The sequence below is a fragment of the Xenorhabdus entomophaga genome, from assembly GCF_037996725.1.
Taxonomy (GTDB): domain Bacteria; phylum Pseudomonadota; class Gammaproteobacteria; order Enterobacterales; family Enterobacteriaceae; genus Xenorhabdus; species Xenorhabdus khoisanae.
Genome location: NZ_JBBMXH010000004.1, coordinates 1 through 57671 on the forward strand (window position 1 = coordinate 1; position 57671 = coordinate 57671).

Annotated in this window: 50 protein-coding genes and 2 pseudogenes (1 of these 52 running past the window's edge); 21 read left to right on the plus strand and 31 right to left on the minus strand. The window is 43.9% G+C overall.

Features of this window, described 5'->3' with window-relative positions; translation table 11 throughout:
- From AAC854_RS01305 to AAC854_RS01325, 5 genes are all read right to left on the minus strand, one after another.
- The coding region (locus AAC854_RS01305; RefSeq protein WP_340615552.1) for a hypothetical protein at positions 1-1015 on the minus strand (1015 nt) is incomplete at its 3' end.
- A gap of 74 nt (positions 1016-1089) precedes the next feature.
- A complete protein-coding gene (locus AAC854_RS01310) occupies positions 1090-2340 on the minus strand; it encodes a toxin VasX (protein WP_340615553.1) in 1251 nt (416 codons plus the stop codon).
- An 18-nt stretch (positions 2341-2358) separates the two neighbouring features.
- Entirely contained in the window at positions 2359-3570 is a 1212-nt protein-coding gene (locus tag AAC854_RS01315; protein WP_340615554.1) for a DUF4123 domain-containing protein, read from the minus strand.
- A complete protein-coding gene (gene tssI / locus AAC854_RS01320) occupies positions 3570-5579 on the minus strand; it encodes a type VI secretion system tip protein TssI/VgrG (RefSeq protein WP_340615555.1) in 2010 nt (669 codons plus the stop codon). The genes AAC854_RS01315 and tssI overlap by 1 nt, the downstream gene beginning before the upstream one ends.
- Positions 5580-5591: 12 nt before the next feature.
- A complete protein-coding gene (locus tag AAC854_RS01325) occupies positions 5592-7334 on the minus strand; it encodes a type VI secretion system baseplate subunit TssF (RefSeq protein ID WP_340615556.1) in 1743 nt (580 codons plus the stop codon).
- Positions 7335-7963: 629 nt separating this feature from the next.
- Here AAC854_RS01325 and AAC854_RS01330 point away from each other — a divergent pair.
- Positions 7964-8215, plus strand: coding sequence for a GlsB/YeaQ/YmgE family stress response membrane protein (locus AAC854_RS01330; RefSeq protein ID WP_340615557.1), 252 nt, complete (start codon positions 7964-7966; stop codon positions 8213-8215).
- Positions 8216-8297: 82 nt separating this feature from the next.
- Here AAC854_RS01330 and sseA read toward each other — a convergent pair whose 3' ends face one another.
- Positions 8298-9137, minus strand: a complete 840-nt coding sequence (sseA, locus tag AAC854_RS01335; protein ID WP_340615558.1) for a 3-mercaptopyruvate sulfurtransferase — start codon at positions 9135-9137, stop codon at positions 8298-8300.
- A 100-nt stretch (positions 9138-9237) separates the two neighbouring features.
- Positions 9238-9393, minus strand: a complete 156-nt coding sequence (locus AAC854_RS01340) for a hypothetical protein (protein ID WP_340615559.1) — start codon at positions 9391-9393, stop codon at positions 9238-9240.
- Positions 9394-9627: 234 nt separating this feature from the next.
- On the opposite strand from AAC854_RS01340, the gene AAC854_RS01345 reads away from it, so the two are divergent.
- The 3 genes from AAC854_RS01345 (at position 9628) to AAC854_RS24185 (ending at position 10805) form a co-directional block, all read left to right on the plus strand.
- The gene (locus AAC854_RS01345) at positions 9628-9765 is read left to right on the plus strand and encodes a DNA replication terminus site-binding protein (RefSeq protein WP_340615560.1); all 138 of its coding nucleotides are present in this window, start codon (positions 9628-9630) and stop codon (positions 9763-9765) included.
- Between the two features lie 108 nt (positions 9766-9873).
- Positions 9874-10491, plus strand: a complete 618-nt coding sequence (locus AAC854_RS01350; protein ID WP_340615561.1) for a hypothetical protein — start codon at positions 9874-9876, stop codon at positions 10489-10491.
- Between the two features lie 194 nt (positions 10492-10685).
- Positions 10686-10805 (plus strand): IS1 family transposase, encoded by a 120-nt coding sequence (locus tag AAC854_RS24185; RefSeq protein WP_422824017.1) that lies wholly within the window; start codon positions 10686-10688, stop codon positions 10803-10805.
- On the opposite strand, the pseudogene AAC854_RS01355 reads toward AAC854_RS24185, so the two are convergent.
- Positions 10761-11087: pseudogene (locus AAC854_RS01355) on the minus strand (integrase core domain-containing protein); the annotation flags it as partial. The gene AAC854_RS24185 and the pseudogene AAC854_RS01355 sit on opposite strands and share 45 nt — an antisense overlap.
- Positions 11003-11182: a hypothetical protein gene (locus tag AAC854_RS01360; protein WP_340615562.1), complete on the minus strand. Its 180-nt coding sequence runs from the start codon at positions 11180-11182 to the stop codon at positions 11003-11005. The pseudogene AAC854_RS01355 and the gene AAC854_RS01360, both read right to left, overlap by 85 nt.
- Positions 11183-11373: 191 nt before the next feature.
- Here AAC854_RS01360 and AAC854_RS01365 point away from each other — a divergent pair.
- Positions 11374-12472, plus strand: a pseudogene (locus tag AAC854_RS01365) (ISAs1 family transposase).
- Between the two features lie 95 nt (positions 12473-12567).
- Positions 12568-14703 (plus strand): ATP-dependent DNA helicase DinG, encoded by a 2136-nt coding sequence (gene dinG, locus AAC854_RS01370; RefSeq protein WP_340615563.1) that lies wholly within the window; start codon positions 12568-12570, stop codon positions 14701-14703.
- 54 nt (positions 14704-14757) lie between these two features.
- Here the strand turns inward: dinG and AAC854_RS01375 are convergent, their stop codons facing one another.
- The 3 genes from AAC854_RS01375 to rhtA form a co-directional block, all read right to left on the minus strand.
- On the minus strand, positions 14758-14979 hold the full coding sequence (locus AAC854_RS01375; protein WP_047964691.1) for an alkylphosphonate utilization protein: 222 nt from the start codon (positions 14977-14979) through the stop codon (positions 14758-14760).
- Between the two features lie 190 nt (positions 14980-15169).
- Positions 15170-15676, minus strand: coding sequence for a DNA starvation/stationary phase protection protein Dps (dps, locus tag AAC854_RS01380; RefSeq protein ID WP_340615564.1), 507 nt, complete (start codon positions 15674-15676; stop codon positions 15170-15172).
- A gap of 233 nt (positions 15677-15909) precedes the next feature.
- Positions 15910-16800: a threonine/homoserine exporter RhtA gene (rhtA, locus tag AAC854_RS01385; RefSeq protein ID WP_340615565.1), complete on the minus strand. Its 891-nt coding sequence runs from the start codon at positions 16798-16800 to the stop codon at positions 15910-15912.
- A 195-nt stretch (positions 16801-16995) separates the two neighbouring features.
- On the opposite strand from rhtA, the gene AAC854_RS01390 reads away from it, so the two are divergent.
- Together AAC854_RS01390 and AAC854_RS01395 are read left to right on the plus strand one after the other, a co-directional pair.
- A complete protein-coding gene (locus AAC854_RS01390) occupies positions 16996-17556 on the plus strand; it encodes an LOG family protein (RefSeq protein ID WP_340615616.1) in 561 nt (186 codons plus the stop codon).
- A gap of 22 nt (positions 17557-17578) precedes the next feature.
- Positions 17579-18043, plus strand: coding sequence for a GNAT family N-acetyltransferase (locus tag AAC854_RS01395; RefSeq protein ID WP_422824018.1), 465 nt, complete (start codon positions 17579-17581; stop codon positions 18041-18043).
- Positions 18044-18277: 234 nt separating this feature from the next.
- Here AAC854_RS01395 and AAC854_RS01400 read toward each other — a convergent pair whose 3' ends face one another.
- Complete coding sequence (locus AAC854_RS01400) at positions 18278-19285, minus strand: Gfo/Idh/MocA family protein (protein WP_340615566.1); 1008 nt, start codon at positions 19283-19285, stop codon at positions 18278-18280.
- A 264-nt stretch (positions 19286-19549) separates the two neighbouring features.
- Between AAC854_RS01400 and AAC854_RS01405 the strand changes: the two genes are divergently transcribed.
- Positions 19550-21145, plus strand: a complete 1596-nt coding sequence (locus AAC854_RS01405; protein ID WP_340615567.1) for an ABC-F family ATPase — start codon at positions 19550-19552, stop codon at positions 21143-21145.
- A gap of 50 nt (positions 21146-21195) precedes the next feature.
- On the opposite strand, the gene moeB is transcribed toward AAC854_RS01405, so the two are convergent.
- Together moeB and moeA are read right to left on the minus strand one after the other, a co-directional pair.
- On the minus strand, positions 21196-21945 hold the full coding sequence (gene moeB, locus AAC854_RS01410) for a molybdopterin-synthase adenylyltransferase MoeB (protein WP_340615568.1): 750 nt from the start codon (positions 21943-21945) through the stop codon (positions 21196-21198).
- A 12-nt stretch (positions 21946-21957) separates the two neighbouring features.
- Complete coding sequence (gene moeA / locus AAC854_RS01415) at positions 21958-23199, minus strand: molybdopterin molybdotransferase MoeA (RefSeq protein WP_340615569.1); 1242 nt, start codon at positions 23197-23199, stop codon at positions 21958-21960.
- Positions 23200-23419: 220 nt separating this feature from the next.
- Between moeA and AAC854_RS01420 the strand changes: the two genes are divergently transcribed.
- The 3 genes from AAC854_RS01420 (at position 23420) to yeiB (ending at position 26594) form a co-directional block, all read left to right on the plus strand.
- Positions 23420-24604: a YbfB/YjiJ family MFS transporter gene (locus AAC854_RS01420; RefSeq protein ID WP_340615570.1), complete on the plus strand. Its 1185-nt coding sequence runs from the start codon at positions 23420-23422 to the stop codon at positions 24602-24604.
- 148 nt (positions 24605-24752) lie between these two features.
- Positions 24753-25421, plus strand: coding sequence for a GTP cyclohydrolase I FolE (folE, locus tag AAC854_RS01425; protein ID WP_047961917.1), 669 nt, complete (start codon positions 24753-24755; stop codon positions 25419-25421).
- 15 nt (positions 25422-25436) lie between these two features.
- On the plus strand, positions 25437-26594 hold the full coding sequence (yeiB, locus tag AAC854_RS01430; protein WP_340615571.1) for a DUF418 domain-containing protein YeiB: 1158 nt from the start codon (positions 25437-25439) through the stop codon (positions 26592-26594).
- A 64-nt stretch (positions 26595-26658) separates the two neighbouring features.
- On the opposite strand, the gene sanA is transcribed toward yeiB, so the two are convergent.
- The 6 genes from sanA to metG form a co-directional block, all read right to left on the minus strand.
- On the minus strand, positions 26659-27393 hold the full coding sequence (sanA, locus tag AAC854_RS01435; RefSeq protein WP_340615572.1) for an outer membrane permeability protein SanA: 735 nt from the start codon (positions 27391-27393) through the stop codon (positions 26659-26661).
- Between the two features lie 172 nt (positions 27394-27565).
- On the minus strand, positions 27566-29263 hold the full coding sequence (locus tag AAC854_RS01440; RefSeq protein WP_340615573.1) for an NAD-dependent malic enzyme: 1698 nt from the start codon (positions 29261-29263) through the stop codon (positions 27566-27568).
- A gap of 240 nt (positions 29264-29503) precedes the next feature.
- Positions 29504-30388 (minus strand): cytidine deaminase, encoded by an 885-nt coding sequence (cdd, locus tag AAC854_RS01445; protein WP_340615574.1) that lies wholly within the window; start codon positions 30386-30388, stop codon positions 29504-29506.
- A gap of 203 nt (positions 30389-30591) precedes the next feature.
- Positions 30592-31287, minus strand: coding sequence for a CidB/LrgB family autolysis modulator (locus tag AAC854_RS01450; protein ID WP_340615575.1), 696 nt, complete (start codon positions 31285-31287; stop codon positions 30592-30594).
- Complete coding sequence (locus AAC854_RS01455; protein ID WP_340615576.1) at positions 31281-31712, minus strand: CidA/LrgA family protein; 432 nt, start codon at positions 31710-31712, stop codon at positions 31281-31283. The genes AAC854_RS01450 and AAC854_RS01455 overlap by 7 nt, the downstream gene beginning before the upstream one ends.
- A 148-nt stretch (positions 31713-31860) precedes the next feature.
- A complete protein-coding gene (gene metG / locus AAC854_RS01460; RefSeq protein ID WP_340615577.1) occupies positions 31861-33888 on the minus strand; it encodes a methionine--tRNA ligase in 2028 nt (675 codons plus the stop codon).
- 182 nt (positions 33889-34070) lie between these two features.
- Between metG and apbC the strand changes: the two genes are divergently transcribed.
- The 5 genes from apbC (at position 34071) to asmA (ending at position 40211) form a co-directional block, all read left to right on the plus strand.
- Positions 34071-35183 carry an iron-sulfur cluster carrier protein ApbC gene (apbC, locus tag AAC854_RS01465; protein ID WP_340615578.1) on the plus strand — a complete coding sequence of 371 codons (1113 nt, stop codon included), beginning with the start codon at positions 34071-34073 and terminating at the stop codon, positions 35181-35183.
- A 355-nt stretch (positions 35184-35538) separates the two neighbouring features.
- Positions 35539-36618: a YiiG family protein gene (locus AAC854_RS01470; RefSeq protein WP_340615579.1), complete on the plus strand. Its 1080-nt coding sequence runs from the start codon at positions 35539-35541 to the stop codon at positions 36616-36618.
- A gap of 379 nt (positions 36619-36997) precedes the next feature.
- On the plus strand, positions 36998-37639 hold the full coding sequence (gene udk / locus AAC854_RS01475; RefSeq protein WP_340615580.1) for a uridine kinase: 642 nt from the start codon (positions 36998-37000) through the stop codon (positions 37637-37639).
- 47 nt (positions 37640-37686) lie between these two features.
- Positions 37687-38268 (plus strand): dCTP deaminase, encoded by a 582-nt coding sequence (gene dcd, locus AAC854_RS01480; RefSeq protein WP_340615581.1) that lies wholly within the window; start codon positions 37687-37689, stop codon positions 38266-38268.
- Positions 38269-38330: 62 nt separating this feature from the next.
- On the plus strand, positions 38331-40211 hold the full coding sequence (gene asmA, locus AAC854_RS01485; protein WP_340615582.1) for an outer membrane assembly protein AsmA: 1881 nt from the start codon (positions 38331-38333) through the stop codon (positions 40209-40211).
- A 91-nt stretch (positions 40212-40302) separates the two neighbouring features.
- On the opposite strand, the gene AAC854_RS01490 is transcribed toward asmA, so the two are convergent.
- Together AAC854_RS01490 and AAC854_RS01495 are read right to left on the minus strand one after the other, a co-directional pair.
- Entirely contained in the window at positions 40303-44097 is a 3795-nt protein-coding gene (locus tag AAC854_RS01490) for a phage tail protein (protein ID WP_340615583.1), read from the minus strand.
- Between the two features lie 254 nt (positions 44098-44351).
- Complete coding sequence (locus AAC854_RS01495) at positions 44352-45932, minus strand: TerC family protein (RefSeq protein ID WP_340615584.1); 1581 nt, start codon at positions 45930-45932, stop codon at positions 44352-44354.
- Positions 45933-46229: 297 nt separating this feature from the next.
- Here AAC854_RS01495 and gndA point away from each other — a divergent pair, with 297 nt between their 5' ends.
- Positions 46230-47636 (plus strand): NADP-dependent phosphogluconate dehydrogenase, encoded by a 1407-nt coding sequence (gndA, locus tag AAC854_RS01500; protein WP_340615585.1) that lies wholly within the window; start codon positions 46230-46232, stop codon positions 47634-47636.
- Between the two features lie 320 nt (positions 47637-47956).
- On the opposite strand, the gene AAC854_RS01505 is transcribed toward gndA, so the two are convergent.
- On the minus strand, positions 47957-48451 hold the full coding sequence (locus tag AAC854_RS01505) for a YbaK/prolyl-tRNA synthetase associated domain-containing protein (protein ID WP_340615586.1): 495 nt from the start codon (positions 48449-48451) through the stop codon (positions 47957-47959).
- Positions 48452-48620: 169 nt separating this feature from the next.
- Here AAC854_RS01505 and yiaY point away from each other — a divergent pair, with 169 nt between their 5' ends.
- Positions 48621-49772 (plus strand): L-threonine dehydrogenase, encoded by a 1152-nt coding sequence (gene yiaY, locus AAC854_RS01510; protein ID WP_340615587.1) that lies wholly within the window; start codon positions 48621-48623, stop codon positions 49770-49772.
- A gap of 180 nt (positions 49773-49952) precedes the next feature.
- On the opposite strand, the gene AAC854_RS01515 is transcribed toward yiaY, so the two are convergent.
- Positions 49953-50285, minus strand: a complete 333-nt coding sequence (locus tag AAC854_RS01515) for an ArsR/SmtB family transcription factor (protein ID WP_273547189.1) — start codon at positions 50283-50285, stop codon at positions 49953-49955.
- A gap of 120 nt (positions 50286-50405) precedes the next feature.
- Between AAC854_RS01515 and AAC854_RS01520 the strand changes: the two genes are divergently transcribed.
- Positions 50406-51410 carry a permease gene (locus AAC854_RS01520; protein WP_340615588.1) on the plus strand — a complete coding sequence of 335 codons (1005 nt, stop codon included), beginning with the start codon at positions 50406-50408 and terminating at the stop codon, positions 51408-51410.
- Positions 51411-51507: 97 nt separating this feature from the next.
- Positions 51508-52587, plus strand: a complete 1080-nt coding sequence (locus tag AAC854_RS01525; RefSeq protein WP_340615589.1) for a methyltransferase domain-containing protein — start codon at positions 51508-51510, stop codon at positions 52585-52587.
- Positions 52588-52810: 223 nt separating this feature from the next.
- Here AAC854_RS01525 and hisIE read toward each other — a convergent pair whose 3' ends face one another.
- The 6 genes in view from hisIE to hisC are tightly spaced (at most 38 nt apart) and all read right to left on the minus strand, a layout consistent with a single transcriptional unit that may run on beyond the window.
- Positions 52811-53446: a bifunctional phosphoribosyl-AMP cyclohydrolase/phosphoribosyl-ATP diphosphatase HisIE gene (hisIE, locus tag AAC854_RS01530; RefSeq protein ID WP_340615590.1), complete on the minus strand. Its 636-nt coding sequence runs from the start codon at positions 53444-53446 to the stop codon at positions 52811-52813.
- The gene (gene hisF, locus AAC854_RS01535) at positions 53440-54216 is read right to left on the minus strand and encodes an imidazole glycerol phosphate synthase subunit HisF (RefSeq protein ID WP_340615591.1); all 777 of its coding nucleotides are present in this window, start codon (positions 54214-54216) and stop codon (positions 53440-53442) included. The genes hisIE and hisF overlap by 7 nt, the downstream gene beginning before the upstream one ends.
- The gene (hisA, locus tag AAC854_RS01540) at positions 54198-54935 is read right to left on the minus strand and encodes a 1-(5-phosphoribosyl)-5-[(5-phosphoribosylamino)methylideneamino]imidazole-4-carboxamide isomerase (RefSeq protein ID WP_047961689.1); all 738 of its coding nucleotides are present in this window, start codon (positions 54933-54935) and stop codon (positions 54198-54200) included. The genes hisF and hisA overlap by 19 nt, the downstream gene beginning before the upstream one ends.
- 4 nt (positions 54936-54939) lie before the next feature.
- Positions 54940-55530, minus strand: coding sequence for an imidazole glycerol phosphate synthase subunit HisH (hisH, locus tag AAC854_RS01545; RefSeq protein ID WP_340615592.1), 591 nt, complete (start codon positions 55528-55530; stop codon positions 54940-54942).
- A 38-nt stretch (positions 55531-55568) separates the two neighbouring features.
- Positions 55569-56654, minus strand: a complete 1086-nt coding sequence (gene hisB / locus AAC854_RS01550; RefSeq protein WP_340615593.1) for a bifunctional histidinol-phosphatase/imidazoleglycerol-phosphate dehydratase HisB — start codon at positions 56652-56654, stop codon at positions 55569-55571.
- A protein-coding gene (gene hisC / locus AAC854_RS01555; RefSeq protein ID WP_340615594.1) for a histidinol-phosphate transaminase crosses the window boundary here: on the minus strand, positions 56651-57671 show its 3' portion. The gene runs 86 nt beyond the window's last position; the window shows 1021 of its 1107 coding nt (coding positions 87-1107); its start codon lies beyond the right edge, outside the window; the stop codon is at positions 56651-56653. The genes hisB and hisC overlap by 4 nt, the downstream gene beginning before the upstream one ends.

Consider the following 57671-nt stretch of genomic DNA (forward strand, 5'->3'; position numbering starts at 1 on the left):
TGGCGGGCAGGAATGACAGGCGCGTTTGCTTGATGGGAGCGGTATGAGTCGAGAGGCTCACGTACCGTTCTGCGAGAGGCTGCGGGGGCAGTTCCCGCGGTCTACTCAACCTATTTAACATAAGCCTGCGTGATGCAGCACCTAATAGTGCTTCTGCCGCAGGATGATTTATTTTTCTCGCCAGTGCTTCTGCTTTTGCAAGACCTTTCCCGAGAAATTCAGAAAAATTTCGTGCCGCAACTGCCATACCAAGTATCGTATTCAGGTAGGTAAAAGCTAAATACACAATTTTTCGATTCGCTTTCAATGGATCATTTCTATCAAAACCAGATTGTGCCAATAAGGTATAGAATGTATAACTTTTCATAATCAGATCAAATCCAGTTAGACTGCTATCCAGTACAATACTAAGAGACCTGTCATAATGTGACATAAATTTAATATTAAATTTAGGGTTGTTAACTTTAATGGTAGGTATTTTTAGTTTCAAATCTCCCGTATAATTTTTAACTCGATTTGACCAATTAAATACTGCCTTTCCTCCCTTCTTTTGAAAGTTGACTTTGGCTTTTTTACCCCATCTCATCGTCTTATCGATAAGCCCTTGTTGTTTATATCTCTCCAGATCATTGATCAATTTTGTTACTTCTTTTTCTGTCAATAAAACAGACCCTCTATATTCTTCTACCCCCAAAGCACCAAAAACTTTATTGGTAAAAGTCTGGGTTACCTTTTCAATACTTTTTGCATATAAGCTGACAGAACCTTGGGCTATTTTTTCCGCGCCCCACGCAAGAAACATCCCTATGACTTCACCTGTTGCACACAATATTTTATCTATTCCTTTTGTAATATAGTTTGTCATCAAGAGCTTGTTAGCACCATCATGTCCTAGTGTATTGACGATCCCATTGTGAATAACAGTCCATGAACTACTTTCATCTAATGCAGGCTTACCGCCAATAATATGTTCTAATGTCGACGTTCCCTCTGCTGTTCTCTGTAATGGCTGCATTAATTCTGCAATAAGATCACAATATATTTCAAACTCTTGACCATCTTCTTCTGTCAGGTCACTTTTTTTATCACTTAACGAAAAAAGTACTTGAGATAATGTGATAATCCACCTAATTTACCCGCAATATTCGGACTTTCAAAAAATTCTTTGTATATTTCAAGAACTTTTTCCTGCCTTTTTTTTACATCTACAATGGGATCGGTAAGTTTAGGCCACCAGGTTTTCCAATTTTCCTGATGTATATGTTCTTTAAAATATTCTTTAATATTTTCATCTTTTGATGCAGCAATTATCTCGACAAACTGCCCTATCGTAAGAGGATAAATATTTGTTGCAGAATAACTTAGCTGCCAAAGGTTAAGTAACTCATAAGCCATTAAAATATCACGCTGATATCCCACAGGGTCATGCAATACCACAATATTCGCTTTATCTTTGTAATAAGGACAGATAAGACTGTCTATATAACGCATTTCCATATCTGCATTCATGAAAAAACTGCCTTCAGTTGTGACATCTCCCAAATCAGCAGATTGTAAAAGCGGATCGGATAATTGATTTTTGTATGCCTGAAATTGTTTTTCAGGATCTTTGAAATCTTCCACTAATCCGTCGAAATGTTCTTGCTTGGCATCAATGGCATAATCTGATGCCTTACTATCTAAATCTACAAATTGCATCGCACTCTTGCGGAAGTTTTTATCGTTATCCATCTTATTCAGGATAGATTTAGCCAGCTTGACTTCACTGTAAGCGATGCTGATTCGGGTCACATCTTTATCAATTGCCAGAAAAGGATAGCCTAATCCCGCTGTACCGCTGGCAGGGTGGATTTCTTCCCACGATGAGCTTCCGGCTTTTTGCTCATATTTGGTGTATTTTGTGACCATTCCCCTTTTGCCCTCTAATGTGACAATTTCAGGGCTGAATTTGAAAATCAATAACTTGCCATCCTGTTGGGAGCCTCTGGTTTTAATCGGCCCTTCTTCTTTGACATAGATCCAACCCGGTCTTGGCATTCGAATGCTATAGCCCCCCAAAACGCTTGCATTTAATGAATTATCATAAGGATCAATAAAAGTCCTTATTGGTGGCGGTAATTGAGCATTTACCCATTTGTCACCAAAAAAATTCATATAAGCATATCTGACAGGATAAACAGGCCGGATATTGGCGTCACATGGCCTGACAACGGTATCCATATCCAACTCATGAGGTATGCGGGCATTCGCCTCATCGACAATTTTTTCAAATATTTTTTCCGCTTTTTTCGCGGCTGTCTCAAGGGCGTCATTCGCGCTCGTCAATATCGATTTTTCCATTTCTCTTATTTCCTTATGTTAACTTAATGCCCGGTTTTTAAAACAATACTCATAACAAGCCAGCGCCCGCACCTCTTGCGCCTGTGCTTGTGTACAGGCATGTTGCCATGCCCGTTGCCAGAGCTCTTCGTTATCCCGCGCCAGACTTCTGCCCGCTACCAGATACAGAATGGAACGCTGATGAGCGAAACCCGCCAGGCAAGCAAAATTGGCCTGTTGCACAACAAAGGCTGGCAATTGCTTCTTCTGTTCTGGCGACAGTTCAGGTTGGGTCTCTGCAATAAATTTCACTATCTGAGCCACTGCCCGCTCTTGGGTTTGCCCCGCCAATAGATTCATCAGATAGGAGTTGATTGTCACGGACGCCGTTTTCTCCTGATCCAATGTGTTTTCAGCCAAAGAAAGGGCGTAGTACTGCGTCGTCTGGCTATCGAAATAACCGATGCGCGTTATCGGGCGCATAAAGTGCATCAGTTGTTCATCCGGCAGGCTTTTCAGTAGCGGGATCAAGCCTTGCGGTACATAGAAACGGTAAAACACCCATGATCGTTGTTGTTCATTTCTCAGGTAGGTGAATTTACGCAGGTGATTACGGATCACGGGAAATGGCTGGTCACTGTCGATAAAAATTCCCGGTTCCGGGGTGATCGGTTGAGTGATCTTTTGCTGAAAAGCAGAGTGCACCGTGGTGTCATCGGTTAATTCCACCAGATAAGGGGCGCTGTCTTCGAGCGTGATTTGGGTTTCTCCCTGAAACAGGCTTTCCCATCGCAGGTTGGAAACCATCAGGTCAGGCACGATAAAACTGCCCATGACCCGACGGTAAACCGTGGCATCAATCACCATATAGCGGTATTGCCCGCTCTCTCTGGCAGGCATGGTTTCCGTCACGGCGAACTGCAATACGCCACGCTCGGCAGGCAAGAGGGTGTTGATATTGTGTTCGTTCAGCGGGATCACCCGTGCATTCCGCTCCACCCCCTGCCGGAACTGCCGCAATAGCGGCAATTCGACACAAGAGCTGGCGGCAAGGTATTCAGGCAACGGCTGAATACTTTGGTATTGCCCCGGTAAATGTCCCGCCTGTAGGACATATTCCACCAGCGCCGACAAAGCCTGCGGCCTGCTCGTTGCATGGACAATCGTCCGGGCAGAGTAGTGTTCGCCTTGTTGCGTGGCATAGGAATAATCCACCACCCAATGTTCGGTATAATCGGGTATCCAGGACATTATTCTGATGACTCCTGCTGCTTACGGGCTTTTTCCCGGCAATCCTCAGCCATTGCCAACCCTTCATTGGCTGATCCGCTGAGTGATGGCACCGTGCCCGGGCTGCCCCCTGTGACCGAAACATCCCCTTGCAGGGTGATTTTGCCGGTGATTGTCACCCCTGAACCATCCAGCATAATCGACCCCGCCTTGCCTTTGATCAGCACGGATTCGCTGGCCTGTAGGGTATGGACTTTCGTCAGGGTTTGGATGTTATTCACGACGTTTAGCGTATAGTTGTTATTCACCTTAGCGGTTTTATCTCGACCAACTTCCTGTAAATGATCAGCAAAGATATTCTCCTGCCAGTTGTTGTTAATGCGGGTTTTGCGATCTTTGGTGATGGTTTCAAACTGGTTAAGGTCAATCTGGATGTGCTGTTCATGCATGATCCGGATGAATTCATCGTTGCCGATTTCATGTTTGCGGTTGTTCAGTACATGGTGGCTTTCATCGTGACCGACACGTTGGGTTTTATCGTGGTTTATCTGGATAAGCTGGTCTTTCTGGGCGTGGATATAGATCTCTTCACTGCCTTTCGCATCTTCAAAACGTAATTCGTTAAACCCCTCACCTTTGTGGGTGTGGGTCTTGAAGGTGGTACGCGTTTTTTCCGCCGGCAGATCCAGCGGTGGGCGGTTGCGTCCGTTGTAGGTACAGCCTGTGACGATTGGGCGATCGATATCCCCGTTCAGGTAGGAAACAATCACTTCCTGACCAATGCGCGGAATTGCCATAAAACCATAGCCATCACCATTCCATCCCTGCGCTACACGCACCCAGCAGGAAGCTCGGTCATCTGCTTCATCGTAACGGTTCCAATGGAAATGAACTTTGATAGCGCCATGTTTATCAACGTAGATCTCTTCACCTTCCGGCCCCACGACGGTTGCCACTTCATCTCCATCCGCCAGCGGCTTATATCGGAAAGGCGGACGCCAATCCTGCCTGCCCGGAATAAAGGTAACGTGATTGGTTAAAGTTGTCCCTTCACCCGCATCTCTGGAGGCTTGTGGTTGATTCCCCTGATGCGTGACAGTAACCACCTGCCAGCGATCATTCATCGTCGCAATCGGGTGGGATTGCAGAACGAAGATCCGTCCCGGTCTTAATTTAATACAGTTGGTACTCGCTTTGCCGACTTTACTCTGGCTCTGCAACTGCTCCAAACGCAGTTGGGTGAAAGGGCGACCCTCTGCATCCATCTGAAAACGGCCATAACTCTCAAATACAGAATGGTTTCTGCCATCATCTGACGCAGCCAGATGTTGCAGAGGGTAGGAAGGCCGAAGGAAATTATTATCTTTATGGATTGTTTCATCCGGGCACAGATATTCACCGTAATTCCACTGCCATGCAGTCGAATCACTGTTATCCGTGTTTGCTTGTACGTTGTAGGTCAACGTCAATGCTGCCAACATGCCGAGGTGGGAATTGCTGTAAAACAGTTTGTCCTCTTCAAACCAGAACATGATGCCTTCTTCCGCCGCCAGCCGGCACCAGAATTCATAAGCGGATTCGCGTTTCTGGGTGGTATATTCCCGTATCGAATGCTGCTGGTGATCTTTGTAGAACTTGTTGTCTGCCCTGATGCGATTTTCTTTCAATAACTGATTAAGAATATCCGGCACGGATTGATGGTGGAAAATCCGGCTATCCTGATTGAGCGTCATCAGCCACATTTCGGGGCGAATAATAAAGGTGTAATAGGTTTGTCGGCCATCGGTGTTGCCTTGCTCGGCTCCGGCCACAACACCATTAACGGTTCGCTCAATGACGCCATCCCTAATCACCGTCAGAGAAGCACTGGAACCCAATTGTTCATTGAGTGCCACATTGTCAAAGGAACTGACGACTGTCATAGAAAGGTGAAACAGTTGTGATAACCCTTCCTGTAAGCTGAAATTCACTACCTGAAACGTTGTCTGCGGCAGGGCACCTACCTGACACGTAAAAACTAATCCATCCATTGTAGAAACTCCTTACATAATTGAGCGATAACCTTGAATCATTGAAGGTGACAGATACCATTCCGTCCCTGTGGGTTGGTTGAGCACGCGCATTCGCAGCCATGTCCCTTGGGAGAGGCAGAACGGGAAGAATTGGTATAGTGAATTGGCGAATCGATACATTTCGCCAGCATCGGTATAAGCGGTTTCATCCAGCATCAGGGTAACCAGCAGGCAACGAACGGGCCTGTCCCGGATCATCCTGTCACCCCATTTTGCTTTTATATTGGCAATCCCGCCGATCATGCGCCGGATATTCCGGCTGGACGTGCGATCAGTATCTGCATACAGATCAAAATCCTGTAGCAGCTGTTTGACTGATGCGCTCATCTCCAATAAATGGCTGCCGACAGAATAATGCGACAACAAATCCCAGTGACGATGGCTATCAACAATCGGAGGATAAGTTTGTGAAGTGGGAGTGATATTTTTTAATTGAAAAACTTCGGGAACATTTTCTCCCGTCTGGCAGATCTCGCCCAGTGCAAGAGATGCCTGATATTGTTCGAAACCATAAAAATGGCAGATGAACTCGCGCTCAGGCGGTTTACGCATCAATTCCGCTTTACTGCCATAGAAAATCAGCTCGTACTGTATTCTGCCCAGCGCATCTTTACTGACTTCAAGCGCATAGAACCAAGCTTTGTCATACTCTGGGTGATAACGTTCCATACCTGTCAGGAGGCTGACCGGATAAAACCGATATTCATCCCCGCGTCTTTCCTCTTCTGTGTTTGGCTCATTTTTCAGTTCAATACCTGCAATATGCAGAACACCCTGAGTCGGCATTAAGGGTAAACGATAGCGAGCTGTTTCCGGGGCAAAGGGAAGAGTTACCTGACTGTTACGCGCCATATTAACCACAGGTGCGCAATGAAGCTGGAATGCAGACTTTATTTGAGCTGCTGACAACGGCAATACGGTATTCAAAGTCAGGACGACACTGAATTCACGATGTTCTGCCAGTTTTAATCGCTTTGCCATTGTCGGCAGAGGTAAATTCAGAAATTGGTTAACATGTGGCAGATAAAGGGACTCAATCAACAGTTGTGGTGCCCAGTTATCTCCTGTAGCAGATGACAGAACCAACCGGGAAGCACCTGAGCGTGGTTCAAACCGATCTCCGTGCGCTTTATACACCTGCCCATCGTGATGCAGTTCAGCACCCTCATAATATTGAGTCAGCCCCAGCATCAGAGCATCAGCAACTTGCTCATCACTGCTCAGGAACAAATTAATCGGCTGGGTCAGCCACTCTTCTTCCTTACCAATATAACGAAATTTTAAGGTGATTTTAGTTGTCTGTACTTGATGAGTTATGTCACGTGACACTAATATCAAAGGCTCAATAGGACATTCCCGGCAAGTGACAAATGGCTGTCGATGATGAGTATGAACTTCTGTTCCTGCCGGAATGGAAAAAGCAAAATCCCCCTGTGCGCCACTGTCAAACTGAATAATGCTGGTCGCAGGAATACCTTTGATCGGCTGTGCCCGTAATTTTTGCAGTAACGGCTGAGTCAACTCAGGGAAGGCATCACCTACCTTCTGACTCAAACGGGCCATTAAAGCAGCAAAACCCTCATTAACCCTTTCAGCATCAGGATCCCTGCCACTAAGTACATCTTCAAGATGTGGTTTCTCTTCACGCGCAGATTTTGCAAGTTGCCTTAAGTAATCAAGTTCCCACTGATAATAATATTCAAACGATTTCACAACTGACTCCTGTTCCTTAAAGCGGCATGTTGTGAGAATGACCACTTTGCATTTATACCCGTCCTTCAAGTTGCAGCGTTGTTGGCACTCTGGAATACATAGGGTATATGTTTAGTTTATTAATTTCAGGTAAGTGCAAAACCTTTACCAATTCTTATGAATTAAAAATGGCCGCTTAATATATACACTGTCAGTTGTATGTCAAAACAAAAAATAGCGAACATATTGTTCCTTTATTCCCATTTCTTCATCGCAAAAACTTACGGAAAGCGCGGATCTTGTGGTAAACCGCGCCGCTGCCACTGAGCAGCCAGACCCGACGCGTGGCCTTCTCGCCATTACGTTGATGGCGTTTCATCAATAGGGATAACCGCCGATTGTTTCAGGTGTGCGCTGATAGCCTGATGTAACTATGAAGACATCTTCATTACAGTTGAAAAATGAAAACAGAGGGTGTATCACTATTAGGGAAAGCTATTAAATTCACCCGATCCTATAAATATTCCTAATAACTGGAAAATCTCTTTTCCTTTCTGATTTGCAATTCTTTTGGCTAGTGTCTTAACTTAGGGCATAGAAACGTAACTTGACTCTTAAACAAATAATCTAATCAGATTCGGAGGTTGTATATGGGTATCCTGTCATGGATTATCTTTGGCTTAATTGCCGGGATCCTTGCTAAGTGGATTATGCCGGGAAATAACAACAGCGGCATCATTATGACAGTGATTCTGGGCGTTGTGGGCGCTGTTGTGGGAGGGTATATCAGCACATTCTTTGGAATGGGAAAAGTTGATGGTTTTAATTTGGGCAGCTTCTCTATTGCCGTTATCGGCGCGATGCTTGTCCTATTTGTATACTATAAAATTTCTAATCAGTAATTTTATAGACTTATCTTAAGGCTCACAATTCATATGATAAATAACAAGAAAGGGCATGTTATTTCGATGCCCTTTACTATCGTTATTTTTCTAATGGAAGTGAATCATCAGCTCCCCATTCAGCCCAAGAACCATCGTATAATCCAACTTCTTTGTGACCAATCATATCAAGCCCCAATACTAAGACGGCGGCTGTCATTCCAGAGCCGCAGCTAGTAATAATCGGCTGGTTTAAATCAACGCCTTGTTTGTGGAAAATTGCCGCAATTTCTTCTACGGGTTTATAACTTCCATGATCAATCAATGCTGTCCACGGAACATTTTTAGCACCGGGGATATGGCCCATTCTTAAGCCGGGACGAGGCTCTGGCACTTTTGCCTGAAAACGGTCTTCCGCTCTGGCATCAATAAACTGTATCGGTTCATTCTTATGCAGGATATTCAGGATCTGCGCCTGAGAACAAATTTTTTCGGGGGTAAACTGAACACTAAACACGTCGGGCGAATGAACAACTTCTCCTGATTCGGTTGGATAACCCGCCTGCTGCCAGCCTTGTAACCCGCCTTCCAGAATGCGGATATGGCGGGCGCCAAAAATTTTGAATGTCCACCATGCTCGTGGAGCAGAGAACATATTTCCCTGATCGTAAATGACCACCAGATGGTTTTCACTGATGCCCATTTTACTAACCGCCTGACAGAAAGTTTCTGGTTCTGGCAGCATGTGAGGCAGGTTGGTCTGTAGATTGGCAACTTTATCAAGGTCAAAGAACTGAGCGCCGGGAATATGCTTATCTAACCAGAGTTGATGATAATCGATGGATTGAGTAGGCATCGGGGCGCTGGCATCAACGATAACGACATTCTCATCATGGAGATGCTCGTTTAGCCATTGTGGACTGACAAAATATTCATTTTTCATGAGCTTCCTCATCTGGTGTCGTCATACCGGATATTACAACCTGATACGTTGTCGAAAATGGATGCTGTAATATCAGGTATTGTGATAAAAGCTGATTTATTTATTGTTGCTCTACTGGGGCGTTTTCCTGCTGAGTCTGTTGTGGTTCTTCTGCTGGTGTTGTGGAGCGGGTGTACATATTCAACCCTGCCAGAAAGACGCCACCAATTGAGCCGATAGAAAATAGTATGATGATAATGAGCAGGAGTTTTTTCATCTCTGTATCCAATAAGGTTTTTAATAAAGTGTTATAACAGCCATAAACATGCCAAAAGATAGAAAGCCAAAAGTATATCGGCTTCTATACTTCAGACAAGCAATAACCATTTTTATCGTATTGACAGTAAAACAGCCTGAACGCTGGGAACAACTTCCCAGTAATGAGTCAGGGCAAACGGGTCTAAATTGACCAACGTGATTAACTGAGTACATTCGGTACATAGAGATAGGATTGGTCGCTGTTTTGCCCCGACCTAAAATAGGTTCGTTATCGCACTATGATGCCAATGCCATCAAGTACCGTCACCAACCGAAAGCTCAACCGCTTGAGCTGGTGATCCCTCGCTTGCACCTTTACCATGAAGTGTAAAAAGCAGAAAACGAAACGCTACTGAATGTTCACTGATTATGATAAAAGCATGTAATAACAAGCTGTATTTTTTCAATTTGGAATTATTTCAATATAAGGAATAATACAATGAAGTGGAGTAAGGTTTTTATCCTATTATTTCCGGCCTACAGCCGCAGAAACCCCAGAGACCCATTGCTGGCTGTAGCTCAAGGATTAAAAGAAAGATACGATATACCCAGTTTACGCAGGTTTACCACGCATGCGATTCCCGGATATTGCTGCTTACCGCCACCCCACAGTCATTACCTGCAATCAGAAACCAAACCCTTTGCTGAGTGCGATCTTAATTCAAAATTAATCGTTATTGCCCATGGCCGGGATCATGGCGACGCGATTCATCATGATACATTTGGCAAGATTGATGGTGCGTCATTTGCCCGTATGCTTATTGATTATGGGTTAACCCAAATTGGTTTGATATCAATGAAAGCCTGTGAAGTCGGTAAAGGTGTTTTTTTACCCACACTGGTTAAAACCTTAGTCGAGGAAGGCGTAAAAATTGGTTGGGCAATAGGTTATAAATCACCTGTCAGATTCATGGAAGAAGAAAAGGCTATCGCAACTGGCTGTTTTGATTTATTGACTCGTCAATGTTTCAAGCTACCGGATAATTTTAGAGTTCGCATTCTGCAAGGAAATGCCTTTGTTATCATTCCAGATAGTGAGCGGTTCCGATACCGATAATATCTTGGTTACGTTGCTGGCAAAGCATTCGCCTGCCAGCAATGACCGTATTTATCATGATACGGTATCAACTGTTATTCCAAGCTCTGTACTCGTTGTTATTGCGCCATATATGACTGTTACCTGTATAAATAAGAGGTGGTGCCTCTAATTAATTGAATTTGATGTATAATGCTCGTTTTTGAGGTTCTCTCATGGCCAGCGTTTATGTTCATTGTCCCCGTTGTCAGTTCTCTCTGGTTTACCGTCATGTGTTCTGCACAACAAAATTAGGACACTTTTCTGAAGGAGTTTTCATACTCCGCTGGCGATAAATAATTATTCGCTGTGTGTAATCGAGTTAAGTTGTAATAACGCAGGTAATCCAAAACATCTTGTTTCATCTCCTCTCGATTTGCATGCTGTTTTTTAAACAGCCAATCATGTTTCAGGCTGCCAAAAAATCGTTCAACGACCGCATTATCCCAACACGCTCCCACATCGCTTTGACTCGGACGCATATCATAGCTTCTCAGCAGAGCCAGATATTGACCTCCGGTATATTGACTGCCTCGGTCGCTGTGAAAAACGCAGCCTTTTGAAGGATAGCGTAAGTTACCGCGATCACTAAGATATCAATAAAACGGTGTTTGACCTTCCCCAGGCAGCGTGGCTCGGGAAAATCAGAAAAAATATCGACTAATACTTTCATCAGTTCCCTCTAAAAATGAAGGTATTATTCACTAAATATTTTCATGCGTAACCCCTGAGGGGGGATGCAGGGCAAACGGGTCTAAATTGACCAACGGGATTAACTGAGTGTATTCGGTACATAGAAATAGGATTGGTCGCTGTTTGTGATTTATAATCAGCATCCTGTCAAGGATAACCGTAGAAACTGCCATGCAAGCAACTACCCTCAGAAATGCCTTTGAGCACCTCACTGATCCGCGTGTTAGCCGAACGAAACAGTATGCCTTCATTGATATTCTGACCATCTCGATTTGTGCCGTGATCTGTGGTTGTGAAGGCTTCAATGCGATTGAAGAGTACGGTAAATCCAAAGAAGATTGGTTTCGGCAATTTCTGGATCTTCCCAATGGCATACCCAGCCATGATACCTCTAACGATGTGATAAACCGGCTTGATCCCCAAGAATTTGGGCACGCTTTTACCCAATGGGTGAACAGCTTAGCCAAACTATCCGATGACATTATCGCGTTGGATGGCAAAACTTTGCGGGGAACGCTCGACAAAGCCAATGGTGTTCCCGCTCTCCATCTGGTCAGCGCCTGGTCAGTCGCGAATCAACTCTGCTTTGGTCAGGTGAACGTCTCGGATAAATCGAACGAAATCACCGCGATCCCAAAACTGCTGGCCTTGCTGGATATTGAAGGGTCTACCATCACAATTGACGCGATGGGCTGCCAGTACAAAATCGCTGACCAGATTGTCGAGAACTAGGCCGATTATGTGCTGGCGTTAAAAGGCAACCAGGGCGAATTTCACGACGATATCAAACTCTTTTTAGATACCCAGTTGACAAAAGATTTTACGGGGATTTCTCACGCCAAAACCCAGAGCACGGAGGGCGATCATGGTCGTATCGAACAGCGTCAGTTGTGGCTGGTTAACGATATCCATTGGTTGCGGAAACAGCACCCTCAGTGGCACACGCTGGGCGGCATCGCGGTTGTGGGATCTTGGCGTGAAGAGCAGGGAAAACCCGCGAGTTATGAAAGACGTTACTATATCACCAGTCACCGTGATAAGTCGGCCGACTTTATCGCGTGTGCAATACGCAGTCATTGGCACATTGAAACGAAGCTGCACTGGCAGTTGGACGTCAGTTTTGGTGAAGACAGCCAACGCCTGAGAAGTGGTCATGCCGCTGAAAAATGAGAAAACAGTTAAGGTGGGTGTGAAAACCAAGCGTCAGAAAGCAGGCTGGGATAATAGCTATATGCTGAAAGTCCTCACGGTGGATTTTACGTCAGTATAATTTAGACCCGTTTACCCTGAGTAATGAGTATATAAAGCTGATTTGATACTCACTCTATGGGAGAATAGCCCTCCAATTTTTAAGCAGTAAAACTTATGGCACTTTCCAGTTCAGTAAAAAATCAAATTAGCCAATGGTATAAGGCATTATCCATCCATATTGATGGTTTCATCCCCCGAGCACCTCAGCGCCAAATGATTGCTGAGGTTGCAAAAACACTGGCGGATGAAGAAGGGCGGCATTTGGTGATAGAAGCGCCTACGGGAGTAGGAAAAACTTTATCGTACCTGATTCCGGGGATTGCCGTCAGCCGGGCAGAACAGAAACCATTGGTGGTGAGTACGGCCAATGTTGCCTTGCAGGATCAAATCTACAGCAAAGATTTGCCGTTGTTACGCAAGATTATCCCTGATCTGAAATTCACGGGCGCTTTTGGCCGTGCACGTTATGTCTGCCCGCGTAATCTGGAGGCGATTTGTGCCGCAGAGGGAGAACAGATTGATCTGATGTTTCTGGTCGAAGATCGAACGGAAGTCGCCAATAGTGAAGAGCGTGAGCTATGCCGCCGGTTGCGTAATGATTACTCGGCTTTTGTATGGGACGGCTTGCGTGATCACCATAAACTGGCGTTATCGGACTCATTGTGGGCAAAGGTCAGTACAGATAAGATGAACTGTCTGGCGCGAAATTGTCAGTTTTATCATCGTTGTCCCTTCTTTCTTGCCCGCCGGGAGATTGATAATGCGGATGTTGTCGTTGCCAATCACTCTTTGGTTATGGCTGCGCTGGAAAGTGAATCCGTTTTACCGGAAGCAAAAAATCTGCTGTTGATATTGGATGAAGGGCATCATATCCCTGATGTTGCAAGGGATTCGCTGGAAGTTGAAGGGGAAATTACGTTATTCCAGCTTAATGGGCAGTTAGATTCCTTTATCCGTCATGTAGAACAGTATCTGATTCAATTCCGGCCAACCAAACCGCCTGCGTTGGCAAATGTCACACGATTGCAGTCTCACTGTGAAGCAATCGGTGAACATTTTAAGGAGTTGGCAATGATAACACAGGCTTTATTGCCTGAACGTGGTGAAGCGGAAGAATATTTATTCGAACTGGGAAGATTACCGGATAGTTTGCTGTTGTGTTGTCAGCAGTTATTTAAGCTCACCGATGGGTTACGTGGTTTAGCAGAAGCGATTTTAAATGACCTGAACGATCAAACGGCTAAACAGGATATTGTCCGGCTGCATCGGGCCATCCTGCAAACCAGCCGGACATTGGGCTATTTTGAGAATATGGCAAAATTGTGGCGTTTGGCCTCGCAGGAAGAGTCTTCCCACGCACCGATATCAAAATGGTTAACACGCCGCTATGAGAAAAACCAATCACACCTCTATTTTCACTGTGCAGGCATTCGGGTCAGCGAACAGCTCACTCAGCTACTATGGCGTAACATTCCCCATGTTGTGGTGACATCGGCGACATTGCGTTCGCTGAATAGTTTTTCTCGTATTCAGGAACTGACTGGCTTACATGAAAACTATGATGATCGTTTTGTCACTCTGTCATCGCCTTTTGAGCATGTACGGCAGGGGCGTTTGATTATTCCCCAAATGACACAGGAACCGACGATTCAAAATGAGAGGCAGCATCTTGAGGAAATGGCGCGTTATTTCCGTTCGCAGGTGATAGACGGGAAACATCGGGGAATGTTGGTACTTTTTAGCAGTCAGCGCGCAATGGAAGGTTTCCTCACTTTTGTGACAGACTTGCGGTTGATGTTATTGGTACAGGGTGATCAGCCCCGTTATCGGTTGGTAGAAACGCATTGCAAGCGTATTGATGAAGGGCAAGCAAGCGTTCTGATTGGATTGCAGTCATTTGCAGAAGGGCTGGATTTAAAAGGTGATTATCTTTCTCAGGTACATATTCATAAAATCGCCTTCCCGCCTGTGACCAATCCGGTCATTATCACCGAAAGTGAATGGCTGAAATCATTGAAACGCTACCCATTTGAAGTACAAAGCCTGCCAAATGCTTCCTTCAATTTGATTCAGCAAGTGGGAAGGTTAATTCGTAGCCATGAGTGTTATGGTGATGTGGTAATTTATGACAATCGTTTATTGACTAAGCGCTATGGGCCACGTTTGTTGAACTCTTTGCCTGTATTTCCTATCGAGCGGCCTGATGTACCCTCGGAACAGGCGTTGGCGCTAATGAAAAAGGATAAATAATGTAAAACTCAACATTATTTATCCTTTAACCAAAAACAGGTTTGTAACTGTTATTTATCCTACTTTTTTCAGGAAGCAGGTTTTCAGTACTAACCCTTTGATTTTGTCAGCATTACACTCAATCTCATCTTCGCGATGAGTCAGGCGGATGTTTTTGACCAATGTTCCACGTTTCAAGGTCTTGGAAGTACCTTTTACTTTTAAGTCCTTGATGACCTGAACTGAATCACCGTCATTCAGCAATGCACCGTTGGAGTCTTTGACTTCGATATCCATTGTATGGCGTCCTCATGTTTATTTTTGAAACAGACCGGGATTATAGAGAGAAAAACGATTTTTTTAAAGGTTAGTGTAATTTTTTAGAATATAACTGCTATTTTTAACTGTTTTTCTTATCAATTGTATGCAAAGATGTAAAAAAGGCCACAGGAGTGGCCTTAATGTTTTGAAAAATAATATTTTTATTTTATTGCTCAATGTTTGCTTCGATAAACCATAAAAATTTGTCGAGATCACGGGAGGCCGCAGTAAACATATCTGCTGTGTTTTCATCTTCCGCATCAACAATCGCCTGACGAATATCATTGGCAACAATGGCATAACGATCTGCCAGTGCCTTAAGATGATCTTGTACATCATGAATGTTTGTTGGATAACTTTTCAGCGTTGTACGTTTATTCACTTCCTGAACGGTTCCTAATGCTGTGCCACCCAATTGAACCGCGCGTTCTGCAAATATATCCAGATGCTCAATAATGGCACTGCGGAAACTGTCCAGCATTTCATGAATAGCAATGAAATTCCGGCCACGCATATTCCAGTGGGCCTGTTTAGTCAGCATGGATAGATCGATAAATTGGATCACCATATGATTCAAGGCGATAATCGATCTCTGTTTAACATCTTCATCAACATTATTGCGGGTATAAAGAAGGCCAGAAGTTTGGGTTTTGATTAATTTTGCTGTACTCATAATAGTTCTCCCTTAATTCCGATTAATGAATTGCCTCATTAGATTTGATAATTATAGCTGACAAATTTTCGTGAGCCATATCGCTTATTCCTATTGTATTAATAGGTATTGGTATTAATGGGTATAATGTTGATGGGTATGATATTGATAGATATTTTATGAAAATAAAAAACCGGAGGATATTGGGTTTCCTCCGGTCTGAATAAATAATGCCAGTATTTTGGTAAAAATAACTATTCTATTTTTTCTATTTTAGTGTTTCGTTTAATGGTAGATGTGGAGCCGATAGAAGCACAAATAATGCAGAAAAGAGCAACCCATTGAGTCATTGTCAAATGCTCATTAAGGAAAATAATACCTGATAATGCGCCTAATGCTGGCTCAAGGCTCATTAATGTCCCAAATGTTTTGGCTGGCAGGCGAGTAAGGGCAATCATCTCCAGCGTGTAGGGGAATGCGGTAGATAAAATGGCGATCCCCAATGCAATCGGCAGCAGTGAAACATCAAACAGTAATTCAGGGCCAGTCTGTATTAACCCGACCGGGAAGAAGATAAAGGCAGCAATCAGTGAGCCAATAGAAACGGTAGCTGCGCCATAGCCAGCTCCTGCACGTTGCCCGAAGATAATATAAAGTGCCCAGAAGACACCGGCTCCTAAAGCATACAAAATCCCGATAGGATCAAGTGTACTGACACTATCCCCGATTGGCAGGAGAAAGCCTAATCCGGCGATGACCAAAGCAATCCAGAGAAAATCCAGTGGGCGTCGGGAAGAAAACATGGCAACGGCCAGAGGCCCTGTGAACTCAAGTGCAACGGCAATGCCGAGAGGGATGCGGGACAAGGCCATATAAAACAGATAATTCATCGCCCCGAGTGAAATACCGTAGGCAAAAAGAGGAATCAGAGAATCCCGCTGAAATTTCAGACGCCACGGTTTAAAAATCAGAAAGAGAATCATTGTTCCCAACGCAAGTCTCAAAGCTGTGACACCAGGTGCACCGATGACATGGAATACTGTTTTAGCCAGTGAGGCTCCGGCCTGAATTGATGTCATCGACAGTAGCAATAAAATAATGGGCAACAGTGGAAAAGAAGCTGCCCGATGTTTAGAAAGAGACATTTAAAAAAAACCTCAGTTACAACGTATTAATTAGGGGAATGTCATCTTCGCAGTGAAACAGATATAACTCAACAGTATTATCAGTTGTACGCTTGTGAGTCTATCGTATAATCAGAAATTAAAAAAATAATGGAGTTTAGTTATGAAAGAGAATGTGATTAAAAATGCACCAGAAAAAAAGGTTCTGTAAAAAGTATTGCGGTTTATTGTGGCTCAAGCCTTGGTATATCTGAGGTTTATAAAGAAAGCGCGATATCTTTTGCAACAGAGCTGGTAAAACGTGACATTACTTTAGTCTATGGTGGAGCAAGCGTAGGGATTATGGGAACGGTTGCGGATACGGTCCTGAAAGCAGGTGGTAAAGTGATTGGTGTTATCCCGACCTTGCTGGAAGAGCGTGAAATTTCCCATAAGAATTTATCTGAACTCCATGTTGTGGAAACTATGCACCAGCGCAAAAGCAAAATGATCGAACTGGCAGAGGGGTTTGTTGCTTTGCCCGGCGGCTTTGGCACACTGGAAGAATTCAGTGAAGTTTTTACCTGGAGCATGATTGGGTTGAATAACAAACCGTGTGGTATCCTCAATATTAACCAATTCTATGATCCTCTGATTTCTATGATCGACAGAATGGCAGATGAGCAGTTCTTGCAGGAAAAATATCGTCATATGGCAATTGTTGAACAGGACCCTTCTTTATTACTCGACCGTTTTAATGATTATGTTGTTCCTTCTGTTAAAACTTATTTCAAATAATCTCAACTTAAGGAGAAATATAGTGATAATAAGAACAGCTTTGATAAAGGATATTGAGGCGATTTTATCTCTCTATTATGTCTTGTTTAGCGAAATGGCAGCGTTACAGCCAGATAGGATGAAAGCGACTGAACAAGACAGAGATTTTATTGTTTCCAATGTGAATAATAGCAAATTTCACTTACTTGTTGCGGAAGATGGAGATCGCAGCATAAAGGGATTTGCCATTGCACAAGAACAAAAGACACCGTCTTTTAACTGCCTGGTTCCCAGAACTTATGGCCATGTTTTTGATCTGGTAGTAAGTCAGGATGCCAGAAATCTCGGTGTTGGCCGGAAGTTATTGGTTGGGATGCAGAAATGGGCAAAAGAAAATGGTTATTCACATCTGGAACTGAGTGTATTATCTCAAAATGTGGATGCAATACGCTTTTATGAAAGGGAAGGGTATCAGGAAGTGAATAGAACTATGGCGATTACTCTGTGATCCTCACATCCGGCTCGATTACACTCCAAGTTTTATGTGCAGTCCATGCTCAATCTGTTTGCAACAATAAGTCTCTATTTGAACCATCAGAGTTACACTCTGATGGTTCATGTCTATTTGTCTCTATAAGTTGTTTTCTGGTTAGTTAATCTGTTTAGCAATTGTGGTAGCCATCGGTAAGAATGAAAAATATGATCAGGATGAATTAGCCAGCTAAAGTTAGCCATAATGAGTTCATTTCTTAGTATTATTGTTGAAAGCCATTCGATACTCTCTTAATACCTCGTCGATAATCCAACTGGTGCGGGCGGAAGATTCTCCATTGGATGGGCAAATACCCTTACCCTGTATCTCAGCAATAATTGTCTGGATTAATGGCATTTGAATATGTTTTGGATTTTCAAAATGGTACTGATGATGTTGGTTATTTTCATCATAATATGAAATGGGGGAGTCACCGAATGTTGCAAAAACTATCCTGCCTTTGTCTCCGATAATTTCGACTTTATCCTCACGGGAACTGGCGACAAAATTCCAAATTCCAACGCCCTGAATCTGGTTTTCGAACAGAAATGACATGGAAACGCAATCCTCGGCGGGATAGGCTTTTGCCTGTGAGTTGGCATGCCCTTTAACTGAGATAATTTTACCGAGCAGAAAATCCAATATATCAAGTGTGTGGCAAGCCAAATCAACAAATAAGCCGCCACCGGATATTTCTGGCTTTACAAACCATGGCAAATTATCAGGATCTTGATAGATAGAAGCCATTTCCCTGAATAGCATGCAATTTACAATTCGCGGTGAACCAATTGCCCCGGAATCAAGTAACTCTTTTATTTTGATAAACCTGGGTAAAGCCCTACGATAATAAGCGACGAACAGCGGGACTTTTTGTAATCGGCAGATGGCAATCATTTCGTTGCATTCTTCAAATGTCAGTGCCATCGGTTTTTCAACATAAACCGTTTTTCCCGCTTGTGCTGCCAGAATTGTATATTCTTTATGGGTAGAAGGTGGGGTCGCAATGTATATGGCATCAATTTCAGGATCATTAACCAGAGATTCGGCATCTGAATACCATTTTCTGATATTGTGCCGCTTGGCAAAATCTTTGGCTAAATCAGCATGGCGGCGCATTACCGCCACTAATTCAGAGTCTTCTAGTTTGTAAAAAGCAGGGCCGCTTTTTACTTCAGTGACATCACCACAACCAATAATTCCCCATCTTACTTTTTGCATTGTATTTTTCCGGCGCATCAAATTGTTGAGTTGTAAAATTCAGGGAAAGTTTATAATAGAACTGCTTTGGGGTCTGTATTTCCCTGTTCTATAGATTAGTTCTGTTTATGTAAAAAATAATTAGTATTCAGTATGTTATTTGATGTTTTTCTCTAATTTTGAAACTGAGCAACGCATTCTGGCGATACTTTTTTCTGCTTGTGGCATAATACGCGGCTATCAATTTTATAAACTCCCTTTTTATTCACTTTAAGAGCAAAAGTTGTGTTAAGTACAAACAACATCACCATGCAGTTTGGCAGTAAGCCACTGTTTGAAAATATTTCTGTCAAATTCGGCAACGGCAACCGTTATGGTCTGATTGGTGCGAATGGGGCAGGTAAATCTACGTTCATGAAAATCCTGGGCGGAGATTTAACCCCAACTTCCGGTAACGTCGGCCTTGATCCAAATGAGCGTCTGGGTAAATTGCGTCAGGATCAGTTTGCATTCGAAGAATATACCGTGTTGGATACGGTCATCATGGGGCACTCGGAGCTGTGGGAAGTTAAGCAGGAACGTGACCGCATTTATGCCATGGCCGAAATGAGCGAAGAAGATGGCTATCGTGTGGCTGATCTGGAAGTCGCCTATGGTGAGATGGACGGTTACAGTGCCGAAGCACGTGCTGGTGAACTGTTACTGGGCGTGGGTATTCCTGTGGAACAGCATTATGGCTTAATGAGTGCAGTCGCTCCGGGCTGGAAATTGCGTGTATTGTTGGCTCAGGCGCTGTTTTCTAATCCTGATGTCTTGCTGCTTGATGAGCCAACCAACAACCTGGATATCGATACTATCCGCTGGTTGGAGCAAGTGCTTAATGAGCGTGATAGCACGATGATCATCATTTCCCATGACCGTCATTTCCTGAATACCGTATGTACTCATATGGCTGATTTGGATTATGGTGACTTGCGTCTGTTCCCAGGCAACTATGATGAGTATATGGTGGCGGCAACACAGGCCCGCGAGCGCCTCATGGCAGATAATGCGAAGAAGAAAGCACAAATTGCCGAACTACAGGCTTTTGTTAGCCGTTTCAGTGCCAACGCCTCTAAATCTAAACAAGCAACTTCCCGTGCTCGTCAGATTGATAAGATCCAGTTAGATGAAGTAAAAGCTTCCAGCCGTCAGAATCCTTATATCCGTTTTGATCAGGATAAAAAATTGTTCCGTAATGCGCTGGAACTGGAAGGTCTGACCAAAGGGTATGATAACGGGCCGCTGTTCAAGAACCTGAATCTGCTGGTGGAAGTTGGCGAGAAGATGGCGGTGATCGGTGAAAACGGCATTGGTAAAACCACATTCCTGAAAACGCTGATCGGAGAGGAAGCGCCAAATAGCGGTACGATTAAATGGTCTGAAAACAGTGCCATTGGCTATTACGCACAGGATCACGCCAGTGATTTTAACTGCGACCTGACTGTCTTTGAATGGATGAGTCAATGGAAGCGCGAAGGTGATGATGAGCAGGCAGTGCGCAGTATTCTTGGTCGTTTATTGTTCGGTCAGGATGATATCAAGAAGAAAGTGGGTGTGCTTTCCGGTGGTGAACAAGGCCGGATGCTGTTTGGTAAGTTGATGATGCACAAACCAAATATTTTGGTGATGGACGAACCAACCAACCACTTGGATATGGAATCGATCGAATCTTTGAACCTTGCGCTGGAGCTCTATCAGGGAACGTTGATTTTCGTCTCCCATGACCGTGCTTTTGTTAGCTCATTAGCCAGCCGTATTCTGGAGATTAAATCCGATAAGGTGGTTGATTTTAAAGGTACTTATGATGAGTATCTGAGAAGCCAGGGTATTGCTGAGTAATTCTGCTTAACGTTTATAGCCCCGTTTATTTTACGGGGCTATGATCAGGGTTACTGACAAACTTCACATTTAGGGTCTTTAGGCAGTTTGATCGCACGAAATTCCATTGCCATTGCATCGAACAGTAATATTTTTCCATGACAGGTTTTTCCATACTGAGTCAATAGCTTAATGGCCTCCATGGCCTGTAAGGAACCAATAGTTCCCACCAATGGCGCCATGACGCCTGCTTCAACACAAGTCAGATTGTTTTCACCAAATAGCCGGCTCAGGCAACGGTAACAAGGTTCTTCCGGTTGGTAAGTAAAGACGGAAAGCTGGCCTTCCATGCGAATGGCTGCACCAGAAACCAAGGATGTTTTACGTTCGTAGCACAAACGATTGAGTTGTTCACGGATGGCAACGTTATCTGTGCAATCAAGCACAATTTCGTGTCGGCTTATCAATTCATCCAATGCAGGATCATCTAATAATCCTTCAATGGGATGAATAGTAACGTGCGGATTAATCTCCCGTAGTGTCAGGGCCGCTGAATGGACTTTTGGCATACCAATGCGCTCATCGCGATGGAGAATTTGCCTTTGCAGATTGGAAAGGGAAACCGTATCAAAATCCAGCAGGGTGATAGTTCCAACACCAGCCGCAGTAAGATATTGGGAAGCCGCGCAACCGAGGCCCCCCACACCAACTATCAGCACTTTGGCAGATTTTAATTTTTCCTGCCCGTCGAAATCGAAACCCCGCAAGACAATTTGTCGGTTATAGCGCAGGGTTTCTTCATCGGTAAGTTCGATAGTCATTGTTTTATTATCTTATTGGTTTTTCAGCAAATGATTAAAAAATTCGATGTGCACTGTTTCGCCAACTGCAACATGCCCGCGTTCCCGTTCCAGAACGATAAAACAGTTTCCGGAGCTATAGGAACTAAAGATATGGGAACCTTGATGGCCTGTGGTTTTTACCTCGAATTCTCCGTTTTCATTGATGGCAGCGATACCACGTTGGAAATCCAATCTTCCGGCGGATTTTTTCAATGGCGTTGTCGCCTTGGCTGTGAGGCGCATTGGTGGTTGCCATGTGGTAAAGCCGGATAAACGGGCAATCAGTGGCTGCACTAATTGGTAGAAGGTCAACACAGCAGAAACGGGATTGCCGGGTAAGCCACAAAACCACGCATTCTCCAACTTGCCAAACGCAAAAGGTTTACCGGGTTTAATCGCGAGCTTCCAGAAACTGATTTTGCCCACTTCATCTAAAATCTGTTTAGTATAATCCGCTTCACCCACAGAAACGCCACCGCTGCTGATGACTAAATCGGCTTGTTTATCTGCATTGATAAACGTTTGGCGCAATGTGGCAGGATCATCGCAGATCACGCCCAGATCGATAACTTCACAATCCAGTTTTTCTAACATCAGGTGAACAGCAAATCGATTGGTATCGTAAATCTGACCAGCCTGTAACGGTTCGCCGATGGCTTGCAGTTCGTCACCCGTAGAGAAAATAGCAACTTTCAGCTTACGGACAACATCAATTTTAGCTATGCCCAGCGAAGCAATCAGCGGTAATTGCGCCGTGGAAAGTTTAATTCCTTTTGGTAACACCACCGCATTTTGAGTGATGTCTTCTCCAACAGTACGAATATTTTGCCCTTGTGTTACCGGAGAAATGAACCGGATCCCTGTTTCAGTAACCTCGGCCTGTTCCTGCATCACCACGGCATCAGCGCCAGAAGGAATAGGGGCGCCAGTCATGATGCGAATAGAACTGCCGGTCGGCCATTTTCCCTGAAACGGCACACCAGCCAGTGCTTTTCCTGCGACGGGCAAGGTTTGGTGATCGTTCAGATCGGCAACGCGAATGGCATAACCATCCATTGCTGAGTTATCAAAAGGGGGAACGTTGATGGGGGAAACGATATCAGTGGCAGTGATACGGCCCGCAGATTCAGTCAGGTTAATGGTTTCTGTGCTAGTTAGAGGGACAGCCTGCGCCAGTAATTTTTCCAGTGCCTGCTCAAGTGAAATTAAGTCTGAGGTATGACAGTGATCCATGAGAAGCTCCCTATATGCCGCAAATACAAATATTACAGTTTGCGGACCATCATTTATTTTGAAGCGTTTATTTTTGCAATTGAACGCATTATGACAAAGATTGCCTTGCTGGGGAATGAGGGGGAAGCAGTTGTTAATAAAAGATGTATATTATATTCATGATTTGTTATAACTGTTTTATTCCCACTAATCCAATTGATTTCATTATTATTTAATCACTATGAGCAATCAAACCATCACACCTCGTGGACGTCATTATCAGGCTTTTCAGATTGCATTAAGCGGCTTTCTTGCTTTGGTTGTTGCAATGGGAATAGGGCGTTTCACTTTTACCCCACAAGTTCCGTTGATGATTGCTGAATCCCAGCTAACATTGACGGGAGCAGGCATTGTTGCGGCATTCAATTATCTTGGTTATCTGGCTGGTTCTTATGATGCAATGCGGGCTCAGCGTTTTGTTGAATATCGTTTATGGAGTGGATTATGGGGAGCAGTGATCATTACGCTGCTTTCGGCATTGCTGGATGGTCCTGTTTTGCACAGCATTGCTCGTTTCTTTATTGGCTGGGCCAGTGGCTGGACGTTGGTATTGGTTGCGGCATGGGCGAATGATGAGTTGGCAAAACTGAATCGCCCGGGATTAAGTGCGGCTGTTTTCTCTGGGCCGGGAATGGGGATCTTTATCAGCGGTGTGTTGGCGATGGGGATTCAATCCTGGCAAATGAGCGCCGCCAGTGCGTGGATGTTATATGGCATTCTGGCTTTGCTACTCAGTATTTATATCAGCCGTCATTTGCCCCGCAGTGGTGAACTGCACCGCCCACAAACTGCCATCCAAAAACTCACTCTGACACCGGATATTAAGCGACTCGTGTGGAGTTACAGTCTGGCTGGATTTGGCTATATCTTGCCTGCAACATTCCTTTCCCAAATGGCGTCAGAACGTTTTCCTGGTAGCCTGTTTGCTCAGTTTGTCTGGCCCATATTTGGCGGTGCTTCTGTCATTGGCATTATGTTGGGAATTTTGCTGCGTAATGTCTCAACGCCTCAAATTCGTTTGGCAGTTTCGTTATGGCTTCAGGCATTAGGCATTTTAATTGCAGAAATGTTGCCGGATCTTGCCGGGTTGATGATTGGAGCATTACTGATAGGCGGTGGTTTTATGTGTGTGGTGCAATTGGCTTTGCAGTATGGCCGGGAATTGGCACCAAACCATGCCCGCTATATGGCGGGATTACTGACCACCGGTTATGCACTGGGGCAATTAGTGGGACCGGTATTATCAGCGGTTTCAACATGGCTGACAGGTAAACTGGAACCTGCTTTGTATATCTCATTTATTGGGTTAGTCATTGCGGGGTTATTGGTATTCAATCGTCATAAAATTCATCGTGAGTTATCTTGATTTGGCGCATTGATGACGTACAGGTATAGTTGTGCGTGGATACAAAAATAAATAAATATCGTGTGGTGTTACACGCACTGATATCTGCGTAAAATAAACGTTTCGATTATCCGTCAAGTAACGGAAAGTATTACTCTTGGAGAAACTGATGTCATCCCTAAGTACAGAAGCTGCATTGGTGCATTCAGCACTGGCCGCCCGTGGTCTTGAAACCCCATTGCGTGAACAAACTCTGGAGCCGGAAGTGCGTAAGGCACGCATTGAGGAACACATGACAGAAATTATGAAACTGTTAAATCTTGACTTGAGTGATGACAGTTTGGCGGATACGCCGGGTCGTATCGCGAAAATGTATGTGGATGAGATTTTTTCAGGATTGGATTATAACAATTTCCCGAAAATCACCCTGATAGAAAATAAAATGAAAGTCGATGAGATGGTAACGGTGCGTGATATTACGTTAACCAGCACCTGCGAACACCATTTTGTCATCATTGACGGCAAAGCTACCGTTGCTTATATCCCTAAAGATAAGGTCATTGGTTTGTCGAAGATTAACCGTATTGTTCAGTTTTTTGCTCAGCGTCCACAAGTGCAGGAACGATTGACGCAACAGATCCTGATTGCACTACAAGCCCTGCTTGGCACGAATAATGTCGCCGTTTCTATTGATGCTGTCCACTATTGCGTTAAAGCACGCGGCATTCGCGATGCAACCAGTACAACGACGACGACTTCTCTGGGAGGGTTATTTAAAACCAGCCAGAATACACGGCAGGAATTCCTGCGTGCCGTGCGTCATCTGCAATTATCATGATGAACTTTTAATATCATGGAGCATAGTTCTAATGGAGTAATGCACCAGCGAGTTGAGGTAATTGATAGTCTGCGTGGTTTTGCCATTTTGGGGATATTACTGCTGAATATCTCCGGTTTTGCATTGCCATATGCGGCCTATATGAATCTGTTTTATAACGATTCAGTTTCATCCTCTGATGTCGTGACATGGCTGATGTTGAATACCTTTACTCAGGGAAAATTTCTGTTCATCTTGACGCTGTTGTTTGGGGCATCGCTTGAATTGCTTCAACAGCGAGGGCGTGATTGGAATATTCCCAGGTTGCTGATTTTGGCTGTTATTGGTTTACTGCACGGTATTTTGCTATGGGATGGCGATATCTTGTTGTCGTATGGCATTGTTGGCCTGCTGGCATGGCATTTTATCAATAAGCGTCAAAAGTTGTTTGGCACAGCGGCGACTTTGTATTTGTTCGGCGTGATGATGTTTTATCTTCTGGGGTTATTTCCCGTAGGAGATAATAATTCATTCTGGCAGCCAACACCGGAAGACCTCTTTCATGAGAGTTACTGGAAAACTCATGGCGGGCTACTGGCTATAGAGCATCGAATCCGTCAAATCAGTGGCATCATGATTGTGGTCGTTGTGCAATACGGCTGGCAAATAATTGGAGTCATGCTTTTTGGCGCAATGCTACTGCGTAACGGTTGGTTAAAAGGAGAGTTCAGCCGCAAACATTACCGGCGATTGGCATTGTGCTTAATTTTTGTGGGAATGGTGCTTCAATGTATTGCCTTGTCAATTCAGTATTTATACCCTTACAGTTATTTTGCGTCGTGGACAGTCCGCTACACTATTACTGAACTGGCAACACCCTTGCTGGCACTGGCTTATATCTCGTTGATTTATGGATTCTGGTCTACCATATCACGCTGGAAAATTGCGTTTTGGCTCCGTCAGGTCGGGAGAATGGCACTGAGCAGCTATTTGTTGCAAACCTTGATTTGCACCACTTTTTTTTATCGCTTTGAATTATTTGGCCGGTTTACTCGTTTGGAATTGATGGCATTTGTTCCATTTATCTGGGCATTAAATATCGGGTTTGCTTGCTGGTGGTTAAATCGTTATTCACAAGGGCCGATGGAAAAGCTCTGGCGCAGTTTAACAACAAAATTGTCTGGTAAAGTCTAGGCAAGTCATTTTCTAAGTTGTTTAAAGATTAAGAGCCTATTGGATAGGCTCTTTTATATTTAATTCATTTATCTTTTTTATTTGCTACGAGGTTTTTTTCTAGTTCCTGTAGCTCTTCTGGTGATACAGCCGGATAACCCTGAACCCCGGTTGGGACGATATGTGGTGCGGGGATTGGCATCAATGGACCTAAAAAGCGTGGTTCACGTTTCAGAATATACAAATCTGTCAATGCGCCAAGGCGTGCAAATATTTCCCTGAGACGAATGGTCATCATATTCTTAGGGGAAGGCACCGCATAGCACTGTGCTTCTATACCCAGATGCATGGCGATAAACAAAGCACGTTCACAATGGAAACGCTGAGTGATGATGGTAAAGTCGTCAGTATCAAATACCTTGCGGGTTCTGACAATCGAATCCAATGTTCTGAAACCGGCAAAGTCCATCACAATGCTGCTGGCTGGGAGCCCCGCCTTGAGCAAATCCTTCCGCATGGTAATTGGTTCATTATAATTGTGCTGAGCATTATCTCCGCTCAATAACAAATACTTAACTTTACCGCTGTTGTAAGCGTTAACCGCTCCTTGAATACGGTAAAAGTAATATTGGTTATATTGACCGGTGTTATAATATTTAGATGTGCCGAGTACCATGCCGACTTGTCGCTCAGGAAGCTGCCTGAGGTCATCAAAAATGTAAGGAGCGGTTTTCCAGCTAATCCAACGGTCAAGCATAATCGCTGTCAGCATTATGACAGCAATAATGAAAACCAGACCGGTAATCAAGCGTTTCCACATGATTTTCGTTTGCCTTATATGTACTTATGGACCAATGCCTAAAGGCTACTTTACTTAAAATACCGAAGCAAGTTTTCAGTGGGTGATATTAAAATTAATTAAAAAACTAAAACGACGGTGTAATCACTGAATAAGCCCGCCAACATGATTGGCAGGCTTATTAAGATTATTATCAGAATGAGGTGCGTTTATAGATGCGATATTCTGGTTTCCAAAAATTGCGGTCAATTGCCTCATCCAGTGCATTTTCGGATGTGACAATTGCTACACCTTGAATTTGGGCTTTTTTCGCCACTTCTTTGGCTATCTTGCGAGAAACATCCTGGATGTCATCAATGGGCGGCAGTAATGGGCCAGAGCCTGTTTGTGCCAGTGGTGAGCACTCTGCCAATGCACGGCTGGCTACCATCAACATATCATCCGTAACACGTTTAGCGCCGGAAGCGATAACACCTAATCCGATACCAGGGAAAATATAGGAGTTATTGCACTGTGCGATCGGGAATTCCTGACCTTCATATTTTACCGGAGCAAATGGGCTGCCTGTTGCCACCAGCGCTTTGCCCTCTGTCCAGTTGATGATGTCTTCAGGACGCGCTTCTACACGAGAGGTTGGGTTAGACAGCGGCATCACGATTGGACGTTCACAATGTTTGTGCATTTCACGGATGATTTCCTCTGTGAACAAACCAGACTGACCGGAAACACCAATCAAGACAGTGGGTTTTGCATTGCGAACGACATCCATCAGCGAAAGGGAATCACTGCTGACATCCCATGATTGCAGAGCTGGGCTTTTTTGTACCAGCGCACTCTGGAAATCCAGAAGATTTGGCAGCTTATCGGTTAAGAGGCCAAAACGGTCAACCATGAACACACGAGCACGGGCCTGCTCATCACTTAATCCTTCAGATTTCATCTGGGAAATGATCTGCTCTGCAATCCCGCAACCTGCGGAACCCGCACCAAGGAATGTCACGGTCTGATCTTTTAGCTGACGTCCCGCGGCATGGCTGGCTGCAATCAGGCTACCAAGGGCAACGGCTGCGGTACCTTGAATATCATCGTTGAAGCAGCAAAGCTCATCACGATAGCGGGTTAATAGTGGCATCGCGTTGTTCTGAGCAAAATCTTCAAATTGCAGCAGGACATTTGGCCAGCGGCGTTTCACCGCCTGAATAAATTCATCCACAAATTCGTCATACTCTTTGCCAGTAATGCGCGGATGACGCCAGCCCATGTATAGCGGGTCATTCAGACGTTGTGGGTTATTTGTGCCCACATCCAGCACAACCGGTAAGGTATAAGCCGGGCTGATCCCACCACAGGAGGTATACAGCGACAATTTACCGATAGGAATCCCCATTCCCCCGATACCCTGATCGCCCAGACCAAGAATACGTTCACCATCAGTGACCACGATAACTTTCACATTCTGCTTGGTGGCATTTTGCAGCATGTCATCAATGTAAGCTTTGTTTGGGTAGGAAATAAACAGACCACGTGCACGGCGGTAAATGTCAGAAAAATGCTCACATGCTTCACCCACGGTTGGTGTATAGATGATAGGCATCATTTCACTGAGATGAGCATCAAGGAGGCGATAGAACAGCGTTTCGTTGGTGTCCTGAATATTCCTTAAATAAATGTGCTTATCGGCGTCATTTTTGAAATCGCGATATTGACGGTAGGCGCGCTCGGCCTGTTCTTCTATTGTTTCAACTGCCTGGGGCAGTAAACCATGCAAATTGAAATTGCTGCGCTCTTCTTCAGTAAAGGCACTGCCTTTATTCAGCAGAGGAAATTCCAATAAGATGGGGCCTGCGTAGGGAATATAAAGAGGACGTTTACTTTCGTGTTCCAGTTCCATGATGCTTACTCTTTGGACTAATCAATAACAAAATCGGCTGTAGATCCTAAGAAGATAAAAAAAATAAGTACAGCAAATGTTACTTAAATATATTTATCGTGAGCAAAAATGAGAGATAACATACAGAATTGGCTAAAAAAATGTTATTTAATTTCTTTATTTTACTTCTCTTGAGCGATATAGAGGAGTAAAACTGCCATTTTGTGAAGTTACTCTTATACCCATTGGGTATAGTTCATTTTAAAAGGTATGCCGTTCCACTTTTGTACAGCCAAGTGCGGTTAATGTCGATTGTGTTGCATTCCACTGTGATAAAGGGCTATTTTCACCTTCCACGAGTACCGCCCGTTTGATGGATTGACAATTTCCGCCTGACATATTCATGAGTATCAGGGCTGCCTGCAATGGCGGTAAACTCGGGTTGAATGCGGCGTTTTCTGCATAACGGCCGGTATAAATCCGCCCTTGCTCATCCTGTAGTGCGATCCCTGAGTGGGATTGGCTATAAGGTGCGTGACTGTGGTTTGCTGCGTCCAGTGCTGCCTGTACTAACTCGTCGCTGGTATTTAATTGATGCCCGTGGTTAACGGTATCCAGCAACAATGGCGAGTCTGTTAAATCACCTGGGCCAAAGGCTTCCGGCAGGTAATCTGCCAGAGTCAATCGGGGGCGATTGGGCAGGTAAACTTCTAATTGTGTTCCACTATTCAGCTCATTCATAAACTGGCGGCAGTGACCACAAGGTGAATAGTTGATAGTGATGGAAGCCAGTTTTTTTTCGCCACGTAACCAAGCGTGTGTAATTGCTGATTGCTCAGCATGGACAGTTTGCTGTAAAGGGACACCAGCAAATTCCATATTGGCACCGAAATAAAGATTACCACTTTCTCCCCGTGCAATTGCACCGACATAGAAATGGGAAATAGGTGTAATGGCACAGGCCGCAGCAAGTGGCAATAAGGCTAATGCCAGCGCATGATCATCAAATCCACTGATTTGTTTAACGGATTCAACCTGTTTTGCGGTTAGCATGGCAGAAAAGTCGTCATTGCCAATGTAAGGTAATAGCGCTTCTTGCAGTTTAGGCGTGATTTCTGACCAAATAGCATGAAAACGAGCTTGCATAGAATGATCTCCAAATTAATTGGAGGTCATTCTAGGATGTCTGTTCAGGTTTGTAATGTGATAATAGCCATATATTTAATGAAATTTGTGTAATAAAAGCATTATTTTAGCAACTTACATCAAATTTTTGCTGTTTTAATTAATTTTTTCACTTTTTGGTTACGCCTTGTCAACTTTTTTAACAATAGCTGTTGGCAGGATAATTAACCGAACAGATGCAATAAGATCGGAAATAAAAAAGGTGCAAGAAGTGAAGTAATAATGCCGCACGTCATTAAAGCCAGCGAACTATATGCTCCCTCGACATGATCCATTTCAGCACAGCGGGCAGTCCCTACTGCATGGGATGCTGTTCCCATCGCCAGCCCCCGTGAGGCCTGTGTCTTTATTTTCAGAAAATTAAACAGGTTATGCCCAAAGACTGCACCTAAAATACCTACCGCGATAACACAAGCTGCACTGATAGCGGGAATACCGCCAATAGAATCAGCGACGGCCATAGCAATTGGCGTGGTGACAGATTTGGGTAGAACGGAAGCGGCGATTTCAGGTGTAGCACCTGCCCATAATGCAATGGCAGTACCTGTTATCATTGCCACAATACTGCCAATAAAACAGATGGTAATAATCGATTTCCACTGGGCACGGATTTGATGGAGTTGTTCATAAAGCGGAAAGGCCAGCGCGACAACGGCAGGTTGTAGCAAATCATTCAATATCCGGCTACCCGCAAAATAATGTGTGTAAGGTGTATTTGTCATGAGTAGCAAGGGAATGATAACGGCCATTGATATCAACAAGGGATTAAATATAGGCAGTTTGAGCCGGATTGATAGCTTTTTGGCAAAATAAAATACGAGCAAAGTTAACGGTAGTGACCACCAAATATGACTTAACATTTTTCTTTCTCTTCCTGTTCTTCCTGTTCTTGCTGTTTAGCACCAATAATGATGCGCTCGCGGTGGACATAGTGGGAACTGTAGGCAACAACAATCATGACAATGATTGTACTGACAATACAGGAAAGGATAATGGGGAATATTTGCTGACTGAGTTGTGAGTAATAATCCATGACGCCCACTCCGATAGGTAAAAAGAGCAATGTCATGTTTTTCATCAACAGACTACAGCTTGGTTTTACCCAATGGGGGGGAATAATTTGGAATGCAAGTAAACAAAACAGGAGAAGTAAACCAATAATACTGCCGGGAAGAGAGAAGGGAAGCAGTGCTGAAATGATATTTCCCGCGATCAGGCACAAATAGAGCAACACGAATGCGCGCAGATATTGCCAGCCTATCATCAGCACGTTTTGGAAAGACATAATAGATAATTCCTCAATATAGCGAGGGTTTTATCATACGACTAACACCGTAAATGTGCCATACGTCACATTAAAAAGCGGACTCATTTTTGAGTCCGCCTTAGTATCCATTTGATAATAATCAATATTTTTTCAGAACATGCGTCAGTTATTTAACTTGCATGCCAGGTTGTGCGCCGCTATCCGGGCTTAGCAGGAAAATATCTTTTCCGCCAGGGCCTGCTGCCATCACCATACCTTCGGAAATACCAAAGCGCATCTTGCGTGGTGCAAGGTTGGCAACCATCACTGTCAGGCGATTTTCCAACGCCTTCGGATCAGGATAGGCTGAACGAATGCCGGAGAATACTTGACGAGTCTCGCCGCCGAGATCAAGGGTCAGTTTCAGTAACTTATCTGAACCTTCAACAAAATCAGCTTGTTTGATCAATGCAATACGTAGATCAACTTTAGCAAAATAATCAAATGCAATCGTGTCCTGAATAGGATCATCCGCCAACGGGCCAGTTACGGTTTTTTGGGGTTCGATGCTCTCTTTTGAATCAGCAACCATAGCTTCAATTTTAGCCATTTCAATGCGGTTAAATAGTGCCTTGAATGGGGAAACTTCATGGCTTAACAGAGGTTGTTGGATGCTGTCCCAAGTCAGCTCGGTATTCAGGAAGGCTTCTGCACGCACAGTTAGGCCCGGAAGCACTGGCTTCAGGTAAGTCATCAGTACGCGGAACAGGTTAATGCCCATTGAGCAAATCGCTTGCAGATCGGCGTCACGGCCTTCTTGTTTTGCCACAACCCACGGTGCCTGCTCATCAACGTAACGGTTAGCAATATCGGCCAATGCCATGATTTCACGGATTGCCTTGCCGAACTCGCGGTTGGTGAAGTCTTCTGCAATAGTTTGTGCTGCATCAACAAATTTTTGGTACAGCGCAGGATCAGCAAGCTGGCCTGCCAGTTTGCCACCAAAGCGCTTATTGATGAAGCCTGCATTACGTGAAGCAAGGTTAACCACTTTGTTAACAACATCGCTGTTGACACGCTGAACAAAATCTTCCAGATTCAGGTCAATATCATCAATGCGGGAAGAGAGCTTCGCTGCGTAATAATAACGCAGGCAATCAGCATCAAGGTGTTTCAGATAAGTTTCGGCCTTGATAAAAGTTCCGCGGGATTTGGACATCTTAGTTCCGTTTACGGTGATATAACCGTGAACGAACAGGTTGGTTGGTTTGCGGTAATTACAACCTTCCAGCATTGCCGGCCAGAACAGGCTGTGGAAATAAACGATATCTTTACCGATGAAATGGTAGAGATCCGCTTTGGAATCTTTTTCCCAGAACTCATCGAAATTCAGGTCATCACGCTTATCACACAGATTTTTGAATGAGCCCATGTAGCCAATTGGCGCGTCCAGCCAAACGTAGAAATATTTACCCGGTTGATCCGGAATTTCAAAACCGAAATAAGGTGCATCACGGGTGATATCCCATTGTTGCAACCCGGCTTCGAACCATTCCTGCATTTTGTTTGCGACTTGCTCCTGCAACGTACCAGAGCGAGTCCATTTTTGCAGCATATCGCTGAAGGCAGGAAGATCGAAGAAGAAATGCTCTGTGTTACGCATTTCTGGCGTGGCTCCAGAAACAACGGAACGAGGGTTGATCAGCTCCGTTGGAGAGTAGGTTGTTCCACAAACTTCACAGTTATCGCCATACTGATCTTCTGCCTTACATTTTGGGCAGGCACCTTTGACGAAACGGTCTGGCAGGAACATGCCTTTTTCTGGATCGTACAACTGAGAAATTGTCCGGTTCTTGATGTAGCCGTTCTTTTTCAGTTCCAGATAAATTTTAGATGCAAGGGCTTTGTTCTCTTCACTATGCGTAGAATGATAGTTATCGTAGCTGATGGCAAAGCCGGCAAAATCCTGCTGATGCTCCAGGCTCACCTTGGCAATCATATCTTCTGGTGAAACTCCACTCTGCTGGGCTTTCAGCATGATTGGTGTACCGTGGGCATCATCAGCACAGACAAAGTGAACCTCTTTGCCGCGCATTCGATGATAACGAACCCAAATATCAGCCTGAATGTGTTCCAGAATATGACCGAGATGAATTGGACCGTTAGCATAAGGTAACGCACAGGTCACCAATAGTTTGTTCGCGACTTGAGACATAGTTAGGATCTGACTTCCGTAAAATGAAAAGGGTTTTTGATGTTACCTGATCGAGAGCATTGCTGCTAGGGTAACGGGAGAACTTCGTCACTTTTACTTATGGCCTTATCTGAAGCCGTTAGCTTCTGTTATGATGTCCGAACGGTTTTAGGTTGAAAAAAGAGAAATCAAAAGGAGCCGGGATGAACTCACAATCCCCCGAGCAGACCAATCCTGACCTGCTGAAAGAACACGTTGCCAGGATACTGGCAACATTCAAACACCCGACATTAGAGCGAGATTTGATCGCCCTGAAAGCGTTGCATCAGTGCACTATGCTGGATGGTGTATTGCATATTGAATTAATCATGCCGTTCGTCTGGAAACGCGCCTTTGAAGTATTAAAAACAGAAACAACTCAATCCCTGCAAGCCGCGACGGGAGCGAAAGCCGTTGAGTGGCGATTAACCCATGATATCAGCACATTGCGCCGCGCCAATAACTTGCAGGGCGTAAATGGTGTGCGCAATATTGTAGCGGTCAGTTCAGGTAAGGGCGGTGTGGGGAAATCCAGTACGGCGGTAAATTTGGCGCTGGCACTGGCACAGGAAGGAGCAAAAGTCGGTATTCTGGATGCGGATATCTACGGCCCCTCTATCCCCAATATGCTTGGTACAGCTAAAGAGCGCCCGACTTCCCCAGATGGTCAGCATATGGCCCCGATTATGGTACATAGCATGGCGACTAACTCCATCGGCTACCTTGTTACCGATGATAATGCAATGGTCTGGCGTGGCCCGATGGCGAGCAAGGCCTTGATGCAAATGCTACAGGATACTTTGTGGCCAGATTTGGATTATCTGGTGATTGATATGCCACCGGGGACAGGTGATATTCAGTTAACGCTATCCCAGAATATTCCGGTGACTGGCGCGCTGGTTATTACAACACCACAGGATATCGCCCTGATTGATGCCATGAAGGGCATTGTTATGTTTCAGAAGGTCAATGTGCCGGTTTTAGGCATTATTGAAAATATGAGCACCCATATTTGCAGTAACTGCGGTCATCATGAGCCGATTTTCGGTACCGGTGGAGCAGAAAAACTCGCAGAAAAATATCATTGTCAATTACTGGGGAAAATTCCACTGCATATTTCATTGCGTGAAGATCTTGACCGTGGTGAACCGACGGTGATTAGTCAGCCTGATAGTGAATTTGCGGATATTTATCGTGAAATTGCTGCCGGTATTTCTGCACAGATGTATTGGCAGGGAGAAACGATCCCGACTGAAATTTCTTTCCGTGCAGTTTGATTTAAATAGTTGCAGTTTTATTTAAGTGGTTATTTAAAAAATAGATAAAAACGCCGTTGTTAGTTGACAGTTTTTTGTGAGCGGCGTTTTTTTGCTTTAGTTAAAAGCATTAGTTAATTTAATTATTTGTCTGGTTTTTTATTCTTTCCTGATTAATAAATTAGAAGTAAAACTCGATTTATTGCCTTTATTACATAAAAACAGTGAAATTAAGAAAACTTAATCTCCCTGATGAGTCATTTATTGAAATTTTAATTCATTAGTTAAACTACTTTGTTGTTAAGCCAGCGCCTTGAAATCTATCTTTTCAAAAGGTATTTTGTCCACCTTAAAAAATCTTATGTAAGGAATGGCAATGGATTTTAATGGTAGCTCTACAAAATGGAAAAAAGGGGTTGTAGCGTTTTGCATTGCGCTAGCGTTATCAGCGTGTGATAACAAGAAAGAAGAATCAGCACAGCCAGTAGCCTCTGCATCATCATCTGAAACTGCGCAAGATAATTCAATCGCAGGGAAAGTTGAACAATTAGCTAAGGAATTAAAAGGCGAATCTGCTCAGGGTACTGAACAAGTTATTTCAGAAAAAATGCAGGCATATATTGAGTGTTATAACTCACTGGATGAATATATCCATAAAAGTATAGATCGCTATAGTGATTGGGTTAAAGACTTAGAAAAAGGCCCTACAGGTAATGAAAAAGTGGTTTATGGCATCTATCCGGTTAGCCAGGATAGCGTAACCCGTTGTCAGGGAAAAATTAAAAAAGTTGCTGCGATGACACCCGCATTGAAGCCGATTGATGATATTGCTATTAATTATATTGAGTCATCAGTAAAACTTGTCGCAGAAATCAATGCCCTGAATCGCTATTATGATCAAGGTGATCACAAAGATGATGGTTTTGCCAAAGGCAAAGCGAAACATCCTCAATTGATCGCTGCTTATCAGGCATTTGAACCAATGTCTGAAGAATTCTCTCAATCTATTGAAAAGATTAATGATGAACGTCAACTGGCCGCTTTACAGCAAATAGAAAAAGAAGATGGTCGAACGTTGGAATATTATAGTCTGGCAATCTTAATCGATGCCAAAAAAATCAATCAGATGATCGAAGAAGATACTTTTGATACTGCACAAGCATTTGTTATGGTTGCTGAATTGCAAAGCAAGACAGAAAATGCGCAACCCTTGGTTGCAGAACGTCAGAATTCGGGTGACCACTCCTATATAGGTTATAATTTTTTGCTAACCCAAGCTGACAGTTATGCGAAGGCGGCGAAAGAGCGTATCCGCAGGATCAGGGATAAAGTTCCTTATTCAGATTTTGAGGAAAAAAATTTAGGCACTTCTTCTGAATGGTTGGTAAATGGTTCTGTCGGCAAGCTGATACGAGAGTATAATCAATTTGTTGAGAGATTTAATAGGTTAGATTAATGATTAACCTATTGATATTATTATCATCCGTGATGGTTTATGATATTTGAGGGACTCCGTACTGAAAACGTAGGTCAATGGCTCCTATAGTTACAGATCCATTGTCCTATGTTCGGTGATGTCTATTTTATCTGCCGAAATGCCTCACATCACTTTCTGAATTTCAATTACATACCATTGAAGGATTATTTTTAGCGTATTCTCCACTTGAAGCATAAAATCGCGGGATTTTTATGCGAAGCGTATCGAAAAAAACGAGACTTATCTTGTTTACTCTGGAATAGAAGCCACTAACTCCCTATAATCCGCCCCACATGGTATTCGTGAATACTATGTTCCCACTTTAATTTTTTTCTTTTTTAACCAGGTTATTTCTACTATGGCTGATGAAGCACATAAGTGTACAATCGTAGGTATCTCAGGTGCCTCTGCCTCAGGCAAAAGCCTTATTGCCAGCACACTTTATAGAGAATTACGCGCTCAGGTTGGTGATCACAATATCGGTGTTATTCCAGAAGATTGCTATTATAAAGATCAAACCAACACCCCAATAGAAGAACGTTATAAAGTTAATTATGATCACCCAAGTTCAATGGATCACAATTTACTGTTTGAACATCTCCAGGCACTGAAGGCCGGAAACTCCATTGAATTGCCGCAATATGACTACGTTGAACACACCCGCAAACCTGAATCCATTCATTTTGAACCGAAAAGAGTCATTATTCTCGAAGGTATCCTACTATTAACGGATAAGCGCTTGCGCCAAGAGTTGGACTTTTCCATTTTTGTCGATACACCACTGGATATCTGTTTGATGCGCCGTATTAAACGCGATGTGAATGAACGCGGGCGTTCGTTGGATTCCGTCATGGAACAGTACAAGAAAACAGTACGACCCATGTTCCTGCAATTTATCGAGCCATCAAAACAATATGCCGATATTATTGTACCTCGTGGTGGGAAGAACCGCGTGGCCATTGATATCTTAAAAGCCAAGATTGGCCAATTTTGCGAATAACCTGCTGTTCAGGCATTCATAAGTATCATCGTATTTGAGAGGAAATAATGCGACTCTGTGACCGTGACATTATTAAATGGCTAGATGAAGGTAAGCTGGTAATTACCCCACGTCCCCCTGTTGAACGTATTAATGGGGCAACTGCTGATGTGCGCCTTGGGAATCAGTTTCGCGTTTTTCGGGGTCATACTGCTGCTTACATTGATTTGAGTGGCCCTAAGGCGGAAGTCAATGCGGCACTTGACCGTGTCATGAGCGATGAAATTACTTTGCCGGCTGGAGAAGTATTTTTCCTCCATCCCGGTGAATTGGCTTTGGCGGTAACGCTGGAATCTGTCACACTGCCTGATAATTTAGTCGGTTGGCTGGATGGGCGTTCATCTCTGGCGCGTCTCGGCCTGATGGTGCATGTCACTGCGCATCGCATTGATCCGGGTTGGCAGGGGCAAATCGTTCTGGAATTCTATAATTCAGGTAAGCTGCCTTTGGCTTTACGCCCCGGGATGGTCATAGGCGCATTGAGCTTTGAACCGCTTTCGGGATCGGCTGAACGGCCTTATAACCGACGTCAGGATGCTAAATATAAAAATCAGCAGGGAGCCGTAGGTAGCCGTATCAGTGAAGATTAATCTTTTCTGGTAAAGCTTTCTGGTGAAAATAGTCATCTTGTAGACATGAGACTGGGGAAGTCATGAAAAGATTGTTGACGACACTCGTTATTTTGTTGGTAGTCATTGTTGCTGGTTTAACTACGCTGGTCATGTTAATTAACCCAAATGATTTCCGTGACTATATAGTCAAGCAGGTACAAAAGAAGAGTGGCTACCAGCTCGTGTTTCAGGATGATTTACGCTGGCATGCCTGGCCAAAACTGAGCATTCTGACTGGGCAGGTATCATTGACCGCTCAGAATGCTAAAAAGCCGGCAATTGTGGCAGAAAATATGCGTCTGGACGTGGAGTTGTTGCCTCTGTTATCCCACCAGCTTTCAGTTAAAGAAGTGATGCTGAAAGAGGCTGTATTGCGATTCACACCAGATAGCCAGCCGCAGAAACGGCTGCAAGCTCCGATTGCGCCGGAAAGTGATATTCGCTATCCCGCCGTCTCTGGCCGTCAGGCTTGGAAATTGGATATTGCCAGAATCAAAGTAGTGGATAGTTTACTGATCTGGCAAGCCAGTGATCATTCCCAATTAAATGTTCGTGGTATCAATTTACTGTTGGAACGCAGTGATAAAAATCACGTTGACCTCAAACTCAGCAGTAAAATTAATCAGAACCAGAAAGAATTGGCGTTTGAACTTGGCGCCTCAGTGGATATTTCCGACTACCCGCAGAAAATGTTGGCTGACATTAATTCCCTGACGTATCAATTAAAGGGTGTTGGTCTGCCATCTGCCGGAATTCAAGGGACGGGCAGTGCTACAGTGAAGTATCAGGCTTCACCTGAATCAATATCACTGCAAAAAATAGCGTTGATGATAAATGATGAGAATGAGCTGAAAGGTAATATTACTGCCATATTGAAAGATAAGCCGCAATATTCCATCAACCTGACATCGCCAAAATTGAATCTGGACAATCTGTTGGGGTGGGATGTTTTACCGAAAAATACCCCGCAGGCAAAACATGATTATCAAATCGAAAATAACTCTTCAAAACCAGTCATCGCGGCATCAGTCTCGCCATTGTCCAATTATGATCTCACTTTTTTGCAAGGCGTTGATGCTGATGTCTCATTCATGGCGGATAAGCTCATTTATCAGGGGATGAATATTGATAATTTTGGCTTGCAGGCTGTGAATAATAACGGCTTAGCGAAAATTGAAAAGTTAAACGGCAATCTATTTGGTGGGCATTTTGCGCTGCCAACTACGATTGATGCCACAGTGACTCCTGCAAAATTACATACAAAGCCATTTTTACAGAAAATTGAACTGGAGCCATTGTTAACCGCATTAGCATTACCGCCGATATTCAATGGTCAGATTAACGTGGATGGTAATCTTGTGGGGGAAGGGTATGACGAATATGCCATTTCCCATTATTGGCAGGGTGATTTGAATATCGATCTGAAAAACGCGCGTCTGAAAGGATTGAATATTCCTCAGCTTATTCAGCAATCTTTTTCCCGGGCGACTGATCAAGTCAGTCAACCTACGAATACAGATGATTTTACTGAAGCGAAAAATATGTCAGTGAAAGCACAATTGGATCGTGGTGAGATTAATATTAGTGAACTTACCGCAACTTCCGGCATTCTCAATATTCAGGGGAAAGGGAAAGCAAATTTACTGAAACAGAACACCGATGTTGCATTATGGGTGCAATTGACCGATGGATGGGGTAAACAGAACGAATTGGTACGTCGTTTGGCGAAGTTAAGAGTGCCACTGCGAGTTTACGGTGACTGGAATAACCTGCAATATACGTTGAATGTGGAACCTGTATTGCGTGATGAGTTACAAGAAAGAGCCAAAAAATCCATCAAAGATTGGCTCGAAAATAATAACGATAATGAGAACCTTAAAAAACTAGAGGAATTGCTGAATAAAAATAAAGGTAATCATTAAATAGAAAAGAAATTGATATTTTAGTTTGGATCAGGTGATCGCCTTAGCGATCACCTGATTTAATGCCTATTTCTGCTAATACCCTACCGCGTTAATACCCGACAACCTGATAGTAGAAGTGCGGTACCCAACCGAGCTGATTAGTCGTGACGGAGACTGTCAACGTATCTTTCGACAAACCAATTCCGTCTGAATTATCCCGCCGGGTTTTGACATCAGCCAAATAACTAGGATGCTGATTATCAAAATTATCTCCGACAATACTTGCTTGGCATGAAATAATGCCATTTGGCAAGGCCGTGGGCAGTGTGATTTTGTAGAAGTGAGTATAGTAAGTCACTCCACCAATCACAGATTGATTAAATTCGCCAATAGGTTCACTACCAACCACAAGCCCGTTTAACATGAATATCTCACCCAGTTTGATGATGGTGTGATCTTCCCCAATTCGACGTGATTCAAGGCCTGATCCTACCAAATCACCCAAGCCTAAATTTCTCACAAAGGCTTGTTTGTCTGGGATATCGGCTCCATTCTTACTTTTCTCCAGCCGGCCCTCAACGTCATTTTTGGCGGCTATCGCATTGGTATTGGCATCACTTGCTAATGTTTCAACTTTATTGATGCGGGTATCGATCTCCGTCTTGCTGTAAGTCCCTACATCAGATGCAGTCAGTTTAATATCGGATAACAGGGCCTTGCCATTTACGGTACGCGTGAGTGGGACGCGACCATCCGCATTGTTATTGGCTGTATTTGCTAGATCTTTAATATCCTCAATGCGGTTGTCCACTTCGCCTTTGGTATAGGCATTTATATCAGATGCAGTCAGTTTAATATCGGATAACAAGGCCTTACCATTCACGGTACGCGTGAGTGGAACTTTGCTCTCCGTATTATTATTGGCATTATTTGCCAGCTCCTTAACTTCATCAATAAGGATATTGATATCAGCCTTGTCATAGGTATCTATATCAGCCGCAGTAAGTTGAATGTCCGTTGATAACTCCTTGCCATTCACTTTACGTGCCAATGGTACTTTACTATCAGCAATACCAATGGCTGATTTTGCCGTGTTATCGGCTTTCTTAGCTTGCTCGGTAACCCTGCTGATTTGATCATCGATTTCCGCTTTATCATAAGTATTGATATCAGCAGCTTTTAATTCAATGTCAGTTATCAGCTCCTTACCATTGATCTTGCGGGTTGATGGAACAGATTGTTGCAGAGCCAGCGTGGCATTTTTATTGGCGGTTTCAGCCAGATCCTTAACGTCCTTGAGATTGGTGTCGCTTTCTGTTTTGTTGTAGGCATCAACATCGGCCGCAATCAATTGGATATCGGCTGAAAGTTCTTTGCCATTGACCTTACGGGTTAATGGCACTTTGCCATCAGCCAGATCCGTAACATCTTTGATACGCGTATCGATTTCTGCTTTGCTGTAGGCATCAACATCGGCAGCAATCAGTTGGATATCGGCTGAAAGTTCTTTGTTATTAACTTTGCGGGTTAATGGCACTTTGCTGTCAGCCGAACTCTGAACATCTTTGATACGTGTGTCGATTTCCGCTTTACTGTAAACATCAATATCAACAGCAGTCAGCTGGATATCGGTCGTGAGGTCTTTTCCATTGACTTTGCGGGTTAATGGCACTTTGCTGTCAGCCAGATCCGTAACATCTTTGATACGCGTATCGATTTCTGCTGTGCTGTAGGCATCGACATCGGCCGCAGTCAGTTGGATATCGCTTGAAAGTTCTTTGTTATTAACTTTGCGGGTGGGTGGCACTTTACTGTCAGCCAGATCCGTCACAACTTTAATATTGGCGTCACTTTCTGCTTTGCTGTAGGCATCGACATCGGCAGCAATCAGCTGGATATCAGCCGTGAGGTCTTTTCCATTGACTTTGCGGGTTAATGGCACTTTGCTGTCAGCCAGATCCCTGACGTCCTTGGTATGGGCATCACTTTCCACTTTACTGTAGGCGCCAATATCAGCGGCAGTGAGTTGGATATCGACTGAAAGTTCTTTGTCATTAACTTTGCGGGTTAATGGAACTTTGCTTTCGGCCAGATCTCTAACGTCTTTGATACGCGTATCGATTTCTGCTTTGCTGTAGGCACCGACATCGGCAGCAATCAGTTGGATATCTGCTGAAAGTTCTTTGTCATTGACTTTGCGGGTTAATGGCACTTTGCTTTCGGCCAGATCTCTAACGTCTTTGATATGCGTATCGCTTTCTGCTTTGCTGTAGGCACCGACATCAGCGGCAGTCAGTTGGATATCGGCTGAAAGTTCTTTGTCATTGACTTTGCGGGTTAATGGCACTTTGCCGTCAGCCAGATCCCTGACGTCCTTGATACGCGTATCGATTTCCGTTTTGCCGTAGACATCAATATCGACAGCAGTCAGTTGGATATCGGTTGTAAGTTCCTTGCCATTGACTTTGCGGGTTAATGGCACTTTGTTGTTAGCCAGATCCCTGACGTCCTTGATACGCGTATCGATTTCCGTTTTGCCGTAGACATCAATATCGACAGCAGTCAGTTGGATATCGGTTGTGAGTTCCTTGCCATTGACTTTGCGGGTTAATGGCACTTTGCCGTCAGCCAAATCCTGAACACCCTTGAGATTGGCATCGCTTTCCGCTTTGCTGTAGGCACCGACATCGGAAGCAGTCAGCTGGATATCAGTTAAGAGTTCCTTATCGTTGATCTTGCGGGTTAATGGAACTTTTTTGTCAGCCTCTTTAATGGCTGATATGGCATTGTTATTGGCCGTGTCGGCTGATTGCTGAACGGCATTGATACGATCGTCAATTGCTTTCTTATCGTAGGTACCGATATCATCTACAGTCAGTTGGATGTCTGTTATTAACTCTTTGTCATTAATCTTACGAGTTTGTGGAACCGTATTTTTAATTTCTGTAAGCGCCTGAATGGCGTTCTGATTAGCAGTATCAGCCGACTTTTTAACTGTATCGATAAGTCCATCAGTCTCCTGTCGGGTGTAGGCACCCACATCAAGCGCGGTCAGTTCAATATCTTTTATCAGCTCTTTGCCGTTGATTTTACGAGATAGTGGAACTTTGTTATTCGCAATATCAATAGCTTGATTGGCTAATTCATTGGCTCCATTGACAAGAGAATCTGTTTGAATTTTGTCGTAGGCACCGACATTCGCTGCTGTCAATTCAATATCTCTGGACAGTTCTTTGCCATTAACTTTGCGGGTTGATGGCACAAATTTGCCGGTAGAGGATATTGTAGTAGCCAAATCATAAGCTTTATTTGCCAATTCATAGGCTGTTTTTATTGCTTTTGGTGTTGCTGCATTAGTTTCGTTGTCACTGTTTACCGCACTACTCAACACAACAAATCCTTTCTCTTTTAAAGTAGCGTTAGGATGGTTGCGGCTTTCGGCGTGTTCTTTAATTTTTTCTCTCACATAGCCGCGAGTTGAAAGGCCGGAAAGTAGCTTACTTATCCAATCTGTCAGCCTGCTGTCACCAACAGGCAGAGCCATACGAATAGTTTGCTCCTGAGATTCCTGTTTGTAGAGATCGGCGCAGCTTCCTACCGCAATCAGCGTGCCATCTTTATCAAACAAGCCCATTTCACGGATCCACCAATTCCCTTCACCTTCAGGAAGTGTTTGCTCAGCGATAAGTTGGCTGGGATTTTTGGGGTCGATGGTCAAAGTATCAATTTCAGCACGATGCTTTTCATTAATCAGTGTAGATTGGCTGGCATTGGGAATGGGTGAACTACCACCTCCATCTCCTACAGCCATATGGGTAATTTCAAGTTTATTACCCGATGAAGAAGCTTCTTCCAGTTTGTTTTTACCTGCATGTGTCAGTAATGCAAAATGTTTTGTACTCATATGAAACCCTCATCTTATCAACAATAAATAGATGTATTGCTAAATTAGCCACAGGAGACTTTGTCAAAGTTTCTGGGCATATGAAGGCGGTGGCGACATCTCCGCTAACTACCATTGAATGGCGTCAATTGTACTTAGGGAAGTCATAAGTAAATAGCCTAAAAATTGAACCAAACTGATAAAACATATAGGAATAAAAAAAACCGGCCTTATGCCGGTTTTCCTCAGTAGCCATGTGATTTTAGGTTGGTGTGTTATATTTCCACTTCTTCTTCCACTTTCAATGAAGTAATTTTTACTTTATTGATACGGTGGCTGGTGATTTCCAGCGGTTCAAATAAATAATCACCAATCTGCAATTGTTCGCCTTGTTGTGGAATATGTTGCAAGTGTTCCATTAACAAACCCGCCAGTGTTTGGTATTCGCGTTTTTCATCCAATAGTAGTGGCACGTAAAGTACCAAATCTTCTAGTGGCATAAACCCATTGGCGACCCAATACCCTTCTTCCATGACCTGAATATCATGGCGGGCATCGATCTCTCCGCCACCCACGGGCAGGTTACCGGTAATGGTTTCCATCACATCTGTTACTGTGACTACACCTTCAACAGAACCGAACTCGTCAACGACAAACGCGAAATGTGTTTGTGCCTGACGGAATTGCTCTAATGCTTGCAGCAAAGAGAGGGGTTCCGGGAAAATCAGCGGTTGTTGCACCAATTTCCGTAAATCGAAGGAATTGTGAGTCAGTTGCTGGTTGAGTATATCAATCACATGCACTACACCGAGAGGTTCATCACTGGTTGTCTCATCGGTGACGACAATTCGCGTATGCGGCTTTTGTTCCAGCAGCAGAGTCAATTTTTCAGCCGGAGCATGGGCATCAAGATATACGACATCATGACGTGAAGTCATGATACTGCTGACGGTACGCTGAGCCATGCTGAGAACACGGGCGATCATCTGGCGCTCTTGAGGCTCAAAGACTTCTTCGTTATCAGTACCATCCGCAATCAGATTGGAAGTATGATTATCCAACGCAGCGTTTTCACGTTTGCCGTTCAAAATGTGAAGAACGGCCTCCGCGGTTCTTTCACGCAGAGAACGGGAAGCGGTCAAGAATTTGCGGCGATTGAATTGGGCAAACTGATTCAATGCTTCAATCATGATGGAGAAACCGATAGCCGCATAGAGATAGCCTTTCGGTATGTGGTAACCAAAGCCTTCTGCAACCAAACTGAAACCGATCATCAACAAGAAACTGAGACAGAGGATAACAATTGTGGGATGTGCATTAACGAATTTCGTCAGAGGCTTACTGGCCCATATCATCAAAATCATGGCGATGATAACTGCGGCAATCATGATACCAATGTGATCGACCATGCCTACAGCAGTAATAACGGAATCCAGTGAGAATACCGCATCCAGGACGATAATCTGCACGACAACCGGCCAGAAGCCAGCTCCTTTGCGTTGTTGATTGCTATGCAACGTTTTCCCTTCCAGCCGTTCATTCAATTCCATTGTGGCTTTGAACAGCAAGAAAAGTCCCCCTATCAACATAATTAAATCACGGGCGCTGAAAGGATGATCCCATAGGGTAACGAGTGGTTTGGTCAGGGAAATGAGCCAAGACAGGCTAAATAGCAGCAGTATCCTCATAACCAGAGCACAGGAAAGCCCTGTCAGGCGAGCTTTATCTCTCTGCTTTTCAGGAAGTTTGTCTGCCAAAATGGCAATAAATATTAAGTTGTCAATTCCGAGAACAATTTCTAAAACGATAAGTGTAGCCAGGCCGGCCCATATCGTCGGATCAGCGATCCATTCCATACAATTTATTTTACCTTTTAGTATAACGGCTTCTGCCGACTATTGAATAATGGATATTGAAGGACTAAATATCAATAGTCGATTTATTTTAGTTGGAAATTTTTTCAGCAAACAAACGCCACGACGGTATCGATTGCATCAATAACTACCCTCTATGACCCTTCCTGAGTTAACATGTGACTTCATTAACAAATTGTCCACTCTGTTTTGTTGCATACAGGCATGTGTTGCATATGACATATCGTGTTACGTACTGCATCTTGGGTGGCAGCAGTCATTATTAGACGGGAGTTATTCATGTCCAAACAACAGATCGGTGTTGTCGGTATGGCGGTAATGGGGCGCAACCTGGCGTTGAATATTGAAAGCCGTGGTTACTCTGTATCCATTTTTAACCGCTCCAGTGATAAAACTGACGAAGTTATTGCTGAAAATCCAGGGAAAAAATTAGTTCCAAGTTATTCCATTGAAGAATTTGTCAATTCACTGGAAAAGCCACGTCGTATTCTGTTGATGGTTAAGGCAGGTGAAGCTACGGATAAAACCATTGCATCGCTGACGCCACATTTGGATAAGGGTGACATTCTGATCGATGGTGGCAACACCTACTTTCAGGATACTATCCGCCGTAATCGTGAGTTGTCTGCTCAGGGTTTTAACTTTATCGGTACCGGGGTTTCTGGTGGTGAAGAAGGTGCACTGAAAGGCCCTTCAATTATGCCCGGTGGCCAGAAAGAAGCTTATGAGCTGGTAGCGCCTATTCTGAAAGAGATTGCTGCTCAGGTTGATGGCGAGCCTTGCGTCACTTATATTGGCGCAGACGGTGCCGGCCATTATGTGAAGATGGTTCACAATGGTATTGAATATGGTGATATGCAGTTGATTGCGGAAGCCTATTCCTTATTGAAAAACGCATTGAACCTCAGCAATCAGAAACTGGCAGAAGTATTCAGCGATTGGAACCAAGGCGAGCTGAGCAGCTACTTGATCGAAATTACTGCTGATATTTTCTGTAAGAAAGATGAAGAAGGTAAATATCTGGTTGACGTGATTCTGGATGAAGCGGCCAACAAAGGTACCGGAAAATGGACCAGCCAGAGTTCCTTGGATCTGGGCGTTCCAGTGACATTGATTACTGGATCCGTATTCGCACGTTATATCTCTTCCCTGAAAGATCAGCGCGTGGCGGCATCCAAGGTGCTGTCTGGCCCGGAAGCACAGCTATTTAATGGCGACAAAGCTGAATTTATCGAGAAAGTTCGCCGTGCTCTGTATTTGGGTAAAATTGTTTCCTATGCGCAGGGCTTCCAGCAACTGAAAGCGGCATCGGATGAATATAGTTGGGATCTGAACTACGGTGAAATTGCCAAGATTTTCCGTGCTGGTTGTATCATCCGTGCTCAATTCCTACAAAAAATCACGGATGCGTACAATGAAAACCCGGCTATTGCTAACTTGCTGCTAGCTCCTTACTTTAAACAAATCGCAGATGAATACCAGCAGGCGCTGCGTGATGTTGTCTCTTATGGCGTACAGAATGGTATTCCAACACCAACATTCTCTGCCGCCATTTCTTATTACGACAGCTATCGTTCAGCCGTTTTGCCAGCCAACCTGATTCAGGCACAGCGTGATTACTTTGGTGCGCACACTTACAAGCGTACCGATAAAGAAGGTGTGTTCCACTCCGAATGGCTGGAATAATCGTTAGATATTTTTATTAAATATCTAATGTTCAGAGAATAGGGTGCTGAGTTATCAACACCCTATTTTGTTGAATGAAACATATTAATTCAGAGATTGCTATTTGAGCAACCGTTGTGCAAATTTCTCTAACCAGTGTGCTATCTCAGCATCATGATAGTAAAGCAATACAGCGAGGCTGAGGGCAACCAGACTGAGTATTACTAGAACAAAAATATTATTCATATAATAATCACTCATTTCATCTGGTTGAATTATAGCAAAATGTAAACTTTATTTAAGTTAGCTTGAATTTATTGGGTATTTTCCTGAAGTTAGCCTTAATCAGCTATTTTTCGAAAAGCAACTAATTCAGGTATAGCGATACGACGGTAATCTTCCGTATTTAAAATAATTGAACGTTCCAGACTGCCGGCATTAAATGCCAGCTCGTCATAGCGATCGAATAGGAATGGGTCAGCAACGAGCTTCAGATCCGGATGAAAGCTAAACGGTGGAATGGCGCCAAAGACACAGCGTGTCAACTCAGAAACTTCTTTCGGGCTTGCCAACGATGCCCGGCTTCCTCCTGTTTGTTTGGCGAGAGTGGCAAGATCAGCTTGTTGGTCAGCAGGTAGAACAGCAAGGATATATTGTCGATAACCATTCCCTTTCACATGACAGACCAGGCCTTTTGCGCCTTGACCTAACTGAGTTCCCCGTATTTTTGCAACTTCTTCTGAACGACCACCTGTGGCATGTTCCATGACACGATAACGAGCATTATGAGTATCCAACAAGGCAGTTAGACGTTCGAAAATGTCATTTTTTAGCAAAATTTTCTCCTACATAAACTCAAACTAAAATTTAGTACCTATTTTTTTATTCTTACATAGGCAATTATTGATTCTGGTCAAAATTACCCGGGCAGATAACTGTCACATTGTAATTCAATTCTCTTACATTGAAATTTGAAATACTTCAGTAAAATCTAAGGGGTTCCAAATGGCTGCATCGACTTTCTTTATCCCGCCAGTGAATAAAATTGGTATGGGGTGCATGGCTGAAGCCGTTGAATTAATAAAGAATTATGGCTACAGACAAGCGCTGATTGTTACTGACCGTGTGCTAAACGAAATTGGTGTTGTCAGAAAAGTTCAGGCTCTGCTGGCAGAGGTAGGGATAAAAAGTGCGATTTATGATGGAACGAATCCAAATCCGACAACGATTAATGTTGAGGAAGGATTGGAAATTCTGCGCCAGCATCATTGCGATTGCGTTATCTCTTTGGGTGGCGGTTCACCTCATGACTGTGCAAAAGGTATTGCGCTGGTGGCGACCAACGGTGGGGATATTCGTGATTATGAAGGCGTTGATCGTTCAGCTAAACCGCAGTTACCTTTGATTGCTATGAATACTACTGCGGGTACTGCTTCTGAAATGACACGCTTCTGTATTATTACGGATGTTGAACGTCATATTAAAATGGCAATTGTGGATAAAAATGTTACGCCTATTCTGTCAGTCAATGATTCTGCTTTGATGGCAGGTATGCCAAAAGGACTGACAGCCGCAACCGGGATGGATGCATTGACTCATGCCATTGAGGCTTATGTTTCTACAGCAGCGAACCCAATCACTGATGCCTGTGCATTAAAAGCAGTGACAATGATTAGCAATTATCTGCGCCGTGCCGTTGAAGACGGCAATGATATGGAAGCGCGTGAGAATATGGCCTATGCCCAGTTTCTGGCAGGTATGGCATTCAATAATGCTTCTTTGGGATATGTCCATGCGATGGCACACCAATTAGGTGGATTTTATGACTTACCACATGGTGTCTGCAATGCGGTTTTACTGCCACATGTGCAAAGATTTAATGCAAAAGTTTCTGCGGCTCGTTTGAAAGATATCGCTATTGCGATGGGCGCTGATATTGCAAACTTGAATGATCAGCTGGGAGCAGAAGTTTGTATCCAAGAGATCAAAAGCTTGGCGAAGGATGTGAATATTCCGGCTGGATTATCCTCATTGAATGTGAAAGAAGAAGATTTGCCGACATTGGCGACCAATGCGCTGAAAGATGCCTGTGGTTTTACTAACCCGATTCAAGCTTCACATGAAGAGGTTGTTGCTATCTTTAAGGCAGCGATGTAACTTACTGAGCAATGGTTTTAATCACCGAGTATTCTAGTAACACTGGTTACGATGATTTTTTCTGGTAGTACGTATTTCCAAAAGTGTACAGATGCACTACACATATATGTTCTTCTTTTCAGAGCTACTATGGACTCACTCTGTACACTTGATGGGAATATTATCCTCCGTTATCACACACTATTTTTCACGTAATCCACATGATTCCGCGGTGAAACGTTCAACTGAAATCCCTACACAACATTCTTCTTGCAAGAAGTTGATCAGGTTTTCCAAATGCTGATATTCAGGTATGCATACAATAGTACGGCTGTGCTTCTCTTGACGGATCAGTCCGGCCTTCACCAGACGGGCGAGATGATGTGATAGCGTTGAGGCTGGAATCTCCAAGGCTTTCTGAATTTTCCCGACAGAGGCTCCTTGATGACCAGCTTTAACTAAATATCGAAATATGGCTAATCGGTGAGTGTTCCCTAGTTCAGCCAGACTTTCTGCGACTTCTTCGTGTTTCATACGCGTTTCTAAACAAAAATTTCTATGTTTCTAGAAATATACTTGACAGTGTTTGCAATGGCAATCTATTATCCGCAATAATTCCATATTACTAGAAATATAGATATTTGGAGAATTAGAATGTCTTCTCAATTGCAAGAAACCCTAAATATGTTTGTTTTCCTTGCCATAGAATTATCAGCCTTATTTATTGGTGTTAGTTTATTTATAGGCCTTCTCCAGCGACATGTACCTCCATCCAAGGTGGAAGCCTTACTGAGCGCTAACCGGAAAAGAGGATATTTTTTGGCTGCAGCTCTCGGATCTATTACTCCTTTCTGTAGTTGTTCGACTATTCCTATGTTGAAAGGGTTAATTCGTTCCAAAGCTGGTTTTGGTCCAATGATGGTATTTTTATTTTCCTCCCCTTTATTGAATCCCATCATTGTTGTATTGCTTGTTGCTACTTTTGGTCTGACGTTAACAGCGATTTATGTACTATCTGCTCTTCTAGTCTCACTTGGAGCTGGATGGTTGCTACAAGTACTGGGATTTGAACGTTATATACGCCGTGAAGTGGCGTCTGGTTGCGGGAACTCTGGAAGTAATTGTGGCATTAAACCTACGATATCAAATAGTTGTGAATCAATAGCGACGTCCTGTGGTCCTGTTACTCAAACCACCACGCAATCTACAAGTTGCTGTGATAGCCAAATTGTTAAAACTGATCGCCAAAAAAGTAAGTACAGCGGTTTATGGCAGGAAGTTTGGTCAGATTTTAAGGGGGTACTACCGTATTTATTTATCGGTATTGCAATCGGCAGTGTTATCTATGGCTATATACCGACTAGTCTGCTTGAACAATACGCTGGCTCAGATAATCCTTTTGCTATCCCCGTTGCTGCTGTCATTGGCGTACCGCTATATATTCGTGCCGAAGCTTTGATACCTCTTTCAGCAGCTTTGATGGCGAAAGGAGTCGGTGCCGGAACGGTTCTGGCGTTAATTATTGGTGGTGCCGGTGCCAGCCTAACTGAGCTAATTTTATTACGCTCCCTATTTACATTTAAGCTCTTGGCCGCCTTTGTCACTGTTATCTTTGCTATGGCAATGATCGCAGGTTACACGACTTTCCTATTTTTCTGAATGTTCTCTTAGATAACAAGCAAATAACCATATTAGGCCGAGAGGTCACTAGAATCATATCTGGCCTAAAGTTGGATTTTATTAGAGGAATTGAATGATGAAAACCAAAGAACAAGAATTATCTCAGCGAGTTGAGAATGTACAGTATTACTATGGTACAACGCTTTCAAGTAAGGAAGACTTGGTAACCAATGTTTGCACTGTCGATGAATCACCTTCCGATGAGATAAAAGCCATATTAAAGACAATTCACCCAGATGTGCAGAAGAGATTTTATGGCTGTGGTACTCCGTTTCCTCCTTTACTGGCTGGAGCAACAGTGTTGGATTTAGGCTGTGGTGGCGGGAGAGATTGCTTCATTTTATCTAAGTTGGTAGGAGCAGAAGGGAAAGTGATCGGCGTGGATACGACTCTTGAGCAAATTGAATTTGCCAGGAGTTATATCGAATATCACCGCGAAGCCTATGGTTATAATGAAAGTAATGTACATTTTATACATGGTAATATCGAGTCTTTGGAATCACTCAATTTACCGCCGAATAGTGTCGATGTCATAGTCTCCAATTGTGTTATTAATCTGGCGGCTGCAAAATCTAATGTACTTCAAGGAATAGCCCAGTTGCTCAAACCTGGTGGAGAAGTTTATTTTGCTGATATTTTCTCTGATCGCAGACTTTCCCAAGAGTTGAAAAATGATCCATTGTTGATTGGAGAATGTATTGGTGATGTGTTGTATTATGGCGATTTCGTGAAAATCGCTCGTGATGCAGGCTTTCGGGATATACGAGTTGTTTCAAGTCATTTAAAAACCATTAACAACAAGCCCATTGAAGAAAAATTAGGTGGCGCAAAACTGTATTCAATGACTCTCAGATTATTCAGGATTGATCTAGAAGATAGTTGTGAAGATTATGGTCAAGCTGCTATATACAAAGGTAATCATCCTGAAGCTCCCACTCGTTTTATGTTTGATCAAGAACATGTATTTGAAACAGGGAAAGCAGTGCCAATATGTCGAAATACGGCAGATATTATTTGCAAAAGTCGATACCATAGCCTGTTTAGTGTGATTGGTGAAGGTTGTACACACTATGGCGTTTTTAACTGTGAAACCACTTCAAGCCAATTTGCCGCCTCAGTTGCTCCCATATATGTACCAAGTAGTTGTGGTTGCTAAATAGAGTAATCGGCTTCTCTATTACCAATGACAATGATTTTACAATTTGTCAGATGTTTTGAGCTACAGAATTTGAATAGCCACCATAATTGATGTGACATCTTGTCTCAGATATAAAAGGTTATCTAATAGGACAGCAGGCAGCCACTTCGTACATGTACATGTACATATAGCTTAGTGAAGTGGCTGCTATTTTTGAAAATCTCAATCCCTACCTTGGAAATTATTCTTTGGCTGAATGCCGTTCCCGTAATTGACGAATGATACAGCTGAGGTCTAGATCCTGATCTTGCAGCAAAACCAGCAGGTGATAAATCAAATCTGCGGCTTCATTGGTCAATTCCTCTCTATCATTCACTGTCGCAGCCAATGCTGTTTCCACACCTTCTTCACCCACTTTCTGGGCAATGCGTTTTGTTCCACTGGCGTATAAACGAGCGGTATAGGAACTGTCCGGCGAGGCATTTTTTCGGCTTGCCAATAGTTGTTCCAATTGATAGAGGAAACCCCAGTCGGTTTGTACGGAAGCAAAGCAGCTTTCAGTACCTTTATGGCAGGTTGGGCCAACAGGATTTACGAGGGTGAGTAGAGTATCGTTATCACAATCGGGATAAATATCAACCAGATTCAGAAAATGACCGGAACTTTCGCCTTTTGTCCATAACCGCTGTTTAGTACGGGAGAAAAAGGTCACTTTACCTGAGTCGAGAGTGACATTCAGTGCTTCCTGATTCATGTAACCCAACATTAATACTGTTCCAGAAATAGCATGCTGGACGATGACTGGCATCAGGTTATCCACTTTTCCCCAATCCAGCTTTTCGATTTCTTGTGTTGTTAATGGCTGTGCTGTCAACATGTTCTAACCTCGACATCCTGTGTAGCAAGATATTGCTTGAGTTCACCGATATTAATGAGTTGTTTGTGAAAAACGGAGGCAGCTAAAGCACCATCAACGTTTGTAAGTTGAAAAGCATCGAGGAAATGTTCCGGTGCTCCGGCTCCTCCAGAAGCAATTAACGGTACAGAACAGACATCACGCACTAATTTCAGTTGCGTGAGATCATAGCCATTGCGGACACCATCCTGATTCATCATATTCAGGACAATTTCACCCGCTCCACGTTGTTGTACTTCTTTGACCCAATCCAATGTCTGCCAGCGTGTTGCGGTTGTCCGTTTTTCATCACCTGTAAACTGGTAAACCTGATAATTGTCGGTTTTCTCATCAAACCATGTATCAATACCTACAACGATACACTGGACTCCGTAGCGATCAGCCAAGCGGTTAATTAAATCAGGATCAGAAAGTGCAGGGGAGTTGATGGAAATTTTATCTGCCCCGAACGATAAAATTTGCCCTGCTTCTTCAATGGATTTAATGCCACCCGCCACACAGAAAGGGATGTCGATGACTTCCGCAACTTTTGCTACCCAGCTTTTATCCACCACACGACCATCAGACGAGGCGGTAATATCGTAAAACACCAACTCATCTGCGCCTTCTTGGGCATAGCGTTGTGCAAGAGGAACGATATCGCCAATAATTTCATGATTACGGAATTGTACGCCTTTGACGACTTGCCCATCACGGACATCAAGGCATGGAATTATGCGTTTTGCCAACATTGTATAGCCTCCGTCAGGGTAAATTTTCCTTCCAGTAATGCACGCCCGACAATAACACCTGCGACACCAGACGCAGGCAGGGGAGAAATATCGGCGAGGTTGCCAATACCGCCGGAAGCTTGAAGCCGGATTTGTGGGTATTGTTGGCTGATTTCCTGATAGAGAGTGATATTAGAGCCGCTTAATGTGCCATCACGGGAAATATCGGTACATAACACATGCTTTAACCCGACAGGAAGATATTGTTCAATGACATATTCAAGGGTGGCATGACTGTTTTCTTGCCAACCACTGATGGCTATTTGTTTAACCCCATCGGCACTGATGCGGATATCCAATGCCAGTACAATCGCCTCTGCTCCATATTGTTGAAACCACTGTTTGACTAATTCAGGATGGGTAATTGCAGTCGAGCCAATTACAACCCGGCTGGCACCTGCTTCAAGAAGCGTTTTGACATCGTTTTCTGAACGAATGCCTCCGCCAACCTGAACAGGCACAGTCACACCCGCCACTAACTCTTTCAAAAGCGCGATCTGTCGTTTGGCAGGATCTTTTGCACCTGTCAGATCCACTAAGTGCAGTAATTCAGCGCCATCCTGCTCATATTGTTGCAAACGCGAAAGTGGAGAATTGCCATAATCCCGGCGTTGACCGTAATCTCCTTGATGCAAACGAACCACGTTGCCGTCGATTAAATCTAATGCAGGTATAATCATGGGATTACATCTCCAGAAAGTTTTTCAATAATTGTGCGCCTGCTGCACCTGAACGCTCAGGATGGAATTGCACTCCAAAGAAATTGTCTTTTGCAACGGCACTGCTAAATATATTGCCGTATTCCGTTTGAGCAATCGTATATTCACCGATAGGCAGCGCATAGCTATGAACAAAATAGAACCGGGCATTGTCTGTAATGTGGCGAAACAGAGGGTGTCCTTCCTGTGCCTGCACTTGGTTCCAGCCCATATGCGGTAATGGTAATCCTTTGGTCACCATTTTTTCGACGGGTGCGTTAATTAATTTCAGCAAAGGAACGTTATCGCCTTCCGCGCTGATGTCAGCCAATAGCTGCATGCCGAGGCAAATACCCAGTACAGGTTGAGAGAGTGAGTTAATCAATGGGATTAATTGGCGTTGTTCAAGTTGCTCCATTGCAGCGGCAGCCGTGCCCACGCCGGGCAGAAGTAGTTTATCGGCTGAACGCACAACATTTGCGTCTAAACTGATAATTGGGTCATAGCCCAATCGACGGATGGCATAAGCAACAGATGCGAGGTTAGCACAACCTGTATCCAGAATAACTATTTTCATTATAACTTCCTTCATCATAACTTCCCTTATAGCATCCCTTATAAAACACCTTTTGAACTAGGCAAGGTATCGCCTTCTATGCGAATAGCCTGCCGCAATGTCCGGCCAAAAACTTTGAACAGGCTTTCTGCCCGATGATGGTCATTCTTTCCTTTGGTTTTCAGGTGCAGGGTGCATCCCATTGTGTAGGAGAGGGAACGGAAGAAATGTTCTATCATTTCTGTACTTAAATCTCCGACACGCTGATGTTTAAATTCAGCTTTATATTCAAGATGTGGGCGACCGGAAATATCTAAGGCGCAGCGAGCAAGACATTCATCCATTGGCAATGTAAAGCCAAAACGGGCGATTCCCCGCTTATCTCCTAATGCTTGCTTCAAGGCTTCACCCAGTGCCAAACCAGTGTCTTCAACGGTGTGATGGTCATCTATATAGAGATCGCCTTTGACTTGTATGTTAATGCGGAACCCGCCGTGAGTCGCGATCTGATCCAACATATGATCAAAGAAACCAACACCGGTATTGATACGGCTTTCACCTTCGCGATCCAACCAGACTTCAATATCAATGGCCGTTTCTTTGGTTTTACGTTCAACATGTGCATAGCGATCTTTTCGAGTCAAATTTTCGCAAATGGCTGACCATCCAAGTGATTCAGGTTGGTAGCGAATACCCTTAATTCCCATGTTTTGGGCCAATTGCAAATCAGTTTCCCGATCACCGATGACATAACTGTTTTCAGTATCAATGACGTTTTCGATATCAATGACATCTTTTGCCAGATATTTGTTTACCAAGCCGAGTCTGGGCTTACGACAGTTGCAGTTATCTTCAGGTTTGTGCGGGCAGATCAGTACGTCTTCAAAATGGATACCTTGTGAAGTAAAAACTTGCATCATCAGGGCATGTGGTGGCTCAAAATCAGCTTGTGGAAAACTGGCTGTGCCTAATCCATCCTGATTAGTCACCATAACCAGCTTGTAACCTGCTTTTTGCAGGGATAGCAGGGCAGGGATGACGCCAGCTTCAAAGGCCAGTTTATCAAGGCGATCAACCTGATAATCGCTGGGGGGTTCAGTGATCAACGTTCCGTCTCGGTCAATAAAAAGCAGTTTCTGGCTCATGGATTTTCGGTTTCCTTGATTTGTTGGGTCTGGCTGGAAAGTGCATTGATGGCATTGACCACCTGTTCACATTCACTCCGGCTACCAATGGTGATGCGCAGGCAATTCTCTAATCCCGGCTGCTTCCGCTGATCACGTAAGATGATTCCTTTATCCCATAACGTCCTGAATACGATTTCTGCATCGGTAAATTTCACCAAAATATAGTTGGTTTCGCTCGGAAACACGCTTTCAACCAATGCCAATTGACTGAGCTCTTGCTGAAGATAAATCCGGTTACTGACAATTTCTGCCACACGATTTTTCATTGTCTGAATACCCGTTTCCGTTAGTGCTTGTGCAGCGATATCTGCGACAGGCGTTGCAAGCGGATAAGGGGCAATCACTTTCAGCATCAGCGCGATAATATCGGCAGAAGCCAACGTAAATCCACAACGTAATCCAGCCAAAGCAAAAGCTTTCGAGAGGGTTCGCAAAATGACCAAGTGAGGGTAGTCTTGCAGCCAACGAATGGTAGTATGTTGCGGACAAAAATCGATGTAGGCCTCATCAATGGCCACAATGGCCTGGTGACGGGTGAGTTCAAGGATCTGACGTAATGCCGCAGGTTCAACCAAATTACCCGTGGGGTTGTTAGGGCTACAGATATAAATAAGTTTGACGCGATCCAAATTATTTTTGATGGAATCAACATCGGGTTGCCAGTTGGCACTGACAGGGATCTTTTTTTGTTCTATGCCGAAGGCTTCCGCGCTAACACTGTACATGCCATAAGTAGGCGGGCAAAACAGCACGGCATCACGCCCTGGTTCGCAAAAAACGCGGATCAACAGTTCGATAGATTCATCCGCTCCACGGCTGACAAGAACTTGTTCCGGTTGTAAGCCTGCGTAATTGGCATAACGTTGGATAACTGCGGCGGGCTGACATTCAGGGTAACGATTGAGCGTGTTCTCACGAAATTGGAAATCGGGTGCGGTATGGTATTCATTCGCATTCAGCCAAATATCGCCTTTA

Coding starts and splice junctions, on each gene's coding strand:
- AAC854_RS01310 (WP_340615553.1), bottom strand. CDS start 2,340: ATGGAAAAATCGATATTGACGAGCGCGAATGACGCCCTTGAGACAGCC.
- AAC854_RS01315 (WP_340615554.1), bottom strand. CDS start 3,570: ATGTCCTGGATACCCGATTATACCGAACATTGGGTGGTGGATTATTCC.
- tssI (WP_340615555.1), bottom strand. CDS start 5,579: ATGGATGGATTAGTTTTTACGTGTCAGGTAGGTGCCCTGCCGCAGACA.
- AAC854_RS01330 (WP_340615557.1), top strand. CDS start 7,964: ATGGGTATCCTGTCATGGATTATCTTTGGCTTAATTGCCGGGATCCTT.
- sseA (WP_340615558.1), bottom strand. CDS start 9,137: ATGAAAAATGAATATTTTGTCAGTCCACAATGGCTAAACGAGCATCTC.
- AAC854_RS01340 (WP_340615559.1), bottom strand. CDS start 9,393: ATGAAAAAACTCCTGCTCATTATCATCATACTATTTTCTATCGGCTCA.
- AAC854_RS01350 (WP_340615561.1), top strand. CDS start 9,874: ATGAAGTGGAGTAAGGTTTTTATCCTATTATTTCCGGCCTACAGCCGC.
- AAC854_RS24185 (WP_422824017.1), top strand. CDS start 10,686: ATGGCCAGCGTTTATGTTCATTGTCCCCGTTGTCAGTTCTCTCTGGTT.
- AAC854_RS01360 (WP_340615562.1), bottom strand. CDS start 11,182: ATGAAAGTATTAGTCGATATTTTTTCTGATTTTCCCGAGCCACGCTGC.
- dinG (WP_340615563.1), top strand. CDS start 12,568: ATGGCACTTTCCAGTTCAGTAAAAAATCAAATTAGCCAATGGTATAAG.
- AAC854_RS01375 (WP_047964691.1), bottom strand. CDS start 14,979: ATGGATATCGAAGTCAAAGACTCCAACGGTGCATTGCTGAATGACGGT.
- dps (WP_340615564.1), bottom strand. CDS start 15,676: ATGAGTACAGCAAAATTAATCAAAACCCAAACTTCTGGCCTTCTTTAT.
- rhtA (WP_340615565.1), bottom strand. CDS start 16,800: ATGTCTCTTTCTAAACATCGGGCAGCTTCTTTTCCACTGTTGCCCATT.
- AAC854_RS01400 (WP_340615566.1), bottom strand. CDS start 19,285: ATGCAAAAAGTAAGATGGGGAATTATTGGTTGTGGTGATGTCACTGAA.
- moeB (WP_340615568.1), bottom strand. CDS start 21,945: ATGACTATCGAACTTACCGATGAAGAAACCCTGCGCTATAACCGACAA.
- moeA (WP_340615569.1), bottom strand. CDS start 23,199: ATGGATCACTGTCATACCTCAGACTTAATTTCACTTGAGCAGGCACTG.
- AAC854_RS01420 (WP_340615570.1), top strand. CDS start 23,420: ATGAGCAATCAAACCATCACACCTCGTGGACGTCATTATCAGGCTTTT.
- folE (WP_047961917.1), top strand. CDS start 24,753: ATGTCATCCCTAAGTACAGAAGCTGCATTGGTGCATTCAGCACTGGCC.
- yeiB (WP_340615571.1), top strand. CDS start 25,437: ATGGAGCATAGTTCTAATGGAGTAATGCACCAGCGAGTTGAGGTAATT.
- sanA (WP_340615572.1), bottom strand. CDS start 27,393: ATGTGGAAACGCTTGATTACCGGTCTGGTTTTCATTATTGCTGTCATA.
- AAC854_RS01440 (WP_340615573.1), bottom strand. CDS start 29,263: ATGGAACTGGAACACGAAAGTAAACGTCCTCTTTATATTCCCTACGCA.
- cdd (WP_340615574.1), bottom strand. CDS start 30,388: ATGCAAGCTCGTTTTCATGCTATTTGGTCAGAAATCACGCCTAAACTG.
- AAC854_RS01450 (WP_340615575.1), bottom strand. CDS start 31,287: ATGTTAAGTCATATTTGGTGGTCACTACCGTTAACTTTGCTCGTATTT.
- AAC854_RS01455 (WP_340615576.1), bottom strand. CDS start 31,712: ATGTCTTTCCAAAACGTGCTGATGATAGGCTGGCAATATCTGCGCGCA.
- metG (WP_340615577.1), bottom strand. CDS start 33,888: ATGTCTCAAGTCGCGAACAAACTATTGGTGACCTGTGCGTTACCTTAT.
- apbC (WP_340615578.1), top strand. CDS start 34,071: ATGAACTCACAATCCCCCGAGCAGACCAATCCTGACCTGCTGAAAGAA.
- AAC854_RS01470 (WP_340615579.1), top strand. CDS start 35,539: ATGGATTTTAATGGTAGCTCTACAAAATGGAAAAAAGGGGTTGTAGCG.
- udk (WP_340615580.1), top strand. CDS start 36,998: ATGGCTGATGAAGCACATAAGTGTACAATCGTAGGTATCTCAGGTGCC.
- dcd (WP_340615581.1), top strand. CDS start 37,687: ATGCGACTCTGTGACCGTGACATTATTAAATGGCTAGATGAAGGTAAG.
- asmA (WP_340615582.1), top strand. CDS start 38,331: ATGAAAAGATTGTTGACGACACTCGTTATTTTGTTGGTAGTCATTGTT.
- AAC854_RS01490 (WP_340615583.1), bottom strand. CDS start 44,097: ATGAGTACAAAACATTTTGCATTACTGACACATGCAGGTAAAAACAAA.
- AAC854_RS01495 (WP_340615584.1), bottom strand. CDS start 45,932: ATGGAATGGATCGCTGATCCGACGATATGGGCCGGCCTGGCTACACTT.
- gndA (WP_340615585.1), top strand. CDS start 46,230: ATGTCCAAACAACAGATCGGTGTTGTCGGTATGGCGGTAATGGGGCGC.
- yiaY (WP_340615587.1), top strand. CDS start 48,621: ATGGCTGCATCGACTTTCTTTATCCCGCCAGTGAATAAAATTGGTATG.
- AAC854_RS01515 (WP_273547189.1), bottom strand. CDS start 50,285: ATGAAACACGAAGAAGTCGCAGAAAGTCTGGCTGAACTAGGGAACACT.
- AAC854_RS01520 (WP_340615588.1), top strand. CDS start 50,406: ATGTCTTCTCAATTGCAAGAAACCCTAAATATGTTTGTTTTCCTTGCC.
- AAC854_RS01525 (WP_340615589.1), top strand. CDS start 51,508: ATGAAAACCAAAGAACAAGAATTATCTCAGCGAGTTGAGAATGTACAG.
- hisIE (WP_340615590.1), bottom strand. CDS start 53,446: ATGTTGACAGCACAGCCATTAACAACACAAGAAATCGAAAAGCTGGAT.
- hisF (WP_340615591.1), bottom strand. CDS start 54,216: ATGTTGGCAAAACGCATAATTCCATGCCTTGATGTCCGTGATGGGCAA.
- hisA (WP_047961689.1), bottom strand. CDS start 54,935: ATGATTATACCTGCATTAGATTTAATCGACGGCAACGTGGTTCGTTTG.
- hisH (WP_340615592.1), bottom strand. CDS start 55,530: ATGAAAATAGTTATTCTGGATACAGGTTGTGCTAACCTCGCATCTGTT.
- hisB (WP_340615593.1), bottom strand. CDS start 56,654: ATGAGCCAGAAACTGCTTTTTATTGACCGAGACGGAACGTTGATCACT.